We start from the raw sequence: 56,123 nt of genomic DNA, 5'->3' as shown, positions 1-56,123 counted from the left end.
GTTGACCTCGTCCCAGCCATAGCGGCGGCTGGCCGCCTCGCCGGCGGCACCGGCCGCACGGCGGACATCGGCGTCGCGACAGTAGCGGCCAAGCGCCTCGCAGAAGATGTGGATCGCGCCCGGGCGGACGAGGCGGCCGGTGACGCCGTCCTCGACCAGGCTCTCGCTCCCCGTGGCGCGGGCGGCCACCACCGGCAGGCCCGCGGCCATCGCCTCCAGCGTCACGTTGCCGAACGTCTCGGTGACGGACGGATTGAACAGCATGTCCATCGAGGCGACGGCGCGGCCGAGGTCCGGGCCTGATTGGAAGCCGGTGAAGATCGCATCCGGCAGCCTTTGCTCGAACCAGTCGCGCGCCGGCCCTTCGCCGACGATCAGCACCTTGTGGGGAATCTCGCGGCGGCGCAGCCGGTCGATCGTGTCGGAGAAAACGTCGAGGCCTTTCTCCATCACGAGCCGGCCGGTGAAACCGATCACCACATCCTCATCCGCGATGCCCAGGCTCCGGCGCCATTGCAGGTCGCGCCGGCCCGGATTGAAGACCTCCCGGTCGATGCCGCGCGTCCAGATGCCGACGTCATAGTTCATCCGCTGGTCGCGCAGCAGCTGCGCCATCGAATCCGACGGCGCGAAGATCGCGTCGCAGCGCCGGTAGAAGCGCCTGAGGATCGCCAGCACGACCGGCTCCAGGAAGGCGAGGCCGTAATAACGCGGGTAGGTCTCGAAACGGGTGTGGACCGATGCCACGACCGGCAAGTCCCAGTCGCGCGCCAATGTCACCGCGCGATGGCCGGTGAACTCGGGGCTGGCGACATGGAAGATGGTCGGGCGGAAGGCCTTGAGATCGCGCCGGACGCTTGGCGGCAATGCGAGACCGATCCGATATTCCGAACGGCCCGGGATCGGCAGCGCCGGCACGGAGACCAGATCGCCCTTGGGCTCGAAGGCCGGCGTCTTCGTCGTCGGCGAATAAACCCGCACTGCCGCGCCCTGACGCAGCAGATAGTCGGCGAGCCGGTTCAGCGCCTGATTGGCGCCGTCGCGGACATAATTGTAGTTGCCGCTGAAGATGGCGACGCGCAGATCGGTAACGTCCATCGCGTCGTCGATAAGAAATTCGTCGGCCGAACGCAAAAAGCCCGCACTGCCGGTCGAGGCGGCCGCGTGCAGATGCGCGAGACCCTGGCGCGGCGCGTTCACTGGTCGCTCTCCTGCCGCTGCCGCTCGGCCGCCTGCATCCGCAGCACCCGGCGGACACGCCGGATTCCCCACAAGGGCGGGACGATCAGCAGCGCGAGCAGGAAGAGGGTGAAGGCTTCTTTCATGACCGCATTCCGGAAAAGCAAAAAAGCGCCCCGCCGTTCTAGACGATGGGGCGCTTTCGCATGTCTGAACGCCCCGAGGATTACTCCTTGGTGCCCTCCGTCTGGAGAGTGTCTCCGGCATCCTGGAGATACTCGCCGGCGTCCGCATCGGTGCCATGACCGCTCGACGTCACCGCGGCGAGCGGCTCCGAATGGGTCGCGGCCTCAAGGCCCTGGGCGAGCTCCGCCGCATGCTCCTCGGCGGCCGAGGCGGGCGCGATGAGCGAGGCCTGGAGCGACCGCTGCTGGGCGCGCAGCGCCGCATCGCGCGACGAAGCCGCGATCCGCATCCGCTTCATGCCCGCGCCGGTGCCGGCCGGGATGAGCCGGCCGACGATGACGTTCTCCTTGAGGCCCTCCAGGCTGTCGACCTTGCCCTGCACCGAAGCCTCGGTGAGCACGCGGGTCGTCTCCTGGAACGAGGCGGCCGAGATGAAGCTGCGGGTCTGCAGGCTCGCCTTGGTGATGCCGAGCAGCACCGGCTTGCCTTCCGCGGGCTTCTTCTTGCCCGGCTGCTCCTTCAACCTGGCGTTGACCTCGTTCATCTCCTGCCGGTCGACCTGCTCGCCGACCAGGAAGGTTGTGTCGCCGCTCTCGGTGATCTCGACCTTCTGCAGCATCTGGCGGACGATCACCTCGATGTGCTTGTCGTTGATCTTCACGCCCTGCAGGCGATAGACCTCCTGGATCTCCGACACGAGATATTCCGCCAGCGCCTTGACGCCGAGCACCTCGAGGATGTCGTGCGGATCGGGGCTGCCGCCGATCAGATTGTCGCCGCGCTTGACGAAGTCGCCTTCCTGCACGTCGATGACCTTGGACTTCGGCACCAGATACTCGACCGGATCGCCGCCCTCCTCGGGGATGATCGCGATCTTGCGCTTGGCCTTGTAGTCCTTGCCGAACGCGATCCGGCCGGAGACCTTGGCGATGATCGCATTCTCCTTGGGCTTGCGCGCCTCGAACAGCTCGGCGACGCGCGGCAGACCACCGGTGATGTCGCGGGTCTTGGCGGCCTCGCGGGTGACGCGGGCGAGCACCTCGCCGGCTTCCACCACCTGGCCCTCCTCGACCGAGAGCATCGCGCCCGGAGCCAGCATGTAGCGCGCCGCCTCGCCCGATTTCTCGTCCAAGAGGGTGATGCGCGGACGCAGGTCCTCCTTGGAGCGGCCGGTCGCCCGGTACTCGGTGACGACGCGCTGGGCGATGCCGGTCGCCTCGTCGGTCTGCTCGGTGAGCGTCTTGTTGTCGATGAGGTCCTGGAAGGCGACCTTGCCGCCCTTTTCGGTGATCACCGGCATCATGAACGGATCCCATTCGGCAATCCGGTCGCCCTTGGACGCGATGTGGCCGTGATCGACCATCAGGTGCGCGCCGTAGGGGATGCGGTGCGAAGCGCGCTCGCGGCCGTCCATGTCGACGATCGCCAGCTCGCCGTTGCGGGCCATGGCGATGCGCCGGCCGCGGGGATCGACGATCGTCGGCAGGTCCCTGAGCTCGATTGTGCCGTCCACCGACGCTTCCAGGCTCGACGTCTCGTTGAGCTGGGCGGCGCCGCCGATGTGGAAGGTGCGCATGGTAAGCTGGGTGCCCGGCTCGCCGATCGACTGGGCGGCGATCACGCCGACCGCCTCGCCGATATTGACCGGCGTGCCGCGGGCGAGATCGCGCCCGTAGCAGCGGGCGCAGACGCCCATCTCGCTCTCGCAGACCAGGGGCGAGCGGATGTTCACCGACTGGATGCCGAGCTCGTCGATCTTCAGCGCCGCGGCCTCGTCGATCAGCTCGCCTTCCTTGACCAGCGTGTCGCCGGTCTTGGCATCGACGATGTCCTCGGCCGGGGTGCGGCCCAGGATGCGCTCGCCGAGCGAGGCGATGACCGCGCCGCCCTGGACGATCGCGCGCATGTCGAGGCTGTTCTCGGTGCCGCAATCGTCCTCGACGATGACGCAGTCCTGGCTGACATCGACGAGGCGGCGGGTCAGATAACCCGAGTTCGCCGTCTTGAGCGCCGTATCCGCGAGACCCTTGCGGGCGCCGTGGGTCGAATTGAAATATTCGAGGACGGTGAGGCCTTCCTTGAAGTTCGAGATGATCGGCGTCTCGATGATCTCGCCCGACGGCTTGGCCATTAGGCCGCGCATGCCGGCGAGCTGCTTCATCTGGGCCTGCGAACCGCGGGCACCCGAATGCGCCATCATGTAGATCGAGTTGATCGGGGCCATGCGGCCGTCGGCATCCTTGGGCTGCGCCTTGATCTTGTCCATCATGGCGTTTGCGACCTGGTCGCCGCAGCGGCTCCAGGCATCGATCACCTTGTTGTATTTCTCCTGCTGGGTGATCAGGCCGTCCTGATACTGCTGCTCGTAGTCCTTCACGAGCGTCCGGGTCTCGTCGACCAGCTTCTCCTTCTCGATCGGAATGATCATGTCGTCCTTGCCGAACGAGATGCCGGCGCGGAACGCGTGACGGAAGCCCAATGCCATGATCGCGTCGGCGAACAGCACCGTCTCCTTCTGCCCGGTGTGGCGATAGACGATGTCGATGACGTCGCCGATCTCCTTCTTGGTCAGCAGGCGGTTGACCGTCTCGAACGGCACCTTGTGGCTCTTCGGCAGCGTCTCGCCGAGCAGCATGCGGCCCGGCGTCGTCTCGACCCGCTTCATGTAGGTCTTGCCGGCCTCGTCGGTCTGTGGCACGCGGCTGATGATCTTGGTGTGCAGCGTCACCGACTGGGCGTAGAGCGCCTGGTGGACCTCCTCCATGTCGGTCAGGATCGAGCCTTCGCCCGGCTCGCCCTCACGCTCCATCGACAGATAGTAGAGCCCGAGCACCATGTCCTGCGACGGCACGATGATCGGCTTGCCGTTGGCGGGCGACAGGATGTTGTTGGTCGACATCATCAGCACGCGCGCTTCCAGCTGGGCTTCCAGCGAAAGGGGAACGTGGACGGCCATCTGGTCGCCGTCGAAGTCGGCGTTGAACGCCGAGCAGACCAAAGGGTGGAGCTGGATCGCCTTGCCCTCGATCAGCACCGGCTCGAACGCCTGGATGCCGAGGCGGTGGAGCGTCGGCGCGCGGTTCAGCAGCACCGGATGCTCGCGGATCACCTCGTCGAGGATGTCCCAGACTTCCTTGCGCTCCTTCTCGACCCACTTCTTCGCCTGCTTGAGGGTCATCGAGAGGCCCTTGGCGTCGAGACGCGAGTAGATGAACGGCTTGAACAGCTCCAAGGCCATCTTCTTCGGCAGGCCGCACTGGTGCAGCTTGAGCTCCGGACCGGTCACGATGACCGAGCGGCCCGAATAATCGACCCGCTTGCCGAGCAGGTTCTGGCGGAAGCGGCCCTGCTTGCCCTTCAGCATGTCGCTGAGCGACTTGAGCGGGCGCTTGTTGGCACCGGTGATCGTGCGGCCGCGGCGGCCGTTGTCGAACAGCGCGTCGACCGCCTCCTGCAGCATGCGCTTCTCGTTGCGCACGATGATGTCCGGCGCGCGCAGCTCCATCAGGCGCTTGAGGCGGTTGTTGCGGTTGATGACGCGGCGATAGAGATCGTTGAGGTCCGACGTCGCGAAGCGGCCACCGTCCAGCGGCACCAGCGGGCGCAGCTCGGGCGGGATGACCGGGACGACGTCGAGGATCATCCACTCCGGACGGTTGCCGGATTCGAGGAAGCTCTCGACGACCTTCAACCGCTTGATGATCTTCTTGGGCTTCAGCTCGGACTTGGTGGTCTCGAGCTCCTCGAGCAGCGCCTTGCGCTCGCCCTCGAGGTCGAGGTCGATCAGCATCTGCTTGACCGCCTCGGCGCCGATGCCGGCGGTGAAGGCGTCCTCGCCATATTCGTCCTGCGCCTCGAGCAGCTCGTCCTCGGTCAGGAGCTGGTACTTCTCCAGCGGGGTCAGGCCCGGCTCGGTGACGATGTAGGACTCGAAGTAGAGCACCCGCTCGAGCTGCTTCAGCTGCATGTCGAGCAGCAGGCCGATGCGCGAGGGCAGCGACTTCAGGAACCAGATGTGCGCGACCGGCGCGGCGAGCTCGATATGGCCCATGCGCTCGCGGCGGACCTTCGAGACGGTGACCTCGACGCCGCACTTCTCGCAGACGATGCCCTTGTACTTCATGCGCTTGTACTTGCCGCACAGGCACTCATAGTCCTTGATGGGGCCGAAGATGCGCGCGCAGAACAGGCCGTCGCGCTCGGGCTTGAACGTGCGGTAGTTGATCGTCTCGGGCTTCTTGATCTCGCCGAACGACCAGGAACGGATGCGCTCCGGCGAGGCGATGCCGATCTTGATCTGGTCGAACGTCTCCGGCTTGGCCACCGGGTTCGCGAAGTTGGTCAGTTCGTTCATTTTCTATCTCTTCCTTTCGCCCTCTCCCCTTGCGGGAGAGGGAGGGGCCCACCGCGTCAGCGGTGGGAGGGAGAGGGGAGGTGAGCCGCAGCCCCTCTCCCCAACCCCTCTCCCGCAAGGGGAGAGGGGCTAAGGTTCCTATTCCGCCGCCAGCTGGGTCGGCTCTTCGTCCTCGTCGGAGACGATGCTGTCGAGCTCGACATTGAGGCCGAGCGACCGCATTTCCTTGACCAGCACGTTGAAGCTTTCCGGAATGCCGGCCTCGAACGTGTCGTCGCCCTTGACGATCGCCTCGTAGACCTTGGTCCGGCCGATCACGTCGTCCGACTTCACCGTCAGCATCTCCTGCAGCGTGTAGGCGGCGCCGTAGGCCTGGAGCGCCCAGACCTCCATCTCGCCGAAGCGCTGGCCGCCGAACTGCGCCTTGCCGCCCAGCGGCTGCTGGGTGACGAGGCTGTAGGGGCCGATCGAGCGGGCGTGGATCTTGTCGTCAACGAGATGGTGGAGCTTCAGCATGTAGATGTAGCCCACGGTCACCTTGCGGTCGAACTTGTCGCCGGTGCGGCCGTCATAGAGATCGACCTGGCCGGACGCGTCGAGACCCGCCTTCTCCAGCATCGCCGAGACGTCGGACTCCTTGGCGCCGTCGAACACCGGGGTGCCCATCGGAATGCCCGAGGTCAGGTTGGAGGCAAGCTCCAGCACCTGCTCGTCGTCGCGCGCGTCGATCTCCGCCTCGTAGCTCTTGCCGTAGATGTCCTTGAGCTTGGCGCGCAGCGCCTTGCCGTCGGACGTGTCGAGATCCTTGCCCTTGGCATGGATGCCGTCGAGCAGCTCCGCGACCTGCTTGCCGAGGCCGCGCGCGGCCCAGCCCAGATGGGTCTCGAAGATCTGCCCGACGTTCATGCGCGACGGCACGCCGAGCGGGTTCAGCACGATGTCGGCCGGGGTCCCGTCCTCCAGGAACGGCATGTCCTCCTGCGGCAGGATGCGGCTGATGACGCCCTTGTTGCCGTGGCGGCCGGCCATCTTGTCGCCCGGCTGCAGCTTGCGCTTCACCGCGACGAACACCTTGACCATCTTGAGCACGCCGGGCGGCAGCTCGTCGCCGCGCTCCAGCTTCTCGATCCGGTCCTCCAGGCGGCGCTTGATGACGCCTTCGGCCTCGTCATATTGCGCCCGCACGGCCTCGAGGTTCGCCTGGACCTTGTCGTCCTTCACGGCGAACTTCCACCATTCGTGCGGCTCGACGCTGTCGAGCGCCTCGGCGTCGATCCCGGCGCCCTTCTTGACGCCCTTCGGCGCGCCGGTGGCGACCTGGCCGAGCAGCATCTCGCGCAGGCGGGCATAGGTCGAGCGCTTCAGGATGTTGCGCTCGTCCTCGGCGTCCTTGCGGAGGCGGTCCTTCTCCTCCGACTGTATGGCGCGGGTGCGGTCATCGATGTCGATGCCATGCCGGTTGAACACGCGCACCTCGACGATCGTGCCAGACACGCCCGGCGGCAGGCGCAGCGACGTGTCGCGCACGTCCGACGCCTTCTCGCCGAAGATGGCGCGCAGCAGCTTCTCTTCCGGCGTCATCGGGCTCTCGCCCTTCGGCGTGATCTTGCCGACCAGGATATCGCCCGGCTCCACCTCGGCGCCGATATAGACGATGCCGGCCTCGTCGAGGTTGCGGAGCGCCTCCTCGCCGACGTTCGGGATGTCGCGGGTGATGTCCTCGGGTCCGAGCTTGGTGTCGCGGGCCATGACCTCGAACTCCTCGATATGGATCGAGGTGAAGACGTCGTCCTTCACGATCCGTTCGGAGATGAGGATGGAGTCCTCGAAATTGTAGCCGTTCCAGGGCATGAAGGCGACGAGCACGTTGCGGCCCAGCGCCAGCTCGCCGAGATCGGTCGACGGGCCGTCGGCGATCACGTCGCCTTCCTGGACGAAGTCGCCCTTCTTCACGAGCGGACGCTGGTTGATGCAGGTATTCTGGTTCGAGCGCTGGAACTTCATCAGCGTGTAGATGTCGACGCCCGACTTGCCGGCCTCGACGTCGCCGGTCGCCCGGACGACGATGCGCGCCGCATCGACCTGGTCGACGATGCCCGAACGGCGCGCGGCGATGGCGGCGCCCGAATCCCGGGCGACGGTCTCTTCCATGCCGGTGCCGACAAAGGGCGCCTCGGCCTTGACCAGCGGCACCGCCTGGCGCTGCATGTTCGAGCCCATGAGGGCGCGGTTGGCGTCGTCATTCTCCAGGAAGGGAATGAGCGAGGCCGCGACCGACACGAGCTGCTTCGGGCTCACGTCCATCAAGGTGATGATGTCGCGCGGCGCCATCAGGAACTCGCCGGCCTGGCGCGCCGAGATCAGCTCCTCGACGAGGCTGCCATTCTTGTCGAGCTCGGCATTGGCCTGCGCGATCGTATGCTTGGCCTCCTCCATCGCCGAGAGATAGACGACCTCGTCGGTCACTTTGCTGTCGGCGACCTTGCGGTACGGCGTCTCGATGAAGCCGTACTTGTTGACGCGGCTGAACGAGGCGAGGCTGTTGATCAGGCCGATGTTCGGGCCTTCCGGCGTCTCGATCGGGCAGATGCGGCCGTAATGGGTCGGGTGGACGTCGCGGACCTCGAAGCCCGCGCGCTCGCGGGTGAGGCCGCCCGGCCCGAGCGCCGAGACGCGGCGCTTGTGGGTGACTTCGGACAGCGGGTTGGTCTGGTCCATGAACTGCGACAGCTGCGACGAGCCGAAGAACTCGCGCACCGCGGCGACCGCGGGCTTCGCGTTGATCAGGTCGTTCGGCATCACGGTCGACACGTCGACCGAACTCATCCGCTCCTTCACGGCGCGCTCCATGCGGAGCAGGCCGACGCGATACTGGTTCTCGAGCAGCTCGCCGACCGAACGCACGCGGCGGTTGCCGAGATTGTCGATGTCGTCGATCTCGCCCTTGCCGTCCTTGAGGTCGACGAGGGTCTTCACCACCGCGACGATGTCCTCCTTGCGGAGCGTCGTGACCGTGTCCTCGGCGTCGAGGTCGAGGCGCATGTTGAGCTTGACGCGGCCGACCGCGGAGAGGTCGTAGCGCTCCGGATCGAAGAACAGGCCGGCGAACAGCGCCTCGGCGGTCTCGCGGGTCGGCGGCTCGCCCGGGCGCATCACGCGATAGATGTCGGAGAGGGCCTGGTCGCGGTCCTCGGCCTTGTCGGCCTTCAGCGTGTTGCGGATCCAGGCGCCGGTGTTGACATGATCGATGTCGAGCAGTTCGAGCCGGTCGACGCCGGCCTTGTCGAGCTTCTCGAGATTCTCCGGGGTGAGCTCGTCGCCCGCCTCGATGTAGATTTCGCCGGTCTTCTCGTTGATGAGGTCATAGGCGGAATAGCGGCCGAAAATCTCCTCGGTCGGAATCAGGAGCTGCGCGAGCCCGTCCTTCTGCGCCTTGTTGGCAGCACGCGGAGAGATTTTCTGGCCGGCCGGGAAGACGACCTCGCCCGACTTGCCGTCGACGATGTCGAAGGCGGGCTTGTTGCCGCGCCATTGCTCGGCGACGAACGGGACCTGCCAGCCGCCCTTGCCGCGGACCCAGATCACGCGGTTGTAGAAGGTGTTGAGGATCTCCTCGCTCGACATCTCCAGCGCATGGAGCAGCGCGGTGACCGGCAGCTTGCGCTTGCGGTCGATGCGGACGTTGACGATGTCCTTGGCGTCGAACTCGAAGTCGAGCCAGGAGCCGCGATAGGGGATGACGCGCGCGGCGAAGAGGTACTTGCCCGAGGCGTGGGTCTTGCCGCGATCATGGTCGAAGAGCACGCCCGGCGAACGGTGCATCTGGCTGACGATCACGCGCTCGGTGCCGTTGACGATGAACGTGCCATTCTTCGTCATCAGCGGCATGTCGCCCATGTAGACGTCCTGCTCCTTGATATCGAGCACGGAGCGGGTGTCGGTGTCGGTGTCGACCTCGAAGACGATGAGGCGCAGCGTCACGCGCATCGGCGCCGCATAGGTCATGCCCCGCTGGCGGCACTCGTCGGTGTCGTACTTGGGGTCTTCCAGCTCGTAATGGACGAAGTCCAGCTCGGCGGTGCCGGCGAAGTCGCGGATCGGGAACACGCTGCGCAGCGTCTTCTCGAGGCCGGAGACGTAACCGTCCTGCGGACGGGAGCGGAGGAACTGCTCGTAGCTCTCGCGCTGAACCTCGATGAGGTTCGGCATCTCGCTGACTTCGTGGATGTTCCCGAAGATCTTGCGGATGCGCTTGGACGCGGTGGGCCGGGTCTCAGAAGCCGGAGCTGCCTTGGTCGCCATGTGTGTTGTTCGCCTCTTAGCCGTCGTTCCGGCGTCAGGCCGGAATCTCATTTTTCTTCTGTTCCCTGGCCTCAAAGGCCGGGCCCAGCTTCGAATCGCGAAGCGCTCAAACGCAAAAAGCCGCAGGTCTCCTTGATCTGGAAACCGCAGCTTCAGCGTCCTAGAAACCCAATCCGATCAATGCGTTGAATGCGCTGCGCGACGGCGCGTCCTGTTCCGAAGGGATGGGGTGAGGAGCGGATATAGGGACACGGGCACGCACTGTAAAGTGGGCTAGTCGATCGAAAACAGGGTGGGCAGGAGCGCGAAGCCGGTCAGCACCAAGGCGAGCGCCGGCCAGCGCCAGACATTCATGCCCCGCCAGGCGCGGGCGAGAACAGCGCCGCTTTGACCCTTAAGCTGCTTGCTGCGGTTCAGGCGCATCGCATAGAGCGTCGCACCGGAGACCGAGAGGCCGGTCAGGAGCAGGCCGAACAGGAACCAGGGGACCTTGGTCCAGTAGCCGCCGAAGGTGCCGAAATGGAGCGGGTCGGCGGCTTCGGAGATGCGCTGGTGGACCGAAAGGTCGAGCGCGTCGGTCACCAGCAGGGCCTGGCCATCCGCTGCCGAGGTCCAGACGGCATTGGCGCGCGGCCGGACGAGGAGGGCGCTCTTCTGGCCCTCGAAGATGAAGGCGCCGACGCGGTCGGTCGGGAACTGGACCCGCTCGATCGCCAGCGCGGGCTCCGCCGCCTGTGCCGCGGCGAGGCCCGCCGCGACCCGCTCGGCAAGCGATGGCGCCGGCAAGGCGACCATCGGTGCCGTCGCACGGGGCGCCAGCGGCGCCTCGCCGCCCAGGGATTCGACCAGGTACCAGAGGCTCGTCACGATGATCATGGCCAGGAACCACAGGCTCCAGACGCCGGCGAGGCGATGGAAATCGCCCCAGCCGGTGCGAGCGTCGCGGGTGCGGATCGGCCGCTTAAAGCCGCGCCACCATTTCTTGTAGACGATCAGCGAGGTGGCGAAGCTGACGAGCAGCAGCAGCGCCAGCGCGGAGACGATCGGCACGCCGAGCCAGACCGGCATGTTGAGGTGCCGGTGCATGTTGCGCAGCACCCGCTCGGCGCCAACCCAATGGCCCTCGCCCTGGACCACGCCGGTGGTCGGATGCGCGTACAGAAAGAAGAGGCCACCCTCCGGCCGCCGCATCGTCACGCTGGCCGCGAACAGGCCGGCGACCGGCGCGTCGATCGACTGGATCCGGCAGGCGGGGCAGTAGGCCGCGGAGTTGCGGGTGATGGCGGACCAGTTGACCGGCCCCTGGACGCTGCCGGCCTCGACCCGCAGCGCCGGGCGCATCAGCCAGTCCATCTCCGCGCTGAACACGGCGAGCGTACCGGTCAGCAGCACGAAGCTCATTAGGATCGAGAGCTTCAATCCCACCCACTGGTGGATCAGCCACCAGGTGCGCGCCTGCTTGGCCGGCGGCTGCTTCGCCACTCGCGCGCCGCCCGCGGGCGGATCGAGGGCGATCGCCTTCACCAGCGATGGGTCACTTCAAGGAAGACGGTGCGCGGTTCGCCCGGGAAATGGCCGCTGCGGGTGATGAAGCCGGAGGCGGCGTAGGTCTTGTCGAACAGGTTGTCGACGCGCACCAGCGCCCGCCACGGCCCGCGCTCCCAGATCAGCGAGGCGTCGAACACCATGTAGGGCCGGACGCGCTGGCCATCGAGGCTGAGCTGCTCGGACACATGGTCGCCACCGAACGCAATGGCGATGCCGGGCTCGCGGAACTGGTAACGGGTCCAGAAGCCGAGCTTGTGCCGCGGCGCGTTGGCGAAGCGGTCGCCGACGCTGTTGGTCGGCGGTGTCGTGCCCAGCGTCTCGGTGATCCGGGTGTCGTTATAGGCGTAGGCGAGCGTCGTCACCCAATCCGGGGTGATGTCGGCGGCGAGATCGAGCTCGAAACCCTTGCTGGTCACCTCGCCGAACGCGACGAAGTCATTCACCCCGTCGCCGCCGGGGTCGCCGCGCGGATCGGCCTGGAGGATGTTGCGCCGGCGAATCTGGTAGACGGCAAGCGTCGACTGGAGCCGGCCGCCCCACAGGCCGGTGCGCACCCCGCCCTCGAAGATGTCGCCGCTGGTCGGCGCGAACGGGCCGCCGGCGAGCGGGTTCTGCGATGCGATCGCCTGCGGCTCGAAGCTCTGTGCATATTGGCCGAACAGCGAGATTTCCGGCGTCACGCGGTAGACGAGCCCGGCACGAAGGGTCTCGTCGCTCCCCGAAAAGCTGGTCGTGCCGGAGCGATCCCGGAAGCGGTCGTGGCGCATGCCGATGACGCCGATCACCGGCCCGACGGTGATCTCGTCGAGCACGTAGAAGCCTTCGCGCCTTTGTCCGGTCAGCGTCCGCGTCATCGCGGGCAGGTTATAGGTCGCCGGATCGGACTGGCCATATTGCGGATCGAACAGGCTCAACGGGTCGGGCAGGCCGGGCGTCACCCGGTTGCGACCCCTCAGCTGGCGGCTGTCGAACACGAAATCGGCAGTGTAGCGGTCATAGCCGACGAGGACGCGGTTGCGGACATTGGCGCCGAGCTCGGCGGTCCAGACCAGATTGGTGCCGAACGACCAGGTCTCCTGATTGCGCGCCTGGTCGCGGAACTCGCGGATCGTCGCGTCGAGGACGCCGTCGCCGTCGGAATCGAACAGGCCCTGCGGCTCGTGATAATTCTGCGTCTCCAGCGCGTCGTTGTAGCGCAAGGTGGCGTCGAAGGTGACGCCCTGGACCGGCTGGGCCTCGAGCCGCGCCTGCAGCACGTCGGAGCGCAGGTTCAGGAAGTCGCCCGGCTCGTTGTGGTTCCAGCGGATCGTGGTCAGGAAATTGCCGTCATTGTCGGCCGGAATGCCGCGCAGGCGATTGGCGGCGAGGTCCTGATCATAATGGTTCGCCTGCAGCGTCAGCTGGGCCGGCCCGAAATCGTAGCGCAGGCCGCCGTCAGCGATGAAGGTCTGGCTGCCGGCATTGACGCGGAAGCTGTCCTGATCCTCGAAGAAGACGCCGGCGCGGGCGGCGAAGCCGGCGCCCAGCGGGGCATTGATCTCGGCCGATCCCCCGTAGCGGTCGCGGTTGCCGAGCGAACCGGAGACGCGGGCGAAGAAGCGGTCGGTGGGTTTTCGGGTGATGTAGTTGAAGAGGCCGCCGGGGGCGCCGGGCCCGTAGAGCATCCCGGCCGGGCCCTTCAGGAACTCGACCCGCTCGATGTTGAACAGCTGCGGTACCGAGAAGCCGGCATAGGGATCGCCGCGCAGGCCGTCGTAGAAGATCTCTTCCTGCCGGAAGCCCCGCGCGGTGACGCCGGCATAGCTGAAGAAGGAGACGCCGGGGATGTTGCGGTAGAGGTCCTGCGCATCACGTGCGCCCTGGTCGGCGATCAGCTGCTCGGTGATCACGTTGATGACGAGCGGCGAGGCGAGCGGATCGGCCGGCAGCTTGCCGCTCGAAATCTCGTTGGCGCGATAAAGCCGGCTCGCCCGCCCGGTCACGATGATCTCGTCCGCCTCGTCCGGCGCCGGGGTTTCGGCCGGCTGGGCCGCGAGCGGGGCGCCGGAGCACAGGGCGATCAGCGCCGCCTTGCGCGCATTTATGCGAACGATTCTCATTAATCGAGCTAATGCGAGGCGCTCTCAGCCTGTCAAGAGGCGTGTCGATTGCTTTCGTGCTCAGGGCGGCGTCTGTGCCCCTTCGGGGCGGCGGCCGACCACCCGTGCGAACACGTCCGCCATCGGCACGCTCCAGACATTGTACTGGCCGTTGTTCCATTGGTCCGCCGCGGCCATCGCGGTTTCCGCGTCGGCACGGACGCGGGGGAAGGACTGCGCGATCGTGCGTTCGCTCGAGAAATAGAGCGTGGTACCGTCGGCGCTGAGCCGCGGCTCGGCGTCGGACTGGGGGGTGTTGATGCTCTTGCCGAGATGGACCGGCACGCCCCAGCCGTCGCCCTGCCGCTCGACGATGAACAGGTCGATGCCGCGCTGGGCGTAGCGGCCCGATCCGAAGATCAGGAAGCGCTGATCGGGGTCGACCGCCGGATCGACGTCGGTCACTTCGCCGGTGCTGAACGGCAGCGGCTGCGGCGAGTCATAGCCGTCGCCGCGCGCTTCGGCCCGGTACAGGCGGAACCGGCGCGTGTCCGGGTCGGAGCGCATGAAATAGAGGGTGCCATCGCGCGCGAGCGACGGCGCGAAGACCGAGGTGCCGGCATTGATGATGTCGGGCAGGCGGCGCGCCGCGCTCCAGCCGTCACCTTCGCGGTCGACGCGCCAGATGTTGCCGCCCTGGCCGGGCTGGACCTGGTTGTTGAAGAAGCCGTCGATCTGCGGCTGCCCCGGCATGGTCGGCCGGCTGGAGATGAAGAGCAGGTAGGAGCCGTCGGGCGCCATCACCGGCTCGAGGTCGTTCCATTCGCCGGAGAAGGGCGCCACGACCGGGGTCGTCCAGCCGTCCGCGGTCCGGTGCGAGATCATGATCGCCGCGCCGGAGGGATTGCTGCGCGAGAAGAAGACGGTGGCGCCGTCCGGCGTGAAGGTCGGCGCCGCATCGTGCGCACCGCCGGAAATCGTCCCGGGCGCGAAGATCGCGGGCAGGATTCCTTCACCGGCCGCCTGTGCGTCATGGCAGGAGATCCCCGGGGCCGGGGCGGCTTCGACAGTTCCGGTGGCCGCGAGGCCGAGCAGCATCAATTGGGCAGTCACGTTCATATATCGCTCTCCATATGCCCACGCAGCCATCTGCCCGGCTCGCCGGCGCAACGTCAATCTCGTCGCGGCGTCGGGCGATGGTTCGACGACACGATGCGCGTCGAACCGCATCGTCGAGCAGCTCTAGGCAGACGGAGCGGGCTGCGATTCCTCATCGGCATCGCCGGTGCGGGGCAGGACGAGCGCGAAGCTGGCGCCGCCGCCCCTGGCGCGATTGGCCGCGGTCATCCGGCCGCCATGCGCCTCGATGATCGTCCGGCTGACCGACAGCCCGACACCCATCCCCCCGGGCTTCGACGAGACGAAGGGATTGAAGATCGTTGCCAGCAGGTCCGGGGCGATGCCGTGTCCGGTGTCGTCGACGCGGATGTGCACCTCGTCGTCCGCCGCTTCGGTGGTGATGACGATGTCGCGCCGCTCGCACCCCTCCATCGCCTCGATCGCGTTGCGGACGAGATTGACGAAGACTTGCTGGATCTGGACCGGATCGGCCTCGATCGCGAGCCCTTCGACAAGGTCGTAGTGCAGCCGGACCCGGTTGTCCGCGCCGACCATGGCGAGCGCGGCTGCCTCCTGGATCAGGGCGTTCGGATTCACCTGGCGCCGTCCCGACAGGTTCTCGCTCGTCATTTTGCGCAGCGAGCGGATGATGTCGCCCGCGCCGAACGCGCACTTCTCGATCGCGTCGAGACCGCGCTCCAGCAGGGCGCCGTTCCTGACCGGATCGGCGAGGGCGCGCCGCGTGCCGGCAACATAATTGCCGATCGCGGTCAGCGGCTGGTTGAGTTCGTGGGCCAGCGTCGTGGCCATTGCGCTCATCGCGCTGCGCCGCGACAGGTGGATGAGCTCGGCCTGCAGCGCGCGCAGTTGTTCCTGCCCGGCCCTCTCCTGGGTGATGTCCTGCTTGGTGCCGAAGATGCGGACCGATCGACCCTGCGCATCCTGCTCGATGTCGGCCGTCAGGCGCAGCCACCGCATAGTCCCGCGCGCCGTGCGGATCAGGATGTCCAGGGCGAAGCCGGTGCCGTCGCGGATCGCCTCGGCGCGTGCCCGCTCCATCTCCGCGCGCGACGTCTCCTCGTACATCTCGACGATCTTCGCACGCGGAATGGCCGATCCCCGCGGCAGTTCGAACAGATCGTAGACTCCGTCGGTCCAGATCAGCGCTTCGGTCGCAAGGTCGCATTCCCAGACGCCGATCCGTGCCAGCGCCGAGGAGCGGTCGTACATCTTCTTGTAGTGGGCGATCGTCACCGCCTGCTCGCGCGCGAGCAGCGCATAGCGCTCCAGATCCGCCGCTATGTCCGCGCCCACCGGGCCGGGATCCCGCTCGCCGTCCATTCCGTGTCCAATTGCCCCGGCTCTCCATGGCCGAGATCGCGGCTCACCTCAATTGGTGATGACCGCAGGTTGGCGGACGACTTCTACCACCGGGTTTGACAAATCGTTGACGCTCCGAACCGATCCGTCTCGCAGCGGTCAGCCGATGAGCTTCGCGCTCATCTGAATCCGATGACGATCACGACGATGCTGGCGACGAACAGGCCGAGAGCGATCCACAACAGACGCAGCGTGCCGGTGAAGATGCCGATGACGGCGGCGAGCGCCACGAGCAGCAACGAGACGGGCGGCCACAACGCCAGCAGGCGGAACCACAGACCGGAGTCGGTGAAATGGGCGCCGGGGGTATCGAAGGAAAAACCGATGATCAGGATCGCGAAGAAGAAGCCGAAATAGGCAAGCACCACTGCCCCAAGCCCGACCAACGCAAGCGCGATCGCCCGTCCGGCGCCCGGGCCTGGCGGGCCCGATGGAGGTGGCGGTGCCGGACTCTCGGACATGGATCGATCCCGGAAAACGCACTGGATCGGCGGGTTATAGGTCGTGCCGACGGGCCGGGCAAACTGGCCTCAGCCTCCCGGCAGAAAGCTGTCGATCGCCGCGAAGACCTCCAGCCGGCGCGCGTCGGCCTCGCGCAATAACTCGTGGCTGCGGCCCGGGAAGAGGCGAAGCGCGCTCTGCGGAAGCCGTGCGGCGATCCGTTTCAGCGCGGCGACGTCGATCACCGGATCGAGCTCGGAGGCGAGGATCAGTAACGGAACATGGTTCGGCAATTGCGGCAGCACGCGCTGCATCCGCGCGATCGAGTGCGCGGCGGCGCAAAGCCAGCCCCAGCTCGGGGCGCCCGACGCGGTCTCGGGCTGCACCGCCTTCCACCAGAGCTTGTCCTCGAGCCGATCCGGGCAGGATGTCATCCGGCCGCCATAATTGCCGATGTCCTTGCCCCAGATCCGCCGCCGCCCCAATCCCGCGGCCACCGCCGTGCCCGAGAGCGCCCGTACTGCCGCATTGGGCAGTCCCCTCGCGGCGATCGCGACCATCGGCGCCATCAGCGCGGCCGCATCGACCTGCGCGTGCCGCTCGGCGAGCAGGCGGAGCGTCAGGTGTGCGCCCATCGAATGAGCGACGATGACGTGCGGTGCGGGCGTTCGCCCCTTCCAGTCCGCGACGAAGGCGTCGAGATCGTCCAGCGGCGGATCGAAGCTGTCGAGGTGGCAGACCGCACGATCGACGAGCAGCCGTCCCGATCCGCCTTGCCCCCGCCAGTCGAAACCGGCGAGATGCCAGCCGCCTTCATGCCAGTGCCGCAGCGCCTCGAGATATTTCTCGACGAAGTCGCCGCGGCCGGCGAGGAACAGCAGGCTGCCGCGCGTTCGGTCTTGGGCCGGCCATGCGAAGCTGCGCAGCGGCCAGCCGTCCGGCGCGATCCAGGGCGCGAAGGTCATGTCGGTCGGAATCGACCGCCGCGGATGACCCGCGTGCAGCTCCTTCTCCGCAACCGGCTCGCCGATATCGAGCATGCGTCGCACCCTTCGTTGATGCCGGAAATAGGACGGATTCGCGAAGCTTTTCCTACAATTGGCACCGTTTCTGCCGTTTCGGCGCTGAAAGAGCCTTTTGCGCTCCGCCGCCCGATCGGCACGGACGGGCGCAGATCGCGCGGCGAACCGAGCCCGTCCGTCCGCGAAATTCGTTGCCCCCCTGTTATGACACACAATCACACCAAGCTTCGTATCGCCGCCGGCGCGCTGTTCGCGTCGGTCGTGCTTCCTGCAACCCCCGGCCTGGCGCAGGATGCGCCGACGGTGACGCCGCCTCCCGTGGTGACTCCACCGCCGGTCGCGACCATGCAGCCACCTGTCGCGACGACTCCGCCCGCAACCGCCACGCCCCCCGCGCCGCAGCCGCAGCAGCGTGCGCCGGTGCAGCTGGCGCCGCGTCCGCCCGTCGCTGAACAGCCGGCGACCCCGCCACCCGCCGAAGAGGCGCGGCCGGCGCGCCAGCGTACGACCCAGCGCGCCGAACGCCCGGCGCCGCGTCCGCGCGCCGAGGCGCCCGCACCCCGCGCCGCGGCGCCTGCACCCGAGCCGGTGACCGAGCCGGCGCCTGCACCGGCCGTGCCGCCCGAGGCGATCGCCCCGGCCCCGCTCCCGCCGGCCGCGACGCCCGAGCCCGTTTCGGTCGAGCCGGCGACGCCGGCCCAAACCACGGCGACCGCGCCGATCTGGCCGTGGATCGCGGCCGGTGCGGCGCTTATCCTGGCGCTGATCGCCTTCTTCGCCTTCCGCCGCCGGCGCTCGGAGGACGAATATTATGAGGAGACCGTCTACGAGGCGCCGGCCTACGAGACTCCGGCCTATGGGGCGCCGGTGATGGCCGCGCCGGTCGCCGCCGCGGCCCAGCCCGCGCGCATCGAGGAGACCGAAATCATCACGGCGAACGACAGCGATGTCGAGGCGCTCAACGCGAGCCCGGCGCCGGTCGCCGACCGTCCGTGGCTCGAATTCCTGATGCGCCCGGTCCGCGCCGGCACCGACGGCGACGAAGCGCGCGTCGAGTTCGAGCTTACCGTCGGCAATACCGGCTCCGTCCCCGCCCGCGACGTCCGGATCTCGACCTGGATGGTCGCCGCCGATCAGGCGACCGAGATGGAACGGTCGCTGATCGAGCCGCCGGCCGACGCCCAGCGCTCGGAGGTCGACATCCCGGCGGGCGATGGCGCCAAGGTCGAGGCGGCTATCTCGGTGCCGACCGAGGGCCTGCGCGGCAAGGTGCTGCCGGTGGTGGTCGCCGATGCCCGCTACCGCCTGCCGGATGGCAGCGAGGGTCGCACCTCGGCTTCCTTCGCGGTCGGTTTGCCCAATGGCGAGGGGCTGGAGCCGTTCGCGATCGACCTGCCGTCGGGCCTGCACGACGACGTCGAGGCCCGCCTGCACGGCGAGCCGCAGCGCATCTGACGTTCACGATCTGGAGAGGGATGGGGCGGCTTCGGCCGCCCCATTTTCTTCAGGCTGCCCGGTAGCGCGACAGCCAGTGGGCGTAGGGCGCCGGGAGGGTCCAGGCCGGCGCCTCGCGGCCCAGCGCGCGCGCCGCGGCATAGGGCCAGTGCGGGTTCTCGAGCAGGGGCCGGCCGAGCATCACCAGATCGACCTTGTCTTCCGCGACCAGCGCGTTCGCCTCGGCCGGATCGCTGATGTACCAGCTCGTCGAGCCCGGGAGGCCGGTCTCCTTGCGCACCCGCTCGGCGACCGGGGCGAGGAAGTTCGGACCCCAGGGAATGCGCGAGTCCAGCGTCGAGAACCCGACGCTGACGTCGATGAAATCGAGTCCCTCGGCCTTGAGCCGCCGGACGAGATCAATCGACTCCACCAGTGTCTCCTCGTCGCGTCCGTCATATTCGATCACGCCGAAGCGCGCGGCGAGCGGCCGGTCCTCCGGCCACACCTTACGCACCGCAGCCAGCGTCTCGACCAGGAAGCGGCCCCGATTCTCCGCGCTGCCGCCATAGTCGTCCTCGCGCCGGTTCGCATGGACCGAGAAGAAGCTCTGCGCGAGATAGCCATGGGCGAAGTGCAGGGTCAGCCACTCGAGTCCGATATCGCGGGCGCGCTCCGCCGCGGCGACGAAATCCGCTTGGACCCGCGCGATGTCGTCACTGCTCATCGCCCGCGGCACTTTGGGGAGGTGCCTGCCCATCGCCACGGCCGACGGTGCGATCGTCTGCCAGCCGCGCGGATCGTCCTCCGGGATATGGTCGTCGCCTTCCCAGGGCTTGTTGGCGCTCGCCTTGCGCCCGGCATGGGCGAGCTGGATGCCCGCCACCGTGCCTGCGGCCTGCACCTCGGCGACGATCGGCGCCAGCGTTTCGGCCTGCGTGTCGTTCCAGAGGCCGAGATCACCCGGCGTGATCCGGCCTTCGGGCGATACACCGGTTGCTTCGATCACCACCAGCCCCGCGCCGCCGCGCGCCAGCGTCGGCAGATGGGTGCGATGCCAGCCGTTCGCGAGGCCGTCTTGGGCCGAATACTGGCACATCGGCGAGGCGGCGATGCGGTTGCGCAAGGTCGCGCCTTTCAGCGTGAAGGGGTCGAACAGGGAAGCCATGTCAGAGTGTCTCCAGGGAGTGCAGACTGATTCGATAGTTCGAATATACTCGAACAATAGCATTGATTGCAACCCTGTGCTAAGAGGCTGAGCATGCGTGCTTATCCCCATCCGAATATCGACGACGTTGCGGTCGAGCATGTCCTCCATGCGCTCAGCGATCCGATCCGGCTCGACATCGTCCACCATCTCGTCCGCGAGGGCGAGGCAAGCTGCGCCACCCTGGATGGCGGCCGCCCGAAATCGAGCATGTCACATCATTTCCGGGTCCTGCGCAGCTCGGGCTTGGTCCACACCCGCATCGCCGGCGTCCAGCACATGAACACGCTCCGCCGCGAAGAGCTCGACCGCCGCTTCCCCGGCCTGCTCGACGCGGTGCTGAACGCGAAGAGCCAAGGCTGAGACCGTCCGGGCGAGGCACGACGCGGGTGGCATTTTTGTCGCGCAAAACGGCTATCATGTCGAAAGCCGGATGAAGCTCTTCACCGAGGCGCCATGCGTCGCGTGTTCGACGACGGCGCGCGCCGGAGGTCGGGCTCTCTGGAGAAGCATGGAATGGATGGAAGGCTCCATGTCCGCCTGCTCGGCGACCTCGCGCTGCATGACGGCACGCGTGCGATTACGCTTCCGGCATCGCGCAAGACGCGGGCGCTGTTCGTCTATCTGCTGCTGAGCGCGCGTCCGGCCCGCCGAGAGCGCCTGTGCGAGCTGTTCTTTCCGATCCCCGCCGATCCCCGCGGCGCGCTGCGCTGGTCGCTCTCCCGCATTCGCGCGATGCTCGGTCCGTGGGGAGAGGCGCTTGTCGCGGCGCGGGACCGGGTCGAGCTCGACCGGGACCGCTTCCTTCTGGATCTCGACCGGCTGACCACTGTCGATCCGGAGCCGGCCCTCGAACCGCCGCTTGCCGGACTGGACCTGCCCGGCCTCGACGAATGGAATCTCTGGCTGGCGGCCGAGCGCGCGGAGATCGACCGCCTGCGTGCGCCCCATCTCGCGCGCGCGGCCCGCGACCCCGGCCTGACGCAGGAGCGTCGTCGCCTGCTGTTGCACGAAGCTGAAGTGCTCGGCTTTGCCGAGCCCCCTGAGCCGCCCTTGACGCAGGCGCCCGTCGAACAGGCCGTGCGCTACTGCCAGGCGCCCGATGGCGCCGCCATCGCTTATGCCTGCACCGGTGAGGGGCCGCCGCTGGTCAAGGCGGCCAACTGGCTCAACCATCTCGAGCTCGACTGGACCGGTCCGGTCTGGGGCCGTCTGTTCCAGGGGCTTTCGAACACACACAGCCTCGTTCGCTACGACGAGCGCGGCAACGGCCTGTCGGACTGGGACGTGCCCGATCTGGGTTTCGAGGCCTTCGTGCGCGATCTGGAGACGGTGGCCGACACGCTCGGCCTCGAACGCTTCCCGCTGCTCGGCATCAGTCAGGGCTGCGCCGTCTCGATCGAATATGCTGCGCGCCATCCCGAGCGGGTAACGAAGCTCATCCTGCTCGGCGGCTATGCCGCCGGTTGGCGCCATGTCGCACCTCCGGAGGAGGTCGCGCAACGTGAAGCGGTCATCACGTTGGTGCGCACCGGGTGGGGGCAGGACAATCCCGCCTATCGCCAGATTTTCAGCCAGACCTTCATGCCGTCTGCGACGCATGACGAGCTCGACTGGTTCAACGCCTTCCAGCGCCGCACCGCTTCGCCCGGGAACGCGGTGCGCTTCCTCGAGGCCTTCGCGGAGATCGACGTGCGCGATCGTCTGGCCGAAGTTCGCGCCCCAACTCTTGTCCTCCACGCCCGCGACGATCAGCGCGTCCCGCTCCATCAGGGCATCCAGCTCGCTGCGGAAATCCCGGATGCCCGGCTGACCGTGCTGGAAACCGACAGCCACATCCCCCTGAGCCGCGAGCCCGCGACCGACCGGATCATCGCTGCGATCCACGCCTTCCTGGCCGAGGCGGGATAGCTGGCGGCATCATTTTCCACGCGATTCAAACGGACGTTCAAACGCTCCGTCACGCGCTCCCGTCCTAACCGGCAGGTTTGAGGAGCACCCACACATGGACTTGATCGAAGCAGGGCCCGCCGGGCATCGCCCGGTGCGCCAGCGCATCACCCACATCGACTCGCTGCGCGGTCTCGCGCTGATGGGCGTGATCGTCATGAACATCGGCTCGATGGTGATGATGTTCAACGCGCGCCAAGTCTTCGCCGCGGCGGGCGGACTCGACATCGGCATCGCCGCCGCGGATCTGTTGTTCATGCTCGGCAAGGCGCGGTCCTGCTTCGCCTTCCTGTTCGGCGCGGGCTTCGCCATTCTGCTGATGCGGGCCGAGGCGAGAGGCGCGGATTTCCGCAGCTTTTACATGCGGCGCCTTGGCGTGCTGCTCCTCTTCGGCCTGGTCAACCAGATCTTCCTGTTCTGGGGCGACATCCTGGCGACCTATGCTCTGCTCGGCTTCCTGCTGATGCTCTGCGCGCGCTGGAGCGATGCGGCGCTGCTGAAGGTCGGGCTGGTGCTGGCCGTCGCGCCGCCGCTCATCCAGGGCCTGGTCGAGGTGGTGCTCGGCCACCCCATTCCCGACCTGATGGAGCTCACTGCCGCCGACCGTGCAGCGCACGGCCTCGCCGCCTACACGAGTGCGTCCTATCTCGACGCGGTGCGCGAGAACATCTGGCTCGGCGCCACCCGCCGCGCGACCGCCACAGCGCACGCGCTGGTCTACGATCTCAGCATCTTCGGCCTGTTCCTGCTCGGCAGCTGGTCGGTGCGCACCGGGGTGCTGACCGATCCTGCCAGTCACCGGCGCCTGCTCCGCCGCATCGCCTGGTGGTGCGTTCCGCTGGGCCTGACGCTGAGCGTCATACACATGGGGCCGTTCCTCAACATCCGCCCCGAAGGGCTTGGCGGCGCGGCGGTCACCGCCGCCTTTGCCGGGGCGCCGATCCTCGCCTTCGGCTATCTCGCCGCGCTCGCCTTGCTCTTCTCGCACGGCGCGACCTGGCTGCAGGCGATCCTCGCGCCGGCCGGGCGGATGGCGCTCACCAACTATCTGGCTTCGGGCGCGATCGGCGGCTGGGTCTTTTACGGCTACGGCCTCGGCCGGATCGACGATTTCGGCATTGCCGGGCTCACCGGCTTCGGCCTCGGCCTGTTCCTCGCCCTCGCACTGGCGAGCCGCCTCTGGCTGTCGGCTTTCCCCTACGGCCCGGTCGAATGGCTCTGGCGCCGGTTGAGCTATGGCGTGGCGAAGGGGGCGGCACATGCGGTGCCGTCGACGGTGGCCTGAAGATGCGCGTCCAGCCTCTCGCCTTCCTTCAGCCCGGCGCTGCGGGCGAACCCGCCGGCACGCAACCGCGATCGGCGGCGGCCGCTGCGCCGCGCGCTGTCGATCACCGCCTGCGCGCCATCGACATCCTGCGCGGGCTGGTGATCGTCCTGATGGTGCTCGATCATGTGCGCCATTATTTCCACGCCAGCGGCTTCGTCTTCGATCCGCTCGATCCGGCGCGGTCCAATGCGCTGCTCTACGCCACCCGCTGGGTGACGCATTTCTGCGCACCGACCTTCGTCTTCCTGACCGGCGTTTCGGCATGGCTGCAAGGCGCCAACGGCAAGACGACCCCGACGCTCTCCGGATTCCTGCTGAAGCGCGGCCTCTGGCTGGTCGTGCTCGACGTGACCGCGGTGAGCTTCGGCTGGTCGTTCAGCCTGCCCTATTTCCTCTTTCTGCAGGTGATCTGGGCGATCGGCTGGGCGATGGTCGCCATGGCCGCGCTCGTCTGGCTGCCGCGGCCGGTCGTCCTCGCTGTCGGCATCGCCATCGTCGCCGGCCACAATCTGCTCGACCCGCTGACACCGCAGCAATTCGGCTCGCTGGGCTGGCTCTGGATGTTCCTGCACGAAGGCGGCATGTGGTCGGCGGGCGGCGCGCCAGTCGCCTTCGTCGGCTATCCGGTCCTCGCCTGGATCGGCGTGATGGCGATCGGCTACGGCTCAGGCCCGGCATTCCTGTCGGCGAAGCGCGATCGCATCCTGCTCCTGATCGGCGCGGCGATGATCGCCGCCTTCCTGATGCTGCGGGCGTTCAACTTCTATGGCGATCCGCGCCCCTGGGTCGAGGAAGCCTCGTGGACCGCGACGATCATGCGCTTTCTGGACGTGACCAAATATCCGCCCTCGCTGCTCTTCGTCTGCGCCACGCTGGGGCCGATGCTGCTGATCATGCCGCTGCTCGAACGCTGGAGCGGTACTCCGGGGCGGGTGCTGCAAGTTTTCGGCGCCGTGCCGCTGTTCGCCTATCTGCTCCACATCTACCTGATCCACCTGCTGAGCATAGCCGCCCATGCTTTGTCCGGGCGTTCGACGAACGGGCTGTTCGACTTTCTCCGGAAGGCAATCCTCGATCCGGCATCGCTCTCCGCGCTGGATTTACCGATCTCCGCCACCTTCGTGGCCTGGGGCGTCACGCTGGTCCTGCTCTACCCGTGCTGCGTCTGGTGGCGTGCCCTGAAGGCGCGCCGCCGCGATTGGTGGCTGTCCTACCTCTAGGGCGTCAGCCGCCCATCGCCGCGAAGCCGCGTTCGAGGTCGGCGATCAGGTCGTCGGCCTCCTCGATCCCCACCGACAGGCGCAGCAGGTCCGGCGTGATCCCCGCCTCGGCCTGCGCCTCGGGCGGCATGCCGCGATGGGTCATGCTGGCGGGCTTGCAGATCAGCGTCGAATGGCCACCCAAGGAAGAGGCGAGGGTGATCAGCCTGAGGCCCGTCAGGAAGCGCGAGGCCGTCGCGTTGCCGCCCTTCACCCGGAAGCTCGCCATGAAGCCTGGGCCCGCTTGCTGGCGCGCCGCGAGATCGTGATCGGGATGGCCGGCCAGGCCCGGATAGTTGACGACCTCGATCTCCGGCCGCGCCTCCAGCCACCCGGCGATCCGCTGCGCGCTCGCCTCCGCCTGGTTGAGTCGCAATGACAGCGTCCGCGCCCCGCGCAGCGTTTCCCAGGCGTCGCGCGCACCGGCATAGAGACCGGCCGCATTGGCCCACCATTGCAGCTTCTCGACCAGCGCCGGGCTCTTGGCCAGCAGCGCGCCGCCGAACAGGTCGCCATGGCCGTTGATCGCCTTGGTGGTCGAATGGAAGACGAGATCGCAGCCAAGCGCCAGCGGTTGCTGGCGCAGCGGAGTGGGCAGGGTATTGTCGGCGATCGACAGCGCTCCCGCCGCCGTCGCCAGCCCGGCGACCCGCGCGATGTCGGTCACCCGCAGCAGCGGGTTGCTCGGCGTCTCGATCCATACCAAAGCGGTCTCCCGCTCCAGCGCACGGCCAAGAGCGTCAATGTCGGTCATGTCGACGAAGGTGGCGGAGAGCCGCCCTTGCTCCTCCAGCCCGCGGATCAGCCGGTAGGTGCCACCATAGCAATCGTGCGGCGCCACGACATGCGCATCGCCCGGCACGAGCAGCAAGGCGAGCAGCGCCGCCGATTGCCCGCTCCCGGTGATCGCCCCGCCGGCCGCGCCTTCCAGTTCGGCAAGCACATCGGCGAGCATGTCGCGGTTGGGATTGACGGTGCGACCATAGTCGTAGGCCGGCTTCTCCTCCGCCGTCGCCCAGCGGAAGGTGTCCGACGCCCAGAGCGGCGGTGCGACGCCGTGAAGGCCGGGGTCGGCATCGGGCCGGGCGCCGGCGAGGATGGTGGCGGGCTTGCGGGTCGTCATTTGTCCTCCAGAAACGGGCCGACCAGCGCGCCGACCTTCTCCGCGTCCTTGAGGAACATGTCGTGGCCGAACAGGCAATCGAGGATGTGGAGCCGCGCATCGGGCAGCGCCGCGGCGAGCGCCGCGCTCTGCCCGGCCGGCACCAGCCGGTCGGTCGAGGCGGCGAGCACCAGGGTCGGATGCGGGATCGCGGCCGGATCGACCCGGTGCCGGTCGATCGAGGCCGAGAGGCTGAGGAAGCGCTGCGGCGACATGACGTCGCCATAGACGTCGCCGCGCGCCTTCAGATAGGCGCCCGGCGCCGAGATGCCGAGCGGGTCCTCGTCCGGGATGCCGCCGACGAAGCGCTCGGCGAACTCCTCGCTGGTGCGGTAGGTCGTCATGGCGAGGCCACGGGCGATCGACAGCGCGTCGAGTGCGCGCCCGGTTTCGATGCCGAGCCCGACGATGCGGCGCTGCAGCTCGCGGATCGCGGTCGCTGCGGCATGCGGTTCGGCCGGCGCGGAGATGATGACGAGCTTCGCGACCAGCTCCGGCCGTGCCTCGGCCAGCGCCAGCGCCACCATCGCGCCATAGGAGGCGCCGATCACCACCGCCGGCCCGCCGCCCGCCTGTGCGACCGCGGCGGCCAGCACCTCGGCCTGCTCGTGGGTGGTGGGGGCGGTGAGGCCGGTCTCGTCGGCGGCGAAGTCGAGGCCGAGGATGCGGTGGCGCGCCGGATCGACGGCGAGGCCTTCGCCGACCAGACCCGGCCACCAGCCGATCGAGCGATATTCGCCGCTCGCGACGAAACGGTTGGCGGAGATGCCACCGAGCGCGACGATCAACGGCCCGTCCGGGTTGCCGGTCAGCCGCGCCAGCGTCGTTGCGCCGAGATGGCGCAGATGAACAGGGATCGCGACGTCGATATCGGTCGCGATGTCGTGGTCCGCTTCCATCAGCATGCCGCCGCCTCGTGGATCTCGAACAGGTCGGCGACGATCGCCTCGGCGGTCGCCGCCCCGCCGGCGCCGCGCCCGACGCAGTCGAAGGCGAAGCCGTCGGTCAGGGTGATGCGGGCGCCGTTCCATTCGCCGGGCAGGGCGGGGAGATCGGTTTCGCCGGCCGGCCGCAGCGCCACCTCGGCGCCGCTTTGGGTCAGCCGCGCGACCTGGAGCCAGCGCGTCCCCCGGATGCGTTCGGCCGCCGCGCCGTCGAGCGCCTCGGTCGCGACCTCCACCGAAACAGGGTCGACCCCGAACGCCTCGGCCGCGATCAGCCGCAGCTTGGCGGCCGCGTCGGCGCCTTCGAGGTCGCAGCTGCTGTCTTCCTCGGCGAAGCCCGCGGCGCGCGCCTCGTCCAGCGCGGTCTCGAAATCGGTGCCGGCGGCGAGCCGGTCGAGGATGAAGTTGACGGTGCCGTTGAGGATAGCGGTCACCTCGGCGATCTCGCCTGCGCGGCGCGCCTCGGCGACGGTTTCCAGCACCGGCGCGGCGCCGCCGACCGCGGCGGAGTAGCGCAGCGATCCGCCATTGACCTCGGCGAGCGCGGCAAGCGGCCGGCCCGATCGGGCGATGACGCGCTTGCTGGCGCTGACGACATGGGAGCCGCTGCCAAGCAGGACGCGGCTCAGGGCTTCCCCGGTGGCGTCGCAGGAGAGGGCGTCGACGAGGATGTCGGCCCCGATCCGGACGAAGGCGTCGGGCTGGTCGGTGAGGGCGCAGGGGGGCAAAACGGCGCGGGTGCGGCCGAGGTCGCGGACCAGGATCGACACGATCTCGAAGCCGGGCTCGTTCGCGAGCCGGGCGGCGAGCGCCTGGCCGACCACGCCGTAGCCGGCGAGCGCGATGCGCAAGGGGCGGCGGGCCGCGACCGGCACCGCCGCGCCGGTACAGGCGCCGACATGGGTGGGGGAGGCGCCGCCGATCTCGGCGACCTCGATCGGGAGGCCGTGATGGGCGGCATGGTCGATCGCCTGCGGCTGGATCAGCTTGCCGGCGACCTTGGCCGCATCGTGCCAGCTGATCTCGGCGAAGCGTTTGGGGTCTTTCAGCACCGACGGATCGCGGTCGTAGACGCCGTTCACGTCCTTGTAGAGCCGCACGCGGTCCGCGCCGAGCGCGCCGGCGAGGAAGACGGCGGAAAGGTCCGATCCGCCCCGGCCGAGCAGCGCCCGCCGTCCGTCGGCATCGGTGCCGACGAAGCCCGGCGCGATCACCACGCCCGTGGCCGCGAGCTTCGCGCGCAGCACGTCGCCCTCCAGCGCGATCGGATGGGCGCTGAGCTGATCGCCTTCGGTCTTCAACCCCAGTCCCTCGGGCCGGCAGATGTCCGCTGGAAGCCCGATCCGGTCGCAGGCGATGCGCAGCAGGGCGGCGGTCCGCTCCTCGCCCAGCGACACCAGCTCGGCGATCCCGGCGCAGTCGACACCGCCCGCCACCTTGCCGGCCTGCGCGAACAGGGCGTCGGTCTCTCCCGCCAATGCCGAGACGATGACGACGAGCCGGAAGCCCGCGCGCCGCTGCCGGTAGATCTCGCCCGCGACGCGCGGCAGGTCGTCGACCGTCCGCAGCACCGAGCTGCCGAACTTCAGCACCGCGACCGGCGCGAGCGCGGCGCTTGGCGTGGCGACAACCTCTGCTTTGAGGGCGGGTTCGGCCTTGGGGACCACCGACAGCTGCATGACCAATCCTTCTTCACTCTCGAAGGACGACACAGCCGAAAGACCCCGTATACTTGCCGGTCCGGCCGCATCGTCCCGTCTTCGGGACCGCCACCTTGCCCGGGAGGGCAGGTTGGCGTGGGCCAAGGGCCCACTCTTGATGCACGAATTGCTTCGTTCCTCGCGAAATACAGCAATCCGATGACCAGCTCCTTAACGGCGAGAGGCTCCGGCCGTCAAGGTGGGTTCATGACCTGCCACCGCATTGGCGCCGGGACGGTCAGGCTCTAGCGTGATGGCGTAAGGAGACATGCATGTCGCACCCTTTCGATGACTCGATCGCGCTCGAATGGCTCGGCGAAGACCGCTGGCAGGGCGCGACCAGCGAGGCCTACTGGAACATGGTCGGCCCGTTCGGCGGCACCATCGCCGCATTGCTGCTGCGCGCCGCGCTGGATCATCCGGCGCGCGAGGGTCAGCCCGTGGCGCTCACCGTCAACTTCTGCGCCACGCTGGCGAAGGGCGCCTTCACCATCGCCGCCCGTCCGGCGCGGACCAACCGCTCCACCCAGCACTGGACGATGGAGCTTGTCCAGGCCGACGGCACCATCGCCGCCACCGGCACCGCTTTGTTCGGCGCCCGCCCGGAAACCTTCGCCCACCGCCCCGCGACCCCGCCCATCGCGCCGCCGTTCGAGACACTGTCGCGCTTCGCCGGCGGCTTTTCCGGATGGGTCGAGCGCTTCGACATGCGCTTCGCCGAGGGCGGTCCCGAAACGGCCGAGGTGCCCGGTCCGGCCCGCTCGCTGCTCTGGATCGTGAACGATCCGCCTCGCCCACTCGACTTCCCCGGCCTCGCGGCGCTCTGTGACATCTTCTTCGGCCGCATCATCCACGTCCGCCGCCGCATGGTCCCGTTCGGCACGATCACCATGACGGCGTATTTCCATGCGACCGACGACGATCTGGCTGCGGCCGGCGCGGCGCCTGTGCTCGGCCTCGCCGACGCTCGCATCTTCGATCGCGGCTTCCACGACCAGTCCGCCGAACTCTGGACCGCCGACGGCCGCCTCCTCGCGACCAGCCACCAGCTCGTCTACTATCGCGATCCGCAATGAAGCGGCCTTAGACCGTTGCGGACAACCGCCTTCGGCGGCACACTTCGTTGTATGGGCGACGAGAACGAACCAAACCATGCGGATCAATGGCAAGATCGATCGATGGACGCGGTCTACCAATTCGGCCTAGCCCTTAAGGAGTTGCATCAGAGCAACCCTTGGCCAGATCTTCCGCTTTTGCCGAGCGTCATGAAGCATCTGATGACGGAGCTTTGGGATCAAGGCTTCAGCCAAACTGAGATACGACAAGCCTTCGACGACGCGGTCGCTGATTTGCCGCGATACGCAGCGGGCGAGGAGGTTCGATCCTAGTCACCCCCCTCCCGCCGCAGCGGAAACAGCGCCCGGACCCTCGCATCGCGCAGCCACAGGCCGCCCCACATGAAGAGGCCGAGATAGAGGCTGAAGAGGATGTGGCTGAAGAGCGGGCTTTCGGCGCGGATCTGGGTCGCCATCGCGCCGCCGAGCAGGGCCATCATCAGCACCGCGCCGAAGACGGCGGTGCGCGGGATGAGGTAGAGGACGAGGCAGGTGAGCTCGATGATCCCGATCATGAAGGCATAGCCGGCCGGCCAGCCCAGCTCAGCCATCGTCTCCTCCGCGACCGGCAGCCGCAGCAGCTTCGGTGCGATCGAGGCGCCCAGCATGAACAGGGCGAACAGCCCGGTCAGCACCCGGCCGGTCCACAGCATCGAAGGTGTGGTCATCCGCTCCTCCCTTTCGATTCTGCCGACACCCTGCTGGGTTCAGATGTCCATGGCAAGTCGCGCGATGACCTGCCGGCTCTGGATGTAGACGAAGGCGTTGTTGCCCTCGACGTCCCAGCCATAGGTGTTGAACAGGTTGGTCGCCTGCACCCGCAGCACCGCCGGCACCCGCCCGAGCTGGAAACGGTGGCGCAGGCCGAGGTCGACGATGGTCCGCGCCGGCACCCGCACGTCGTTGGCGGCGTCGCCATAGCGCCGGCCCGCATGCTCGACCGCAAGGTCGAACGACAGCGCCGGAAACTCCGGCAGGCGGTAATCGAGATTGGCGATCAGGGTACGGGACGGCGTGCCGATCGGCCGCCGCCCGATCGTGCCGTCGGCGACTTCGTCGCCGCTCAATCGCGCGTCGAGCAGCACGCCGCCGGCAACCACGGTCAGCCCCTCGACCGGCGAACCGCTCAAGGACGCCTCGACGCCACGATGGGTGACGGTGCCGAGCCGCCGGAAGACGTTGCCGCGGTCCAGCCCGTAATAGGGCTTCTCGATGTCGAAGCCGCCCGCAATCAGCGTCATCGGCCCCAGCCGCCAGCGCACGCCCGCATCGATCTGGCGGGTGCGGATCGCCGGCGGCGCCTCGTCGCGGTTGACCGCCGTCTCGGGTGCGACGTCGCTCTCCTCGAGGCCGCGCGTCATGCCGCCGTAGAGGGCGAGGGCAGGGGTGATCTCGACCGCCGCCGCGGCGTTGAACAGCCACGGCCGTGCCCGCGATTCCGGCAGGGCGCCGGTCGGCGTCGTCACGTTCTTGCGATAGTCACTGCGCTGGATGCCGAGGCTCAGCTGGCCGACGCCTTCGATCAGCCCCTGCCAGGCCAGCCCCGCGGTCCATTGCCGCACCCGGTCCTCGGTCCGCGTGGAGAAGGCGAAGGCCGGGCGCGGCACCGCCAGCTCCTCGTCGAACGGCGCCGGGCCGAGATCGGCGCGGTCCGAGCCGCCATAGAAGCGCGTCTGCCGCCGCGCCCGCACGGCGAACAGCAGCTCGTGCCGGCTGCGCCCGATGCCGAACTGGCGCGAGAGATTGACCTCGCCGCTGGTCGAGGCGTTGGAGCGCCGCGGATTGGCAATCACGGTGCGCGCGGCCGGCGTGCCGCGCGGCGCGGCGTCGAGCAGGATCGTATAGCCTTCGGTAGTGATGTTCGCCGATCGGAACGCGCCAGCCCGCAGCGTGAAGCCGCCGACCCGCGTCCGCCCAAGCCCGCCATAGGTCACCCGCTCCACCTCGAAGTCGGCCCAGTCCTGACCGAGGAAACGACGGCGGGTCATCTGGTCCGGCAGGCTCCGCCCGTCGCCGATCACGATCGGATAGGCCTCCTCGTCGTCGACCTGGATCCGGCTCCAGAACGGCTTGACCTCGGTCGCGTCGTTCGGCCGCCACACCAGCGACACTGCGGTCGACAGCACGTCGTTGCTGTTCCGGAACTGGAACTGGTTGCGGTAGAATCCCGCGCCGGCGGCGAGGCCCAGCCGTCGCCCATCGAGCGGCAGCAGGCTGTCCGCCTCGACCTCCCAGCCGCCGAAGCTGGTGACCTTGGCCGCCGTGCTCAGCACCGCTTCGTCCTGCGCTGCGCGCAGACGGTAATCGGCGATGCCGGAAGGGGCAGGGAAGGCATAGCCGAGCGCCGAGGGTCCGATCCGGACCCGGTTGCCCGCCATCAGCCGGCTGGTGAGCTCGGTCTGGCGATCGATGTAGAGCCCCTCGATCCGGACATTGCCGGCATCGGTCGGCGAGAAACCGCGCACGTCCGACGGGCTGTAGATGCCGAGCGTCTCGCCACCGATATTCGATCCGAACGCGTCCTCGGCGTCGGACACGGCATTCTCGTCCACCCGCTGGGCGAGGGCGGGGGTGGCAACGACAGCCAGACACGCAGAGGCCAAGAGGCGGCGACACAGGGCGCGCGTATTGATCATTCCCAGACACATGGCAGCGGCTGGACTCTTGACATAGCGCACCGTTTGAAGGCCTTCAGTGCACTATATGCACAACTTAGATCCGCTCCCGCCGCTCGACGGCCTCAATGCCCTGCTCGCCGCGGCGGAGGCGGGCTCGTTCACCGGCGCCGCCGAAATGCTCGGCATCACCCATGGCTCGGTCAGCCGCCGGATCGCGGTGCTGGAGGCATGGCTCGGCACATCCCTGTTCGACCGTCATGGCCGCGGGGTCCGCCTCACCCCTGCCGGACAGCGCTTCGCGGCCGATGCCCGCCAGGCGCTCGGTACCCTGTCGCGCAGCGCGGACCAGTGGCGCCCGCGCCGCGGCCGGCCGACGGTGCGTCTCGCCGTCGTCCCGTCCTTCGCCCGGCTCTGGCTGCTGCCCCGGCTCGCCCGGCTGGAGCGCGGCGACATCCATGTCGAGGTGCTGATGGACCACCGCCCCACCGATCTCGACGCGCAGGAGGCCGATCTCGCCGTCCGCTACGGCCGCGGCTGGTGGGAGGGTCTCGACGCCCGCTTGCTGTTCGGCGAGACGCTACGGCCGGCCGCCGCTCCGGCCCTGGCGGCCGAACTCGGCAGCGATGCCGCGCCCGAAGCATTGCTCCGCCGGCCGCTCCTGCACGATTCCGACGTCTCCCACTGGCGCGCCTGGCTGACCGGTGCCGGCATCCGCTACCGCCCGCGCTGGCAGGACCGCCGCTTCGAGGACTATGATTCCGTGCTGGTCGCAGCAGAGGCCGGCCTCGGCGTGGCGCTCCTGCGTGCGCCGTTCGCCGAAACTGCGATCGCCGCTGGCCGGCTCGCTTATGTGGCCCCCCGCGCCGAGCCCAATCCCGCCGGCCATTATGCCTGCCTCCGCGCCGGCGAAACCCGCGCCGCCGTGATCGAGCTCGCCGACCGCCTGCTGGCGCTCGCCGTCGACGGCGCCTGAAACGAAAAGGGCGACGCCTTGCGGCGCCGCCCTTGTTCTGGCTCGTCATGCCAGCGAAGGCTGGCATCTCAGGACGGAAAGGCTCGGCCCTTCTCCCCGAGATCCCGGCTTTCGCCGGGATAACTCTACGCAGCCCTCGCGGGCTGCTCGGTTACTTGAGCTCGACGGTGCCGCCGGCTTCCTCGATCTGCTTCTTGATCGCCTCGGCCTCGGTCTTGTTGACGCCTTCCTTGATCGCCTTCGGGGCGCTCTCGACCAGCGCCTTGGCTTCGCCCAGGCCGAGCTGGGTGATCGCGCGGACTTCCTTGATGACGTTGATCTTCTTGCCACCGTCGCCGGTGAGGATCACGTCGAACTCGGTCTGCTCTTCGGCAGCCGGAGCGGCGGCGCCGCCACCGGCCGGGCCGGCAACCGCAACCGCGGCGGCGGCGGAAACGCCCCACTTCTCTTCGAGCGCCTTCGCGAGGTCGGCGGCTTCGAGGACGGTCAGCTCGCTGAGCTTCTCGACGAGGGAATTGATATCAGCCATTTTAAGTCTCCGTTTCGTCTCTTCGTTTTCGTCACCCTGAACTTGTTTCAGGGTCCAGTTCTCCGCCTCCTGGGAAGCTCGTCGCTGGATGCTGAAACAAGTTCAGCATGACGGTGGGTTGGTTGGTCTTCTTACGCGGCGTCCTTGGCGGCATAAGCGCCGAGCACGCGGGCCAGCTTGCTTGCCGGCTCGTTGATGGTCCGCGCGATCTTGGTCGCAGGCGCCTGGATGAGGCCCACGATCTTGGCACGCAGTTCATCGAGCGACGGAAGCTCGGCCAGCGCCTTCACGCCGTTCACGTCGAGGAGCGTCTCGCCCATCGCGCCGCCGACGATCTCGAGCTTGTCGTTCGTCTTGGCGAACTCGACGACGGCCTTGGCCGCAGCAACGGGATCGGTGGAGGTGGCGAGCGCCGTCGGGCCGGTCAGCATGTCGCTGATCGGCGCGTATTGCGTGCCTTCCACGGCGATGAGGGCGAGCGTGTTCTTCGCGACCTTGTAGCTGGCCCCGGTGTCGCGCATCCTGATCCGAAGCTGGGTGGACTGGGCCACCGTCAGCCCGAGGTTACGGGTGATGACCACCACGTTCGCCTCGGAGAACGTCTGCTTGAGCGCCGCGACCGCTTCTTTCTTCTGAGCGCGATCCATAGCTACTTCCTTCACACCCGCCTGCCGGACCATCCGGCAGACGCATTTGCGGCGCGCGGGACATCCCGCGCGTCACGAGTCCGAAGGGGAGGGGTTCGCAGCCGGAGACCGTCCGGCAATCCGCATCGGCAATCGCACGCCGCGGCGGTACAAATCTCTTCCCCGTCTAGGCTGGAGATTAAGAGGGGAAGCCCCTCGCCAGCTGTCTCGGACGGAACGCCGGCACGGCCGAAGCCGCGCCAGGCGAAGACGGCCATCTACAGCCCTGGCCGGAAAAGTCAATGTGGCTGGCGGCCGTCAGAACAGGATGGCGACGATGATGACGAGAAGGATGAGGCCGCCGAGGCTGAAGGTGAAGGTGCGGTTCATGGCGCTTCGCTTTCCGTTTCGGGTCTGTCCTCGCCAACCCGCGAATGCCGCGCCTGTTCCGAAATGAATTTGCCATGGAACCGAAACCGGATGGACGCGTTCTGCCATCGTCCATCTGATCGAAAGATCGAATGGATGTGAACGGTTCAAACCTTCGGGAATGAACCTTCAGGGAGCCCCGCCGGGTCAAACCGGCGGGGCTTACTCTTTGCGGGCGGCAGGGTCATGCCGCCGTTTCCTCCAGCCGCGTCCGGATCGCGACGCCGCCCCTGATCGCCAGCGTCACCGGGGTGCGCTCGGCGATGTCGGCGAGGCGGGCGCGCTGCGCGGCATCGAGCGGCCCGTGCGGGATCAGCACCCGCTCGATATGGTCGCCGTCCTCCGACTTGAGATAACGCAGCCTGACGTCGAGCGAGTCCAGCGGCCAGCTCTTGCGCTCCGCATACATCTTGAGGGTCGCCGACGTGCAGGCGCCGAGCGCCGAGACGAGCAGGCCGAAGGGCGTCGGCCCTGCATCCTTTCCGCCCAGTGACGGATGCTCGTCGGCGACAAGCCGGTGGTGGCCGGTCTGGATCTCGACCACATAGCGCACCGCACCGATATGGGCGTTTGCCCAGGCGATCTGCTGTTCCGTGTCCGCCATGGCGCCGGCCTCCCTCACGACATCGGACTGGGGGGCGCGGCGGGCTCGTCCGGCAGAGGGATGAACTCGTCATGGTCGAGATCGGGCAGCTTCATCCGCCGCGCCTTCCAGTCCGCCTTGGCCTGCTCCAGCCGCGCCTGCGAGGAGGAGACGAAGTTCCAGTAGAGGAAGCGTTCGCCGACCGGTTCCCCGCCGAGCAGCATGACCTGCGCGGGCTCGAGCGCCGTGAAGTCGCCCGCGCCCGACGCCATCACCAGCATCTCGCCGGTCTCGCGGCGCACGCCGTCCATCTCGATCGCGCCGTCCGCGACATAGAGCGCCCGCTCAGCATGTCCTTCGGGCAGCGTGCCGCGCGCGCCCGCGTCCATGTCGAGATGCGCATAGAAGAGCGGGGAGTGGATGTGCACGTTGGCGTGGAGGCCATAGGCGTCGCCGGCGATCAGCCGCCCGCGCACGCCGCCGTCGGTCCAGACCGGCAGGTCGGCGCCGTCATGATGGGCGAAGGCGGGCTCGGCCTCCTCGTCGGCCTCGGGCAGCGCCACCCAGGTCTGGATGCCGTGGAGGTGATCGCCATGGACGCGGGCCTGCTCGAACCGCTCGGAATGGGTGATGCCGCGGCCGGCGACCATCCAGTTGACTTCGCCGGGGCGGATCGCCTGCTCCGAGCCGACGCTGTCGCGGTGCATGATCTCGCCGGAGAAGAGGTAGGTGACGGTCGACAGGCCGATATGCGGGTGAGGACGCACGTCGACGGTGCGTGGCACGCCCGCCGGCATGTCGAGCGGCCCCATATGGTCGAAGAAGACGAAGGGGCCGACCATCCGCCGCCTGGCGAAGGGCAGCACCCGTCCGACCTCGAACCCGCCTAGGCTCCGCCGCCGCTGGGGAATCACCATCTCGATCATCTCGTCGTCTCCATGTCGCCGGGCCGACTCGCCGCCAGCCATTGTCCGTTCGTCGGTTCGCAAAGGAAAGGGCGCCCGGCCGAAACCGGGCGCCCCGAAGTTCAGGCCGCCGCCATCTGGCCGAAGCGGCCGCTGTTGAAGTCATCGATCGCCTGCTCGATCTCGGCGCGGCTGTTCATCACGAACGGGCCGTAGCCGACGATCGGTTCGTCGATCGGCTCGCCGGTCAGGACCAGCATGGTCGCATCGCCGTCCGCATGGACGTCGATGCCCGCGCCGTCGCGGCCGAGCAGCACCATCTCCGCCTCGCCGGCCGGCTGGCTGCCGCCCACCGTGATGTGGCCCGAGAGCACGACCAGCATCGCCGTATGCCCTTCGGGCAGGTCGAGCGTCAGATCGGCGTCGCGATCCAGCCGGACGTCCCAGACGTTGACCGGCGTGAACGTGCGCGCCGGGCCGGTCGCGCCGCCGAAGTCGCCGGCGATGATCCGCGCTTTGCCGGCGCCATCGGGCAGTTCGACGACCGGGATGTCGGCATTGGTGATCGACTGGTAGCCGGGCGCTGTCATCTTGTCCTTCGCCGGCAGGTTCACCCAGAGCTGCACCATCCGAAACGGGCCGCCCGCGGCAGTGAAATGGGGCGAATGGAACTCCTCGTGGAGGATGCCGCCGCCCGCCGTCATCCACTGCACGTCGCCGGGGCCGATGACGCCGCCCTGGCCGGTCGAGTCGCGGTGCGCGACCTCGCCGTCATAGACGATGGTCACCGTCTCGAAGCCGCGATGCGGATGCTGGCCGACGCCGCGCGGGGTCTTGGCGGGATCGAACACCCATGGGCCCGCATAGTCGAGCAGCAGGAACGGGCTCACCTGGCCGCCAAGGCTGTTGTAGGAGAAGAGCGAGCGCACCGGAAAGCCGTCGCCCACCCAGTGGCGATTGGGGTTGCTGTACACGCCGAGGATCGTCTTCATCGTCCGTCTCCATGGCACCCGCCGAAGGGCCGATGCGCTTGATGCTCGTTATAAGTGTGGGACGATACGGCGAGAAGTTTGCCGAAACGGACTTAGCGTCCTACACACAGGACGATGCAGGACCTCAACGACCTTTATTATTTCGTCCAGGTCGTCGATCATCGCGGTTTCGCGCCCGCCGCCCGCGCGCTCGGCCTGCAGAAGTCGAAGCTGAGCCGCCGCATCGCCTTGCTCGAAGACCGACTCAACGTACGTCTGATCCAGCGGTCGAGCCGGCGCTTCTCGGTGACCGAGATCGGTCAGGACTATTACCGCCACTGCGTCGCCATGCTGGTCGAGGCCGAGGCGGCGCAGGCGGCGATCGACCGGGTCCGCGCCGAGCCGCAGGGCGTGATCCGGATGAGCTGTCCGACCGCGTTGCTCGCCTTCCAGTTCGGCGCGCTGCTCGCCCGCTTTCTGGCGCATCATCCCAAGGTCGAGATCGACCTCGAAAGCACCAACCGCCGCGTCGACGTGATCGGCGAGGGTTTCGACCTCGCCGTGCGCGTCCGCCCGCCGCCGCTGGCCGAAAGCGAGCTGGTCATGCGGCGATTCGACGAACGCAGCGTGCGGATCGTCGCCAGTCCGGATTTGTTGCGCAACCGGCCGGTCACTCTGCCGTCGGACCTCGCCGCTTTGCCCAGCCTCGATTTCGGTCCTGCCACGGCCGAGCATCGCTGGCGTCTTACTCATGCCGACGGCACGGTCGCCGAGATCCGCCACGCGCCGCGGCTGGTGACCGACGACATGGCGGTGCTGCGCGAGGCGGCGGTCGCCGGCACGGGCGCGGTGCGGCTGCCGACCATGGCGGTCTGGAAGGATCTTCGCGAAGGCCGCCTCGTCACGGTGCTGCCCGACTGGCGGTTGCCGGGCGAGATCGTCCACGCCGTCTTCCCGTCGCGCCGCGGCCTGCTGCCGTCGGTTCGCGCGCTGCTCGATTTCCTCGCAGACGAATGCGCCGCTCAGCGCCGCGCGATGGCCGAACCCGCCTGAGCCTCAGCGTGCCGCCGGCACCGCCGCGACATTGTCCGGCGCCTGGGCCGGCGCGGGGAGGGCCGGGCGCGCCTCCTGCTTGGGAAGCGCCGCCGGCGGCTCGTCGTCCAGGTCCCGGCTGCCGCGCTGCATGACCCAGCACCGGTTGTCCTGGCAGATGACGATCGACCCGCTGTCGGTGTTGAGCCGGACGATCCGCCCGTCGCTCGTCGTCGTCACCTGGTAATTGGGCGCCTCGTCGTCTTCCCCGGAGAAATAGGCGCCGATCCCGATCAGCCCGCCGGCCAGAACGATCGCCGTCACGATCCGCCGCACCGACATCTCGATCGCATCCGCAAGCGGCGAGTCGCTTCTCCGCTCCTCATCGCGCGCGGACGGGCGGTAGCGCGGATCATCGGTCATGGCAGAGCCCCTCCTGATGCGACCGGGCTATCCAAACAGGACACCGCCCGCAACGCAAAGAAAAAGGGCCGAAGCGTCGCCGCTCCAGCCCTTCCTCGAACTCGGCGGGAACCCGTTCAGGCCGACGCCACCTCGGCGACGTCGAGCTTCAGGCCCGGCCCCATGGTGGAGCTGATCGCGACCTTCTTGACATATTTGCCCTTGGCGCCCGACGGCTTCGCCTTGACGATCGCATCGACGAACGCGTCGAAATTCTTCCTGAGGTCCGCTTCCGTGAAGCTCGCCTTGCCGATGCCGGAGTGGATGATGCCGGCCTTCTCGACGCGGAACTCCACCTGGCCGCCCTTGGCGTCCTGCACGGCCTTGGCGACATCGGGGGTCACGGTGCCGAGCTTCGGGTTCGGCATCAGGCCCTTGGGGCCCAGCACCTTGCCGAGGCGGCCGACGATGCCCATCATGTCGGGCGTCGCGATGACGCGGTCGAAATCGATCTGGCCGCCCTGGATGGTCTCCATCAGGTCCTCGGCCCCCACGACGTCGGCGCCGGCCTTCTTGGCCTCTTCCGCCTTGTCGCCCTTGGCGAACACGGCGACGCGCACGTCCTTGCCGGTGCCGGCGGGCAGCGTCACGACGCCGCGGACCATCTGGTCGGCGTGGCGCGGATCGACGCCGAGGTTGAGCGCGATCTCGATCGTCTCGTCGAACTTGGCCGTGGCATTGGCCTTGGCGAGCTTGATCGCCTCGTCGACGCCGTAGAGCTTCTGCGGATCGAGGTCGGCCAGCGCCTTCTGCTTCTTGGTCTGTGCCATGTCCTTAGCCCTCCACCACGTCGAGGCCCATCGCGCGGGCCGAGCCTTCGATGATGCGGGTGGCCGCTTCGATATCGTTGGCGTTCAGATCCTTCATCTTGGTCTCGGCGATCGCCTGCAGCTGCGAGCGCTTGATCTTGCCGCCCGAGACCTTGCCCGGCTCCTTGGAGCCCGACTTGATGTTCGCCGCCTTCTTGATGAGGAAGCTCGCCGGCGGCGTCTTCGTCTCGAACGAGAAGCTGCGGTCGGCATAGACGGTGATGATCGTCGGGATCGGCATGCTCTTCTCGAGATCGCCGGTCGCCGCGTTGAACGCCTTGCAGAATTCCATGATGTTGACGCCGCGCTGGCCCAGGGCCGGGCCGATCGGCGGCGACGGATTGGCGGCGCCCGCGGGCACCTGGAGCTTGATATAGCCCGTAATTTTCTTCGCCATGTGTCACTCTCTATTGTCGGGCCGGGCCGCCGCAGCGGTCCGTTCCGGTTTCAAGTCGAGCGGTCCAAGCGACGCCTGCGCGTCTCCCGCATATGTTTCCAACGAAGGTCGGAAGGCGGCGCCCTTAGCGCAAGACGCGCGCCGGTGCAAATTCCTTCAGCAGGGTCCGAGCGCGGCTGCGTCTTCGATCCGAACTACTTGACTCGCTCGACCTGCTCGAACTCGAGCTCGACCGGGGTTGCGCGCCCGAAGATCGAGACCGACACCTTGACGCGGCTCTTTTCGAAGTCGAGCTCCTCGACCACGCCGTTGAACGACGCGAACGGCCCGTCCAGCACCTTGATCGCATCGCCGATCTCGTAGTCGACACTGATCCGGGTCTTGGGCTCGGCCTTGGCGGCCTCGTCCTTGGTGTTGAGGATGCGCGCCGCCTCCGCGTCGGAGATCGGCTGCGGCTTGCCGCTCGCGCCGAGGAAGCCGGTCACCTTCGGCGTGTTCTTGACGAGGTGATAGACGTCGTCGCTCATCGAGAGCTTGGCGAGCACATAGCCCGGGAAGAACTTGCGGTCGCTCGTCACCTTCTTGCCGCGACGCACCTCGGTGACCTTCTCGGTCGGCACCTCGACGGACTCGACGAGACGGTCGAGCCCCATGCGGGTCGCCTCGGCCATGATCGAATCGCGAACCTTGTTCTCGAAGCCCGAATAAGCGTGGATGATGTACCAGCGGGACATGTCTGTTCCTGTTTCCTGATGCCCCGTCCGCCTTTTTCACCGTCTCCCCTTGGGGGAGAGGGAAGGGTGAGGGGCATGTTCTACCTTAACCCAAAAGCGCGAGCAGCCGCTGCACGATCGCGCTGAACGCGCTGTCGACCCCGAAGAAGAAGAGCGCGAGCAGGCTGGTCATGATCACGACCATGACGCCGGTCATCAGCGTCTCCTTGCGCGACGGCCAGACGATCTTCGCGCTCTCCGCGCGGACCTGCCGCAGGAATTCGCCGGGATTCACTCGTGCCACGCTCGTCTCGCCTCTCTCAAAATCCGAAAAACCGTGAAGCCGCCTACATAGTCGCTGCCCGGGCGAATGCCAGAGCAGACGGCCGGGCCTCCGGGCAAGGGTCCGCTGCCCCGTCCCGCCCGGGACCGGTGCCGCGTCTAGCCATGCCGGATTGAAACGGGCTTTTAGCGATGCGCGAACCGCGCGGCAAGTGGGGCTGCGAGCTGGTCTTGATACGGTCGGACTGCTCACAGGCGATCCCAAATCTTGCAGATTCGAAAAGGCGCCGGGCGATCGAGAGCGGCAGCTCCTGCCTGATGTAGGTTAGCCTAATTTCGCCAAGAGCTTAACCCTAAGACAAGACTGTCGGATTAGACCGGCCGTCACGTGTAACTTTGTGTGGGATCCGGGTGCCCGTCTTTGCGCGAAGCCTTCAATGGAAGAGCCTCGGCCTCGCTCTGGCGGCGGCGGTGCCCTGGGTCGTGGCGGTCGTGGTGACGGGTTTGTCGTGGCCTGTGGCCGGCTGTGTCCTGGTATCCGCGATAGCGCTCGGTCTTCTTTACAGGACGCTTCGGCCGGTGGCGCAGGCCGCCCACCTCATACGAACCGCCCGTGCGGACCTTTCACCTAACGCCGACTCCGACGGTGCCGCGCTTCTGCTCGGAGTTCGTCGGCTCCTGGGGCAGCTGGACACGCTTGAGCACCGCTGGGTGCGACGCCACGCGATCACCGGCCTTCCGATCCGCGAGAGCCTGGTCGAACGCATCGAGGCGTATCTCGCCGCGCAACCCGGGTCGACCCTGGTCGGCGCCATTCGTTTCAACGACTATAAGCGCCTCGCCGCATTCGACCCCGACGCCGCGGAAACGGCCCTGAAGCGCTTCGCCGAGCGTCTGTCGTGCAGCCTGGGCCGCGGACGGATGCTCGCCCATGTCGATCGGGATTGCTTCGCGATCCTGTTCGAAGCCGTGGAGCCTGCCGCCGCACAGCGAGAGATGACGGCGTTATGCTATGCCCTGGAGATCGAGATTGATGCCGACAGCATCGTCTTCACTCCCGAAGTGGCGGCAGGCGCCGCCGTCTATCCGGAGGATGCGACCAATGCCGCCGCACTGGTCAATCATGCCTTGATCAGCTTGACCAGAATGGGTTCTGCCGCCCGGGACCGCGTTCGGCCGCACAGTTCGGATGATGCCCGGGAACGCTTCACCATCGAGCAGGGGCTGCGCCTCGCGGTCGAGCGGCATGAACTTGAGCTCAACTTCCAGCCTGTGGTGGACATCGCGCGCGGCCTACTTGTCGGTGCCGAAGCGCTCCTGCGCTGGCGTCATCCCGACATCGGGATGATTGAGCCAATCCGGTTCATCCCCATTCTCGAGGACAGCGACCTTACGCGGCAGATCGGCCTCTGGACCTTGAACGAGGCCTGTCATGCCGCCCGAAGCTGGCGCAGGCGCCGCCTTGGCGATCTCAAGGTCGCGGTCAATCTTTCGGCGCGCCAGTTGCGCGACGCCGATCTCGCCAGTGCGATCGAGCGCATTCTGGCGCGTCATGGTCTGCCGCCCGAAGCGCTGGAACTGGAGCTGACCGAAACGGCGGCGGCGGAAGATGCCGGACGGACACGACAGCTGTTCGGCACGCTGCGTACGCTCGGCGTGACGATTGCGATCGACGATTTCGGCAGCGGCTATTCGAGCTTGAGCTATCTGAAGAATCTGCCCTTCGACAAGCTCAAGATCGATCGCGAGTTCGTCCACGACGTCGACCGTCGCCGGGACAGCCAGGCGATCTGCCGCAGCCTGATCGAGCTCAGTCGGGGATTGGGCATCGGGGTCCTGGCCGAAGGCGCGGAAACGCTGGAGGAGGTCGAGACGCTGCAGAAACTTGGCTGCAGCCTTTTCCAGGGCTTCTACTTCTCCAAGCCGCTGAGCGCGGACGATTTCGTGCTGTACGCGCAGCACCCCAATGGACGCGCCCACGGCAATGACGCCCGCGGTCGGCAGCGGCAGCTTCAGCAGAGGGTCGGGACATGACGTCAATGAAACCAAAAACGCGCCTCCGACCGCCATGGAGTGGGATATTGGGCATCGTCGCGGCGAGCGCCGTCCTGACGGCCTGCAGCAGCGCTGCCCCGGCGCCGCGGCCCGGCGCCGTTGCGCAGCCGGAGGAGGGCGGCTGGCGCGGTCGTGAGGGCGTGCAGGAGGCGATCGCGTTGCTGAATCGCGGCGATGTGACGGTCGCGCGTGAACGCCTGATGTCAGTGCTTCGCCGCGACGCCGGGGACGGCATTGCGCGCCAACTCCTCTCGCAGATCGATGGCGATCCGCGGCAGATGCTCGGCGCACAAAGCTACAGCTACACGCTGCGCGACGGGGAGACCTTGTCGACGATCGCCCAGCGCGTGCTCGGCAATCCGATGATGTTCTACATTCTCGCCCGGTACAACGACATCGCGGTGCCGGAATCCGTGCGCCCGGGCCAGGTCATCCGGATACCGGGACGCCGGTCGGCGCCGGCACCGGAGCGGCGCCGACAACGCCCGGCGGCCCCGCCCCGCAGCGAACCGGAGCGGTCGGTGCCGCCGCCGGCCGCAGCAAGCCCACGCCCCTCCGCCAATCCTGCTCTGGCGGCACGGCTTCGTGCCCAGGGTCTCGCCGCCCTCAATGGCGGCGCGGTGGACCGCGCAGTTGCCCTGCTGCGCCGGGCGGCGGCGGCGGATCCCGGAAATGCAGCGATTCGAGGTGACCTGGAACGCGCGTTGCGGGTTCAACGGACCGTCCGGTCAAGGCGCTGATAAAGAGGAAACCTTAACTTCGAATGGGTAAGGGGGCATCGCGGGCAATTTTGTCCCAGCAGAGGAACGTAGTGTGCGGCGTGTCGGGCGATATGAGATCGAGAATCGCATCGGCGAGGGCGCGATGGCCGATGTCTATCGCGCCTATGATCCGGAGATCGGGCGCCGCATCGCGATCAAGGTCCTGAAGCCCGAGTTGCGCGACAATGCCGAGGTCGCGGAACGGTTCCTGCGGGAAGCGCGCGCCGCCGGGGCCTTGGCCCATCCCCATATCGTCACGATCCATGACGTCGGTGAGGCGGATGGCTTCCCCTATATCGCCATGGAGCTGCTCGACGGTCTTCCGCTCGATCAGCACATCCGGCTGCACGGCGCCCTGCCGCTGGAAGCGGTCCTCGCCACCGGCGCGCAACTCGCCCGCGCGCTTCACTACGCGCACGAATCGGGCATCGTGCACCGCGACATCAAGCCCTCCAACATCATCCTGTGCGACGGCGGGCGGACCGCCAAGATCCTGGATTTCGGCATCGCCCGAATCGGCGAGCCGGATCCGCTGCGCGCCGAGCTCAACGCGCTGCGCACCCAGGTCGGCCAAGTCCTCGGGACGCCGCGCTATATGAGCCCGGAGCAGGCGCTCGGCCTCGCCATCGATCACCGTTCGGACCTGTTCTCGCTCGGTGTCGTGCTCTACGAGATGGCGAGCGGCCGCATGGCCTTCGACGGCGCCAGCCTCGCAACGCTCGCTATCCAGATCACCCAACAGCAGCCTCAGCCGCTGGGAACAGTGTTGCCGGGCTGCCCACGCGGGCTGCAATATATCGTCGGCAAGATGCTGGCCAAGTCGGCGGCCAAGCGCTTTTCGTCGGGGGCGGAGGTGGCCGAGGCGCTGGCGCGCGAGCGAGCAGCGATGGATGGCGCGCGGCAGGGCCGCGGGCTGCCGCTGCGTTGGCGGGTCGGGCTCGTGATCGGCGCGACGATGGGCCTGGCCTTGCTGATCAGCATGATCGCGGTGCTCGACCGCCAGTATCGGTCGATGTCCCACATGGCGGTCACCTCCGGCACGACGATCACGACCTTCGTCGCCAACAATGTCGGCCTGCGGGCGGCCGAGAATGCCGGTCTGCCGTCCGGTCAGCAGGATTGGGCGCCGGTGCAGGCATTCGTCGACGTCGCCGCCCGGGACCCGGCCGTGCGGCACATTACCGTGATCGATGCGACGGGCATCGTGCGCGGCTCGAGCAATCCCGCCAAAGTTGGGCGGCGCGACACGCCAACCGATCGCGAGACGCTCGTCTCCGACGGTGCCGACGAGCGCGTGTCGCAAACCGCCGGCAATGATTTCCGTTTCCGCCGGACGATTCGCTATGCAGGGCAGCCCTTCGGCACGGTGGAGCTCGTGATGAGCGGTGCCGAGCTTGCGCAGGCGACTGCCCATGCCACGTGGTTGATGGGCGGGCTCGCGTTGGTGCTGATGCTGGTCGTCGCACTGGTCAGTCACATGGCGGCGGGCGCGATCACACGGCCCTTGCGGCAGCTGCGCTCCGCACTCGAGGCCGCCGCGGAAGGAAACTTCCAGTTCCGGATTTCGCACCGACGGTGCGACGAGTTCGGACGGATGTTCGACGCCTACAATCATTTGGCCGACATTCTCGACGAAGCGCCGTCCGCGCCGCCGCCCGCCGTCGACGCGACCCAGATCGCGCCTGCGCCCTCAGGCAGGTACCGAAGGGTCGCGTAATGTTCCTCCTCAAGCTCTTTCACGAATCCGAAGCGGTGGCTCCGATCGCTGCGCGCCTGGCAGGCGAAGGCCGTGTACGGGTGGGGCGCGATCCGGCCGCGGATTGGGTGGTGCCCGATACTGATCGCGAAGTGTCGCGCACCCATCTCGAGCTGGTGGTGGATAACGGCGCCCTCGTGATGACGCCGCTCGGCGCCAACGGCGTATTCAACGAAATGGGCGAGCAGTTTGCGTCGGGCGAGCCGCACCCGCTCCGTCCCGGCGACGCAGTGTGCTTCGGCAAGTATCGCATGGCGATAGAGGCCGCGCCCGACGCGGAAGGGAGCGCCGCCCTGGATGGTACGATCCTCGCTTCACTTTTCGGCATCAATCTGGATGTGCCGACCGCCTGGCCGGAAGGCGCGTTGAATGGAGGTGATGACGGCGCTGACGCCCTGCTGGTCGCGTTCTGTCGTGGCGCCGATCTCGACGTGTCCGCTTTTTCGGGCGAGGACGCCGGTGCGGTGCTCGAACGTGCGGGGGCGATCTATCGGCAGACCGTGCTCGGCTTGGCGGACCTGATGAGCGCCCGCAGCGCGATCAAGAACGATCATCGGCTGGAGCGCACCACCATTGCAGCCGACGGCAACAACCCATTCAAATGGGCGCCGTCGCGGCGCCTGGCGAGCGATCTGCTGCTCCGGCACGATGTGGGCTTCCTCGCCGGACCGGAAGCGGCGCGCGACTCCTTCCAGGACGTGAAGAAGCACATGCTGGCGACGGTGGCGGGGTTCCGGGCGATGTTGCGGGGGGCGTTCGCCGCGATCCGGCCGGCCGCGGTCGAATCTGCGATGTCGGCACGAAAATCGATGCTGCAAAGCCAGGCCGCTGCCTGCTGGGCCGAATATGCACGCCTCCACGACGCGCTCGTGCAGGACTGCGAGCGTGGAACCGGTGAAGCCGGTGCGGCCTTCTCGGGGGCCTATGCTGCTTGTCTCGAAGAGTTGGATAGGCAAGGACATTCGCGCGCCTAGCGGGAGGTACTTTGCCCAACTTTAGGGCGGCGCGGCAGAAGTGGCAGGAGTGGAGGGACTCGAACCCACGACCCTCGGTTTTGGAGACCGATGCTCTACCAGCTGAGCTACACTCCTAGGCCAGAGGGCGCGCCTTAACGGTCGCGCCGGGCGGGTGCAAGGGCGTAAAGTGCCGGCCGGAGTCAGGCCGCCGCCGCGGCGCCTTGCTCGGCCAGCAGCGCCCGCGCGGCGGCGGCCGAGACGGGTCGGGAAAAGATATAGCCCTGGACGCGGTCGCAGCCGAGCGCGCGGACGAGGGCGAGCTGCTCCTCGTTGGCGACGCCCTCCGCCACCGTCTTCATGCCGAGGCTGCCGGCGAGCGCGACAACGGCGCGGACGATCGCGCTGCTCTCCGGGTCCTCGGCGCTGATCGACTGGACAAAGGAGCGATCGATCTTGAGCGTGTCGAAGTCGGCCTTGCGGAGGTAGCCCAGGGAGGAATAGCCGGTGCCGAAATCGTCCATGGCAAGGCGGACGCCGAGGCTCTGGATCTGCTGGAGAATCTTCTGGGTCGCGGCGGTGAGCTCCAGGAACACCGTCTCCGTCACCTCGAGCTCCAGCCGCCGCGGCTCGAGGCCGGCCTGGGTCAGCGCCGAGATCAGGGTGACGATGAAACCCGGGTCGTGGAGCTGGCGCGGGGAGACGTTGACCGCGACCGCGACGTCGTCCGGCCATTGCGTCGCCTCCCGGCAGGCCATGCGCAGCACCCATTCGCCGATCCGGCCGAGCATGCCGGTCTCCTCGGCGATCGGGATGAACTTGGCCGGCGACACCTGGCCGAGCTCGGGATTGTGCCAGCGCAGCAGCGCCTCGAAGCTGCCGATCCTGAGCATCCCGGCGTCGACCACCGGCTGATATTGCAGGGACAGCTCGCCGGCATCGACGGCGCCGCGCAACGCAATCTCGATCCTTCGCCGTTCTTCCGCCCGCGCCTGCAGCGCCGGCTCGAAGAAGCGGATGTCGTTGCCGTTCCCATCCTTGGCCCGGTAGAGCGCAAGGTCGGCACTGCGGATCAGCTCCTCGACCGTCTCGCCGTCGCGCGGCCCGATCGCGACGCCGATGCTCGCGCCCACGAACAGCCGCTGGTCGCGATAGAGGAACGGGCCCTGTAACGCCCCGACCAAGGCGAGGCAGAGCTGCTCCAGCTCGCCGCGGCTTTCCACCCGGGGCACCACCACCGCGAATTCGTCGCCCCCGAGGCGGCCCGCGGTCATATCGTCGGAGATGACGGTCTCGAAGCAGTGCGCCACCTGCTGCAGGACATGATCGCCCGCAATATGGCCGAGACTGTCGTTGATCGTCTTGAAGCGGTCCAGGTCCACGAGCAGCAGCGCGCAGTCGCTGCCATCCTGCTTCGTGCCTGCGATCGCCGACGCGAGATTCTCGACGAGCAGAAGGCGATTGGGCAGCCCGGTCAGCGCGTCGTGCCGCGCCATATGGGCGATCCGGTCGGCCGCTTGGCGTGCCACCGTCACGTCGGAGCCGACCCCGTGATAGCCGATGAAGCGTCCGCCCTTGCCGATGCTTGGTCGCCCGGACAGCTCGACGCACTTGATGCCGTCGCCGACCGGGACGGGGATGACGAGCTCGGCAATCGCCTCGCGACGCGCCACGCTCGCCTCGGCCTGAGCCAGCGCCCGCCGGGCCGTCTGGTCGAGCCGCGGCACCGTGCGCAGCAGATCGAGAAGCGACATGCCTTCCACCTCCTCGGCGCTGCGGCCGAGCGCGCGGGCGAAGCGGGCCGACACGTTCTTGAGCGCGAGGCTGGAATTGGTCTGCCACAGCCAGTCCGCATCGCTGTTCTCATATTCGCGCAGCAGGAGGCTGACCGTTTCCTCGCGTTCCTCGAGCCTCAGGTCGAGAAACGTGCGCTGCATGAAGGCGCGGCCGTTCAGGAGCACGATGATCAGCATCGTCGTCGTATAGATCGGGCCGATCATCGCGATGACGAGCGAGTCCGTCGTCGCCAGCATATGCGTGACGGCGACGCCCATGATCGCCACATAGGCGAAGGCCGCAGCCGGCACGGGTGAGAAGATGAAGGCGGCGCCGGCCATCATCGTGGCCGTCATCACGCCCAGCGCGAGCTGCTGGCCGTGGTTGGCGTGTTCGAAGAAATATCGCGCCGGCACGCACCACACGAGGCCGAAGAAGATGCTGTGATAGGCGGCCCGGTTCAGCGTTCGCCGCGGCAGGGAATGGAGCTGGCGATGGCCGAGCTTTCGCCTGTGACCGACGATATAGCACATCAGCAGCGCGAGGCTGCCGACCCACAGACCGATTTCGGGAAGCGGCACCTGGCCGAACAGCATGTAGACGATGAGGACCGCGTTGAAGCACTGTCCCCAGCCGCCGACGACCAGCGCCTTGCTCATTTCCTGGAGCTGTGCGGCGCGCACCCGTCCCCAACCCCTGCTTTCAGGAGGGGCGGCGCGGTTCAGGACCACGCGCCAGTCCAGCTCGGGCAGGCTCTTGTCGGTCATGGCGCTCCCTGAAGGAATGCTTAGACGCGAAGCGTTAGTGAAGCGTTATCTCAACTCGTTCAGGAGCCGCAACAAATCAGCCGCTTAGGCCGCGATGTCGTACGTCTGGATCTCACCCGAAAGATAGAGATTGCGAGCCTTGGCCCGCGAGAGCTTGCCCGAGCTGGTCCGGGGGAGCGACCGGGGCGGCACAAGCTCGACGACGCAGTTGATGCCGGTGATCGCCCGAACTCGCTCGCGGATCGCTTCGCGCAGGCGTCCGCGCTCGTCGAGATCCGAGGTGCGGCACTGGACGAGCACCGCCGGCGTCTCCTCGCCACCCGGCGTGGTGATCGAGAAAGCGGCGATGTCGCCGGCCTTGAAACCCGGCAATTGCTCCACCGCCCATTCGATGTCCTGGGGCCAATGGTTCTTGCCATTGATGATGATCATGTCCTTGGCGCGGCCGACGATGTAGAGATAGCCGTTCGAGATGTAGCCCATGTCGCCGGTGTCGAGCCAATTCTCCACATCAAGGCAGGCAGCGGTCGCCTCCTCGTCGCGGAAATAGCCCACCATCACGGACGTGCCGCGGCAGAAGACCCGGCCGATCTCACGCTCGCCGATCGGCGAGCCGTCGTCGCCACGGATAGCCACATCCATGCCGCGCACCGGCTTGCCGCAATTGACCACGGCGCGGTAGCGTTGCGGCCGGTCCCGTTCGCCGGGCGTGCCGCCGGCGAGCAAGGTTTCCTCGACCATCTCGATGACGATCCCCTCGCCCGGCGGCATCACCGTGACCGCGAGGGTCGCCTCGGCCAGGCCATAGCTGGGGACGAAGCTCGACGCCTTGAACCCGGCCTGTGCGAAGGTGTCGACGAACGCCTGCATGACGTCGGGCCGGATCATGTCGGCGCCGTTGCCCGCCACCCGCCAGCGCGACAGGTCGAAACGATTGACGACGTCGGTCTGGCTCGAGACGCGGCGTGCGCAGATGTCGTAGCCGAATGTCGGCGAGTAGCTCATCGAGTTCTGCTGGTTGCGCGTGATGAGATCGAGCCAGGCCAGCGGCCGCCGCGCGAAATCCTCGGTCTTCAGATAATCGACCGACACCTGGTTGGCGACCATCGAGAGCATGCAGCCGACCAGGCCCATGTCGTGGTAGAAGGGGAGCCAGGAAATGCCCCGGTCGCCATCGCCGATGTGCATCGCGTGCGAATGTGCCGCGAGGTTGCTGAGCAGCTGCTGGTGGGTGATGACGACGCCGTGCGGAAAGCGGGTGGAACCGCTCGAATATTGCAGATAGGCGATGTCGTCGGGCCTGGTTTCGGGGAGTTCGACAGCCGGCGCGGTCTCGCCGGCGAAGGTTTCCCAATCCAGGCCTGCGACGCCGCTCGCCTCTGCGGCGGCACCGGCCATGACGAGCTCGGCCGGATAGAGAAGCAAGTCGGGCTCGGCGCTGTTCAGCTGAACCTTGAGCTGCTCGATATAGGCATCGCGTCCGCCGAAAGAGGTCGGCAGCGGCAGCGGGATCGGCCAGGCGCCAGCATACAGCGCGCCGAAGAAGAGTGCGACGAATTCCGGGGCCGTTTCGGCGATCAGCGCAACGCGCGCGCCGGGGCCGAGGCCGCGCGCGAGAAAGCGGTGCGCATGTGAAAGCGCCTCAGCGCGCAGCTCCGCATAGGGATAGACACGCACGAGCGTCGCCCGCGCATCATGGAAATTCATGCCGCGGTGACCGCGCGCGACATAATCGAGCGCCTCGGTCATGGTCGCGAAGTCGGCATAGCGACGCGCAAGGTCGTCGTCGGTGGGGGTCGGCTGGAGCAATGCGGTCATTGGGGCAACGGGTCCCGAAAATACAGTTCAACCGTCGCCCATAGACGACAGAGCGCGTTCATAATCCGGCTCGACTGTGGCACAAACATGGCGTGCAAAGGAACCGCCTTCGCAAGCCACGCCCGCCGCTCGATGCGGAACGGTTGCAAGAAACGGCGCTCGCTTATGTCGGCCGCTATGCGACGACTCGCGTGCGTCTTGGCGCCTATCTGAACCGAAAGCTGCGCGAGAGAGGCTGGACGGGCTCGGAGGAAGCCGACGTAGCAGACCTTGTCGAGCGGATTGTGGCGCTCGGCTATGTCGACGATCGCGCCTTTGCAAAGGCGCGCGCCGCGTCGCTCGGGCGGCGCGGCTACGGCGCGGCACGGGTCGGCGAAGCGTTGCGGGTGGCCGGAATAGCCGAGGATGACGGGCTGGAAGCCAGGGCTGCCGCACGCGAAGGTGCATGGGACGCGGCCCTCCGCTTTGCCGAACGACGCAAGATCGGCCCTTTCGCGCTTGCGGAAGCTGACCGGCCAGCGCGTGAAAAGGCGCTTGCAGCAATGCTTCGGGCAGGTCATCCTCTCGATCTGGCGCGACGCTTGGTGTCGGCCCGGCCGGGCGAGGTCCCGGAACCGGACGCTGTGTAAATGCCGATGGTTCACAAACGGCAAAACCATGGTAGTTCTACGGTAGCAGCCCTATGGGGATTCAGCTGATCATGTCGCGTGAGGAAAGCCTGGCTGGACCTTCCCCCGCGCCCGGCGAGAGCGGGGCGACGGCGGCCAATGACGAGTCCGGCCTGCTGCACGTCACCGGCACGATCAAATGGTTCGACGCGACCCGTGGCTTCGGCTTCCTGGTCAGCGAGGACGTCGGTGGGGACGTGCTGGTTCATTTCAGCGTGCTCAAGGAACATGACCGGCGCAGTCTCCCCGAGGGCGCAATCGTCGAGTGCCTGGTGGTGGAGCAGGAACGCGGCCTTCAGGCGCGCAAGGTGCTCAGCATCGATCTCAGCCAGGCGATCGTCCCGGAAGCGAGCCGTGTGTCGCCCGCGAGCACCGATCGGATCGACCCGTCGGCGCTGCTCGACGATGCCGGTGCGTTCGAGCCGGTTCGGGTCAAATGGTTCAACCGTCTGCGTGGCTACGGCTTCCTGGTCCGCGAAGGCGACGAGGACGAGGACATCTTCGTTCACATGGAAACGGTTCGGCGCGGCGGGCTCAACGACCTGCTGCCCGATCAGGCACTGCGGGCGCGGATCGCGGTCGGGCGCAAGGGGCCGCTCGCCGTGGAGGTCGAGCCGGCCTGACCGGCTCGACGCGCGCGAGGCCTTGCGCGCGGTCGTCTATCGGGGCTAGGCGCTTCGGCCATGGGTTTCTTCAAGAATCTCTTCACCTGGTGGGAGGGCGCGTCGACCGGCACAGCCCTCTACAGCTGGCGCAACGGCAGCAAGGTCGGCACGGACGCGGCCGGCAACGCCTATTTCGAATCGACGAAGGACGATCGCCGCTGGGTGATCTACCAGGGATCGAACGACGTCAGCCGCGTGCCGCCCGAATGGTATGCCTGGCTCACCCGGCAGATCGACGCGGTGCCGGATGAGGCGCTGCCGCCGGCGCCGCCGTTCCTGCGCGCCCCGGCCCCCAACCTGACTGGCACTGCGCTCGCCTACCGCCCGCCCGGCGCACTGGAGCGCGGCGGCCATCGCGCCGCAGCCACGGGCGACTATCAGGCTTGGACGCCCGACTGAGGCATGTCGGCGCGCCGCAAGACCGCCCTTCTCGCCGGCCTGCTCGCCCTCGGGGCCTGCGGAACCGGGGGAGCGCCCCAGCAGAACAATCAGGATACGAACGGCGTCACCGAAACGGTCGACGTGCCGCAAACGGTCGAGCAGCTGCCAGCGGGCACGACACCGATGGCCGAGCGGATCGCAATGGTGCGGCTGCTCAACAAGCGCAACGGACAGATGCGCGAGTTCACCCTGCGCCCCGGCCAGGCGATCCGTGCCGGCGATGTGATCCTGCGCCTGCGCGCCTGCGAGACGACCGCGCCCTGGGAGGTGCAGCAACTGACCGGCGCCTTCGTCCAGCTCGATGTGCGCAATCCGCAGGGACAGTTCCAGCGCGTCTTCTCCGGCTGGCTCTACAAGGAATCGCCGAGCCTCAACGTCGTCGAGCACCCGATCTACGACGTCTGGCCGATGAGCTGCGCGATGACCCATCCGGGCGGCACGCCGGTCGAGGCGGAGCGCGCGACGAGCAACCGGTCCAGCGCCTCGAACTCGGCGGCGCCGGCCGCCGAGCCGACACCGGAAGGAGAACCTCCGCCTCCGCCGCCGGCCAACACAGTGGCGCCTTCGCCCTCACCGAGCGCCGACGACAGCAACTGAAGATAGCGCTCCTGGGTGATCTCCACCGCGCCGAGGCTGCGCAGATGCTCGGTCATGAACTGGCAATCGAGCAGGGTGAAGCCGCCGATCCTGAGCCGCGCCACCAGCCATGCAAGCGCGACCTTTGACGCGTCGGTCCGGCGCGAGAACATGCTCTCGCCGAAGAAGGCGCGGCCGAGCACGACTCCATAGAGCCCGCCGATCAACTCCCTCCCGTCCCAGACCTCGACAGAATGGGCGTGGCCGAGCCGGTGGAGCAGGGCGTAGCTCTCCTCGATCTCGACATTGATCCAAGTGTCCTCGCGATCCGCGCAAGCGGCGACCACTTCGGGGAAGGCGCGGTCGCGGGTAACCTCGAATTGACCCGCGCGCAGTCGTTTGCGCAGCGATTTCGAGGCGTGGAAGCCCTCGAGCGGAAGGATCGCGCGACGGCGCGGCTGGACCCAGAAGACGTCGCCTGCATCACGGCTGTCGGACATGGGAAACGCGCCGATCGAATATGCGCGCAGCAGCAGGTCCGGATCCAGCGCCATGGCATGGAAATCGGACCTGGGGTTGCGGGCGTCAACCGGATTTGGCGCGCTTCGCCAGTCGTTTCTCGATTCCGCTCCACAGGCTGAGCAGCGCGGCGCCCGCCGGGGAACTTGGGGACAGGCCGCCGACATCTTCCGGGGTCGCGCTCATCGCCTCGAACGCGCTCGCCATCGGGATGACCGGCCAGTCGGGCTTTGCTTCCAGAGCGGCGCGATGCAGTGCGCGACGACGATCGACCATGTTGTAGATCGGCAGGATCGGTCCACGACGCAGCGCGTGGCGGTCGAGATAGGCGACGACCTCGTCGAGCGCACGCTGCGACAGCGGCGAGGGGATGACGGGCACGAGGATCAGGTCGGCGGCCCGCAGCACCTGCTCGCTGGTCTCGGTGAGCCCCGGCGGCGCATCGAGGATGACGCGGTCGTAATTCTGACCGACATCCTCGATCAGCTTCAACAGGCGCTTCTTCTTGCCGAGGCCGAACAGGAAATGATCGAGCCCGCGCAGCGACGCATCGGCGGGCAGCAGGTCGAGCCGGGGGACCGGGGTGATCCGGATCAGCTTTGCCGGATCGAGGTCCTTGGCGAACACCGCCTGCGCGTCCTTGCCGCCGTTCACAGCCGCGCCGAGCATGAAGCTGGCTGCCGCCTGCGGATCGAGATCCCAAAGCAGGGTCTTGCGCGACGAGCGAGCCGCTGCCGCCCAGGCGAGATTCACCGCCAGGGTGGTCTTCCCGACGCCGCCTTTCAGGCTATAGACCGCGATCGTCTGCACCGTCCGCCCGTCTCCCTTTCGGCGACGGGTTTATGAGCGATTGATGACAGTCCGGGGACAGTGCCCGTCAGAGGATTTCGCGCACCTTCTCGATCGGACGGCCAAGGCGAACGCCCTTTTCCGTCTCGACCAGCGGCCGCTCGATCAGGATCGGATGGGCGACCATTGCATCGAGAATCGCGTCCTCGCCGGCGTTGGCGAGGCCGAGCTCCCTCGCCAGCGGCTCCTTGGTCCTGAGGCCATCGCGCGCCGTCATTCCGGCGCGCGCATAGAGGCGTTGCAACTCGGCGCGCGCGGGTGGGGTCTTCAGATATTCGATGACCGAGACCTCGACACCAGCCTCCTTCAGGAGGTCCAGCGTCTTGCGCGAGGTCGAGCATTTCGGATTGTGCCAGATCGTGGCTTTCATGCGCTGACTCCTAGATCGCGAAGCTGAACAGCAGACCGACTTCCTGACCGTCCACCGCCGCTGACAGCACCTGATAATTGTACGGGCCGTCCGGGCTTTCGAATCCGATCCACTCGAAGACGCCGGTCACCCTGACCGTGCCCGTCGCGGACGTACATCCTTGGGCGCTGGCGATCGCGTCGAAGCGCGCCCGGCGTTCGCTGTTCGAACCGTCTTCGGGAACGCCCTGGACGACCGCACGGGCGGCCGCCAGGGTCGGGCAGCGCAGATCCAGCTCTTCGTTCAGCTCGATGTCGCCCTCGCTGCCCACCAATTCCAGGAACGAGTCGAGCTCGGACGCCGGCGGCCGGAAGGCCTTGGTGTCGACGATGGCTTGGACCAGCGTGCCCGAGGCGGTGCGGCCTTCGAAGCGGATATGGGTTTCGGGACCTCCACCCAGCGGAAAGGTGCGTGCCTGGTCGATGCGGTCCACCGTCACCGGCCCACCCTCCTGGGTGCAGCCCGTCTCCCGCAGTCCCTCGAAGAACCGCGCGGTGTCGAGGATGTGCGGGCCGGCCTCGTAATAGTCGTCCAGCATCCGCGCGGCGGCCTCGGCACTTGGACAGAAGACGATGCTTTGCGTCTCCGGGATGGTCTGTCCGACGAACGGCTCGGTCTCCGGCGCGGCGGCGGCCTGGGCGAGGGTCAGGGCGACGGCGAAAGCGAACACGGCGGTCTCCGAGATCGAGACGACGCGTCCGCTCCTATTGAAACCCGTCGGACAAGGCCAGCGAGATCAGCGGGCCGTGCGATCAGCGGGCCAGCGCGGAGCTCAGCGCCGCGCCGGCCAGTGCGACGCGCATTCCGGGGATCGCCTGGCATTCCTGATGGGCGAAATGCAATGCTGCCGCACGCGAGACGAAAATGCCTTCGATCAGACCGAGGCTGTGGCGGACCACCCAGTGGCCCTTGCGGTCCTGACCGACGAGCAGGATCGGCTCGCCCGGCGTACCGGGACTTGCCGGGTCGGGCATGGTGGTCAGCTCCGATGGACGAGGGTGCCATACTCGCCGAGCAGCCGCTCGGTTTCCGCGTCGCGGGGGCCGATGACGAGGTCGACCTCGCCGTCATCGA

At 67.7% G+C, this 56,123-nt stretch carries 51 protein-coding genes, 1 tRNA gene, 1 pseudogene and 1 riboswitch (2 of these 54 only partly in view); of the genes and pseudogenes, 17 read left to right on the top strand and 36 right to left on the bottom strand.

Features of this window, described 5'->3' with window-relative positions:
• The 10 genes from RCO27_RS03820 to RCO27_RS03775 all read right to left on the bottom strand — a co-directional run.
• A protein-coding gene (locus RCO27_RS03820) for a glycosyltransferase family 1 protein (protein WP_309001908.1) crosses the window boundary here: on the bottom strand, positions 1-1,098 show its 5' portion. The gene continues 81 nt to the left of window position 1, outside the view; the window shows 1,098 of its 1,179 coding nt (coding positions 1-1,098); its start codon is at positions 1,096-1,098; the stop codon falls past the left edge of the window.
• A gap of 98 nt (positions 1,099-1,196) precedes the next feature.
• A complete protein-coding gene (locus tag RCO27_RS03815; protein ID WP_309001308.1) occupies positions 1,197-1,325 on the bottom strand; it encodes a hypothetical protein in 129 nt (42 codons plus the stop codon).
• Between the two features lie 80 nt (positions 1,326-1,405).
• A complete protein-coding gene (gene rpoC / locus RCO27_RS03810) occupies positions 1,406-5,719 on the bottom strand; it encodes a DNA-directed RNA polymerase subunit beta' (protein WP_309001307.1) in 4,314 nt (1,437 codons plus the stop codon).
• 138 nt (positions 5,720-5,857) lie between these two features.
• The gene (gene rpoB, locus RCO27_RS03805) at positions 5,858-10,021 is read right to left on the bottom strand and encodes a DNA-directed RNA polymerase subunit beta (RefSeq protein WP_309001306.1); all 4,164 of its coding nucleotides are present in this window, start codon (positions 10,019-10,021) and stop codon (positions 5,858-5,860) included.
• Positions 10,022-10,294: 273 nt separating this feature from the next.
• On the bottom strand, positions 10,295-11,545 hold the full coding sequence (locus RCO27_RS03800) for a PepSY-associated TM helix domain-containing protein (RefSeq protein WP_309001305.1): 1,251 nt from the start codon (positions 11,543-11,545) through the stop codon (positions 10,295-10,297).
• Positions 11,542-13,668, bottom strand: a complete 2,127-nt coding sequence (locus RCO27_RS03795) for a TonB-dependent siderophore receptor (protein ID WP_309001304.1) — start codon at positions 13,666-13,668, stop codon at positions 11,542-11,544. The genes RCO27_RS03800 and RCO27_RS03795 overlap by 4 nt, the downstream gene beginning before the upstream one ends.
• Positions 13,669-13,728: 60 nt before the next feature.
• Entirely contained in the window at positions 13,729-14,766 is a 1,038-nt protein-coding gene (locus RCO27_RS03790) for a hypothetical protein (RefSeq protein WP_309001303.1), read from the bottom strand.
• A gap of 123 nt (positions 14,767-14,889) precedes the next feature.
• Positions 14,890-16,107 (bottom strand): ATP-binding protein, encoded by a 1,218-nt coding sequence (locus tag RCO27_RS03785; protein WP_309001302.1) that lies wholly within the window; start codon positions 16,105-16,107, stop codon positions 14,890-14,892.
• Positions 16,108-16,265: 158 nt separating this feature from the next.
• Positions 16,266-16,607 carry a hypothetical protein gene (locus RCO27_RS03780; protein WP_309001301.1) on the bottom strand — a complete coding sequence of 114 codons (342 nt, stop codon included), beginning with the start codon at positions 16,605-16,607 and terminating at the stop codon, positions 16,266-16,268.
• Between the two features lie 69 nt (positions 16,608-16,676).
• Complete coding sequence (locus RCO27_RS03775; RefSeq protein ID WP_309001300.1) at positions 16,677-17,627, bottom strand: alpha/beta hydrolase; 951 nt, start codon at positions 17,625-17,627, stop codon at positions 16,677-16,679.
• Positions 17,628-17,813: 186 nt separating this feature from the next.
• Between RCO27_RS03775 and RCO27_RS03770 the strand changes: the two genes are divergently transcribed.
• Positions 17,814-19,064, top strand: coding sequence for a hypothetical protein (locus RCO27_RS03770; protein WP_309001299.1), 1,251 nt, complete (start codon positions 17,814-17,816; stop codon positions 19,062-19,064).
• Positions 19,065-19,113: 49 nt separating this feature from the next.
• Here RCO27_RS03770 and RCO27_RS03765 read toward each other — a convergent pair whose 3' ends face one another.
• Complete coding sequence (locus tag RCO27_RS03765) at positions 19,114-20,211, bottom strand: NADH:flavin oxidoreductase/NADH oxidase (protein WP_309001298.1); 1,098 nt, start codon at positions 20,209-20,211, stop codon at positions 19,114-19,116.
• A gap of 93 nt (positions 20,212-20,304) precedes the next feature.
• Between RCO27_RS03765 and RCO27_RS03760 the strand changes: the two genes are divergently transcribed.
• The 4 genes from RCO27_RS03760 to RCO27_RS03745 all read left to right on the top strand — a co-directional run bounded on the left by RCO27_RS03760 (position 20,305) and on the right by RCO27_RS03745 (position 24,747).
• Positions 20,305-20,613, top strand: a complete 309-nt coding sequence (locus RCO27_RS03760; RefSeq protein ID WP_309001297.1) for a helix-turn-helix transcriptional regulator — start codon at positions 20,305-20,307, stop codon at positions 20,611-20,613.
• Between the two features lie 153 nt (positions 20,614-20,766).
• Positions 20,767-22,161, top strand: a complete 1,395-nt coding sequence (locus RCO27_RS03755; RefSeq protein ID WP_309001296.1) for an alpha/beta fold hydrolase — start codon at positions 20,767-20,769, stop codon at positions 22,159-22,161.
• A 94-nt stretch (positions 22,162-22,255) separates the two neighbouring features.
• A complete protein-coding gene (locus tag RCO27_RS03750) occupies positions 22,256-23,485 on the top strand; it encodes a DUF418 domain-containing protein (RefSeq protein WP_309001295.1) in 1,230 nt (409 codons plus the stop codon).
• A gap of 2 nt (positions 23,486-23,487) precedes the next feature.
• Positions 23,488-24,747, top strand: a complete 1,260-nt coding sequence (locus RCO27_RS03745; RefSeq protein ID WP_309001294.1) for a heparan-alpha-glucosaminide N-acetyltransferase domain-containing protein — start codon at positions 23,488-23,490, stop codon at positions 24,745-24,747.
• 4 nt (positions 24,748-24,751) lie between these two features.
• On the opposite strand, the gene RCO27_RS03740 is transcribed toward RCO27_RS03745, so the two are convergent.
• The 3 genes from RCO27_RS03740 to RCO27_RS03730 are packed head-to-tail and all read right to left on the bottom strand — an operon-like array spanning position 24,752 to position 28,571.
• Positions 24,752-25,909, bottom strand: coding sequence for a PLP-dependent transferase (locus RCO27_RS03740; protein WP_309001293.1), 1,158 nt, complete (start codon positions 25,907-25,909; stop codon positions 24,752-24,754).
• Entirely contained in the window at positions 25,906-26,853 is a 948-nt protein-coding gene (locus RCO27_RS03735) for an alpha/beta fold hydrolase (protein WP_309001292.1), read from the bottom strand. The genes RCO27_RS03740 and RCO27_RS03735 overlap by 4 nt, the downstream gene beginning before the upstream one ends.
• Positions 26,847-28,571, bottom strand: coding sequence for a hypothetical protein (locus tag RCO27_RS03730; protein ID WP_309001291.1), 1,725 nt, complete (start codon positions 28,569-28,571; stop codon positions 26,847-26,849). Before RCO27_RS03730 ends, RCO27_RS03735 begins: the two co-directional genes overlap by 7 nt.
• A gap of 39 nt (positions 28,572-28,610) precedes the next feature.
• A riboswitch (SAM-I-IV-variant riboswitch) is annotated at positions 28,611-28,719 on the bottom strand.
• 145 nt (positions 28,720-28,864) lie between these two features.
• Here RCO27_RS03730 and RCO27_RS03725 point away from each other — a divergent pair.
• Positions 28,865-29,668, top strand: a complete 804-nt coding sequence (locus RCO27_RS03725) for a thioesterase family protein (protein WP_309001290.1) — start codon at positions 28,865-28,867, stop codon at positions 29,666-29,668.
• 51 nt (positions 29,669-29,719) lie between these two features.
• Positions 29,720-29,980 carry a hypothetical protein gene (locus RCO27_RS03720; RefSeq protein WP_309001289.1) on the top strand — a complete coding sequence of 87 codons (261 nt, stop codon included), beginning with the start codon at positions 29,720-29,722 and terminating at the stop codon, positions 29,978-29,980.
• Here the strand turns inward: RCO27_RS03720 and RCO27_RS03715 are convergent.
• Together RCO27_RS03715 and RCO27_RS03710 are read right to left on the bottom strand one after the other, a co-directional pair.
• Entirely contained in the window at positions 29,977-30,375 is a 399-nt protein-coding gene (locus RCO27_RS03715) for a DoxX family protein (RefSeq protein WP_309001288.1), read from the bottom strand. The genes RCO27_RS03720 and RCO27_RS03715 overlap by 4 nt on opposite strands.
• 39 nt (positions 30,376-30,414) lie before the next feature.
• Complete coding sequence (locus RCO27_RS03710) at positions 30,415-32,259, bottom strand: TonB-dependent receptor domain-containing protein (RefSeq protein WP_309001287.1); 1,845 nt, start codon at positions 32,257-32,259, stop codon at positions 30,415-30,417.
• A 151-nt stretch (positions 32,260-32,410) separates the two neighbouring features.
• Here RCO27_RS03710 and RCO27_RS03705 point away from each other — a divergent pair, with 151 nt between their 5' ends.
• Positions 32,411-33,298: a LysR substrate-binding domain-containing protein gene (locus RCO27_RS03705; protein WP_309001907.1), complete on the top strand. Its 888-nt coding sequence runs from the start codon at positions 32,411-32,413 to the stop codon at positions 33,296-33,298.
• 151 nt (positions 33,299-33,449) lie between these two features.
• Here the strand turns inward: RCO27_RS03705 and rplL are convergent, their stop codons facing one another.
• The 6 genes from rplL to RCO27_RS03675 form a co-directional block, all read right to left on the bottom strand.
• On the bottom strand, positions 33,450-33,827 hold the full coding sequence (gene rplL, locus RCO27_RS03700) for a 50S ribosomal protein L7/L12 (protein ID WP_309001286.1): 378 nt from the start codon (positions 33,825-33,827) through the stop codon (positions 33,450-33,452).
• Between the two features lie 131 nt (positions 33,828-33,958).
• The gene (rplJ, locus tag RCO27_RS03695; protein ID WP_309001906.1) at positions 33,959-34,474 is read right to left on the bottom strand and encodes a 50S ribosomal protein L10; all 516 of its coding nucleotides are present in this window, start codon (positions 34,472-34,474) and stop codon (positions 33,959-33,961) included.
• 297 nt (positions 34,475-34,771) lie between these two features.
• Positions 34,772-34,951, bottom strand: coding sequence for a hypothetical protein (locus RCO27_RS03690; protein ID WP_309001285.1), 180 nt, complete (start codon positions 34,949-34,951; stop codon positions 34,772-34,774).
• 115 nt (positions 34,952-35,066) lie between these two features.
• Entirely contained in the window at positions 35,067-35,486 is a 420-nt protein-coding gene (locus RCO27_RS03685) for an OsmC family protein (RefSeq protein WP_309001284.1), read from the bottom strand.
• A 14-nt stretch (positions 35,487-35,500) separates the two neighbouring features.
• Positions 35,501-36,391: a pirin family protein gene (locus RCO27_RS03680; protein WP_309001283.1), complete on the bottom strand. Its 891-nt coding sequence runs from the start codon at positions 36,389-36,391 to the stop codon at positions 35,501-35,503.
• A gap of 101 nt (positions 36,392-36,492) precedes the next feature.
• Positions 36,493-37,362, bottom strand: a complete 870-nt coding sequence (locus tag RCO27_RS03675; protein WP_309001282.1) for a pirin family protein — start codon at positions 37,360-37,362, stop codon at positions 36,493-36,495.
• A 114-nt stretch (positions 37,363-37,476) separates the two neighbouring features.
• On the opposite strand from RCO27_RS03675, the gene RCO27_RS03670 reads away from it, so the two are divergent.
• On the top strand, positions 37,477-38,394 hold the full coding sequence (locus RCO27_RS03670; protein ID WP_309001281.1) for a LysR substrate-binding domain-containing protein: 918 nt from the start codon (positions 37,477-37,479) through the stop codon (positions 38,392-38,394).
• Between the two features lie 3 nt (positions 38,395-38,397).
• Here the strand turns inward: RCO27_RS03670 and RCO27_RS03665 are convergent, their stop codons facing one another.
• From RCO27_RS03665 to secE, 5 genes are all read right to left on the bottom strand, one after another.
• Complete coding sequence (locus RCO27_RS03665) at positions 38,398-38,796, bottom strand: hypothetical protein (protein ID WP_309001280.1); 399 nt, start codon at positions 38,794-38,796, stop codon at positions 38,398-38,400.
• A gap of 116 nt (positions 38,797-38,912) precedes the next feature.
• Positions 38,913-39,605 (bottom strand): 50S ribosomal protein L1, encoded by a 693-nt coding sequence (rplA, locus tag RCO27_RS03660; protein WP_309001279.1) that lies wholly within the window; start codon positions 39,603-39,605, stop codon positions 38,913-38,915.
• 4 nt (positions 39,606-39,609) lie between these two features.
• On the bottom strand, positions 39,610-40,041 hold the full coding sequence (rplK, locus tag RCO27_RS03655) for a 50S ribosomal protein L11 (RefSeq protein ID WP_309001278.1): 432 nt from the start codon (positions 40,039-40,041) through the stop codon (positions 39,610-39,612).
• 194 nt (positions 40,042-40,235) lie between these two features.
• Positions 40,236-40,775: a transcription termination/antitermination protein NusG gene (gene nusG / locus RCO27_RS03650; RefSeq protein WP_309001277.1), complete on the bottom strand. Its 540-nt coding sequence runs from the start codon at positions 40,773-40,775 to the stop codon at positions 40,236-40,238.
• 85 nt (positions 40,776-40,860) lie between these two features.
• On the bottom strand, positions 40,861-41,058 hold the full coding sequence (secE, locus tag RCO27_RS03645) for a preprotein translocase subunit SecE (protein WP_309001276.1): 198 nt from the start codon (positions 41,056-41,058) through the stop codon (positions 40,861-40,863).
• A gap of 461 nt (positions 41,059-41,519) precedes the next feature.
• On the opposite strand from secE, the gene RCO27_RS03640 reads away from it, so the two are divergent.
• The 4 genes from RCO27_RS03640 to RCO27_RS03625 all read left to right on the top strand — a co-directional run bounded on the left by RCO27_RS03640 (position 41,520) and on the right by RCO27_RS03625 (position 46,582).
• Entirely contained in the window at positions 41,520-43,070 is a 1,551-nt protein-coding gene (locus RCO27_RS03640; protein WP_309001275.1) for a bifunctional diguanylate cyclase/phosphodiesterase, read from the top strand.
• Positions 43,071-43,117: 47 nt separating this feature from the next.
• Positions 43,118-43,831: a LysM domain-containing protein gene (locus RCO27_RS03635; protein WP_309001274.1), complete on the top strand. Its 714-nt coding sequence runs from the start codon at positions 43,118-43,120 to the stop codon at positions 43,829-43,831.
• Between the two features lie 73 nt (positions 43,832-43,904).
• A complete protein-coding gene (locus RCO27_RS03630; RefSeq protein ID WP_309001273.1) occupies positions 43,905-45,569 on the top strand; it encodes a protein kinase in 1,665 nt (554 codons plus the stop codon).
• Positions 45,569-46,582 (top strand): type VI secretion system-associated FHA domain protein, encoded by a 1,014-nt coding sequence (locus RCO27_RS03625; protein ID WP_309001272.1) that lies wholly within the window; start codon positions 45,569-45,571, stop codon positions 46,580-46,582. The genes RCO27_RS03630 and RCO27_RS03625 overlap by 1 nt, the downstream gene beginning before the upstream one ends.
• Before the next feature lie 41 nt (positions 46,583-46,623).
• On the opposite strand, the gene RCO27_RS03620 is transcribed toward RCO27_RS03625, so the two are convergent.
• From RCO27_RS03620 to RCO27_RS03610, 3 genes are all read right to left on the bottom strand, one after another.
• Positions 46,624-46,699, bottom strand: a tRNA-Trp gene (locus RCO27_RS03620).
• 65 nt (positions 46,700-46,764) lie between these two features.
• The gene (locus tag RCO27_RS03615; RefSeq protein ID WP_309001271.1) at positions 46,765-49,104 is read right to left on the bottom strand and encodes an EAL domain-containing protein; all 2,340 of its coding nucleotides are present in this window, start codon (positions 49,102-49,104) and stop codon (positions 46,765-46,767) included.
• A gap of 84 nt (positions 49,105-49,188) precedes the next feature.
• Positions 49,189-50,922, bottom strand: a complete 1,734-nt coding sequence (locus RCO27_RS03610; RefSeq protein WP_309001270.1) for a fatty acyl-AMP ligase — start codon at positions 50,920-50,922, stop codon at positions 49,189-49,191.
• 191 nt (positions 50,923-51,113) lie between these two features.
• On the opposite strand from RCO27_RS03610, the gene RCO27_RS03605 reads away from it, so the two are divergent.
• The 4 genes and pseudogenes from RCO27_RS03605 to RCO27_RS03590 form a co-directional block, all read left to right on the top strand.
• A complete protein-coding gene (locus RCO27_RS03605) occupies positions 51,114-51,551 on the top strand; it encodes a regulatory protein RecX (protein WP_374990350.1) in 438 nt (145 codons plus the stop codon).
• 53 nt (positions 51,552-51,604) lie between these two features.
• Positions 51,605-52,213 carry a cold shock domain-containing protein gene (locus RCO27_RS03600; protein ID WP_309001269.1) on the top strand — a complete coding sequence of 203 codons (609 nt, stop codon included), beginning with the start codon at positions 51,605-51,607 and terminating at the stop codon, positions 52,211-52,213.
• A gap of 60 nt (positions 52,214-52,273) precedes the next feature.
• On the top strand, positions 52,274-52,654 hold the full coding sequence (locus RCO27_RS03595) for an NADH:ubiquinone oxidoreductase subunit NDUFA12 (RefSeq protein ID WP_309001268.1): 381 nt from the start codon (positions 52,274-52,276) through the stop codon (positions 52,652-52,654).
• 3 nt (positions 52,655-52,657) lie between these two features.
• Positions 52,658-53,053, top strand: a pseudogene (locus tag RCO27_RS03590) (DUF2155 domain-containing protein); the annotation flags it as partial.
• 35 nt (positions 53,054-53,088) lie between these two features.
• Here the strand turns inward: RCO27_RS03590 and aat are convergent.
• From aat to RCO27_RS03560, 6 genes are all read right to left on the bottom strand, one after another.
• Positions 53,089-53,826 (bottom strand): leucyl/phenylalanyl-tRNA--protein transferase, encoded by a 738-nt coding sequence (aat, locus tag RCO27_RS03585; RefSeq protein WP_309001267.1) that lies wholly within the window; start codon positions 53,824-53,826, stop codon positions 53,089-53,091.
• A 31-nt stretch (positions 53,827-53,857) separates the two neighbouring features.
• Positions 53,858-54,601, bottom strand: coding sequence for a ParA family protein (locus tag RCO27_RS03580; RefSeq protein WP_309001266.1), 744 nt, complete (start codon positions 54,599-54,601; stop codon positions 53,858-53,860).
• A gap of 67 nt (positions 54,602-54,668) precedes the next feature.
• On the bottom strand, positions 54,669-55,010 hold the full coding sequence (gene arsC, locus RCO27_RS03575) for an arsenate reductase (glutaredoxin) (protein ID WP_309001265.1): 342 nt from the start codon (positions 55,008-55,010) through the stop codon (positions 54,669-54,671).
• A gap of 10 nt (positions 55,011-55,020) precedes the next feature.
• A complete protein-coding gene (locus RCO27_RS03570) occupies positions 55,021-55,719 on the bottom strand; it encodes a hypothetical protein (protein ID WP_309001264.1) in 699 nt (232 codons plus the stop codon).
• Between the two features lie 82 nt (positions 55,720-55,801).
• Entirely contained in the window at positions 55,802-56,023 is a 222-nt protein-coding gene (locus RCO27_RS03565; RefSeq protein ID WP_309001263.1) for a hypothetical protein, read from the bottom strand.
• A gap of 5 nt (positions 56,024-56,028) precedes the next feature.
• A protein-coding gene (locus RCO27_RS03560) for a hypothetical protein (RefSeq protein ID WP_309001262.1) crosses the window boundary here: on the bottom strand, positions 56,029-56,123 show its 3' portion. The gene runs 397 nt beyond the window's last position; the window shows 95 of its 492 coding nt (coding positions 398-492); the start codon falls outside the window, past its right edge; its stop codon occupies positions 56,029-56,031.

Origin of the sequence: Sphingosinicella sp. LHD-64, assembly GCF_031157375.1 — a bacterium.
Taxonomy (GTDB): domain Bacteria; phylum Pseudomonadota; class Alphaproteobacteria; order Sphingomonadales; family Sphingomonadaceae; genus Allosphingosinicella.
This window is presented reverse-complemented; position numbering and strand designations above follow the sequence as displayed.

Bases quoted from the DNA above. Each gene is read 5' to 3' on its own strand.
- RCO27_RS03760 (WP_309001297.1), top strand. From the start codon at position 20,305: ATGCGTGCTTATCCCCATCCGAATATCGACGACGTTGCGGTCGAGCAT.
- RCO27_RS03775 (WP_309001300.1), bottom strand. From the start codon at position 17,627: ATGCTCGATATCGGCGAGCCGGTTGCGGAGAAGGAGCTGCACGCGGGT.
- RCO27_RS03755 (WP_309001296.1), top strand. From the start codon at position 20,767: ATGGATGGAAGGCTCCATGTCCGCCTGCTCGGCGACCTCGCGCTGCAT.
- arsC (WP_309001265.1), bottom strand. From the start codon at position 55,010: ATGAAAGCCACGATCTGGCACAATCCGAAATGCTCGACCTCGCGCAAG.
- aat (WP_309001267.1), bottom strand. From the start codon at position 53,826: ATGGCGCTGGATCCGGACCTGCTGCTGCGCGCATATTCGATCGGCGCG.
- RCO27_RS03720 (WP_309001289.1), top strand. From the start codon at position 29,720: ATGGGCGACGAGAACGAACCAAACCATGCGGATCAATGGCAAGATCGA.
- RCO27_RS03685 (WP_309001284.1), bottom strand. From the start codon at position 35,486: ATGGCGGACACGGAACAGCAGATCGCCTGGGCAAACGCCCATATCGGT.
- RCO27_RS03675 (WP_309001282.1), bottom strand. From the start codon at position 37,362: ATGAAGACGATCCTCGGCGTGTACAGCAACCCCAATCGCCACTGGGTG.
- RCO27_RS03595 (WP_309001268.1), top strand. From the start codon at position 52,274: ATGGGTTTCTTCAAGAATCTCTTCACCTGGTGGGAGGGCGCGTCGACC.
- RCO27_RS03795 (WP_309001304.1), bottom strand. From the start codon at position 13,668: ATGAGAATCGTTCGCATAAATGCGCGCAAGGCGGCGCTGATCGCCCTG.
- RCO27_RS03725 (WP_309001290.1), top strand. From the start codon at position 28,865: ATGTCGCACCCTTTCGATGACTCGATCGCGCTCGAATGGCTCGGCGAA.
- rpoC (WP_309001307.1), bottom strand. From the start codon at position 5,719: ATGAACGAACTGACCAACTTCGCGAACCCGGTGGCCAAGCCGGAGACG.
- RCO27_RS03780 (WP_309001301.1), bottom strand. From the start codon at position 16,607: ATGTCCGAGAGTCCGGCACCGCCACCTCCATCGGGCCCGCCAGGCCCG.
- rpoB (WP_309001306.1), bottom strand. From the start codon at position 10,021: ATGGCGACCAAGGCAGCTCCGGCTTCTGAGACCCGGCCCACCGCGTCC.
- RCO27_RS03610 (WP_309001270.1), bottom strand. From the start codon at position 50,922: ATGACCGCATTGCTCCAGCCGACCCCCACCGACGACGACCTTGCGCGT.
- RCO27_RS03705 (WP_309001907.1), top strand. From the start codon at position 32,411: ATGCACAACTTAGATCCGCTCCCGCCGCTCGACGGCCTCAATGCCCTG.
- RCO27_RS03790 (WP_309001303.1), bottom strand. From the start codon at position 14,766: ATGAACGTGACTGCCCAATTGATGCTGCTCGGCCTCGCGGCCACCGGA.
- nusG (WP_309001277.1), bottom strand. From the start codon at position 40,775: ATGTCCCGCTGGTACATCATCCACGCTTATTCGGGCTTCGAGAACAAG.
- rplL (WP_309001286.1), bottom strand. From the start codon at position 33,827: ATGGCTGATATCAATTCCCTCGTCGAGAAGCTCAGCGAGCTGACCGTC.
- RCO27_RS03735 (WP_309001292.1), bottom strand. From the start codon at position 26,853: ATGCTGATGGAAGCGGACCACGACATCGCGACCGATATCGACGTCGCG.
- RCO27_RS03770 (WP_309001299.1), top strand. From the start codon at position 17,814: ATGACACACAATCACACCAAGCTTCGTATCGCCGCCGGCGCGCTGTTC.
- RCO27_RS03670 (WP_309001281.1), top strand. From the start codon at position 37,477: ATGCAGGACCTCAACGACCTTTATTATTTCGTCCAGGTCGTCGATCAT.
- RCO27_RS03785 (WP_309001302.1), bottom strand. From the start codon at position 16,107: ATGGACGGCGAGCGGGATCCCGGCCCGGTGGGCGCGGACATAGCGGCG.
- RCO27_RS03625 (WP_309001272.1), top strand. From the start codon at position 45,569: ATGTTCCTCCTCAAGCTCTTTCACGAATCCGAAGCGGTGGCTCCGATC.
- rplA (WP_309001279.1), bottom strand. From the start codon at position 39,605: ATGGCACAGACCAAGAAGCAGAAGGCGCTGGCCGACCTCGATCCGCAG.
- RCO27_RS03730 (WP_309001291.1), bottom strand. From the start codon at position 28,571: ATGCAGCTGTCGGTGGTCCCCAAGGCCGAACCCGCCCTCAAAGCAGAG.
- RCO27_RS03765 (WP_309001298.1), bottom strand. From the start codon at position 20,211: ATGGCTTCCCTGTTCGACCCCTTCACGCTGAAAGGCGCGACCTTGCGC.
- RCO27_RS03680 (WP_309001283.1), bottom strand. From the start codon at position 36,391: ATGATCGAGATGGTGATTCCCCAGCGGCGGCGGAGCCTAGGCGGGTTC.
- RCO27_RS03615 (WP_309001271.1), bottom strand. From the start codon at position 49,104: ATGACCGACAAGAGCCTGCCCGAGCTGGACTGGCGCGTGGTCCTGAAC.
- RCO27_RS03740 (WP_309001293.1), bottom strand. From the start codon at position 25,909: ATGACGACCCGCAAGCCCGCCACCATCCTCGCCGGCGCCCGGCCCGAT.
- RCO27_RS03665 (WP_309001280.1), bottom strand. From the start codon at position 38,796: ATGACCGATGATCCGCGCTACCGCCCGTCCGCGCGCGATGAGGAGCGG.
- rplK (WP_309001278.1), bottom strand. From the start codon at position 40,041: ATGGCGAAGAAAATTACGGGCTATATCAAGCTCCAGGTGCCCGCGGGC.
- rplJ (WP_309001906.1), bottom strand. From the start codon at position 34,474: ATGGATCGCGCTCAGAAGAAAGAAGCGGTCGCGGCGCTCAAGCAGACG.
- RCO27_RS03815 (WP_309001308.1), bottom strand. From the start codon at position 1,325: ATGAAAGAAGCCTTCACCCTCTTCCTGCTCGCGCTGCTGATCGTCCCG.
- RCO27_RS03600 (WP_309001269.1), top strand. From the start codon at position 51,605: ATGGGGATTCAGCTGATCATGTCGCGTGAGGAAAGCCTGGCTGGACCT.
- RCO27_RS03745 (WP_309001294.1), top strand. From the start codon at position 23,488: ATGCGCGTCCAGCCTCTCGCCTTCCTTCAGCCCGGCGCTGCGGGCGAA.
- RCO27_RS03565 (WP_309001263.1), bottom strand. From the start codon at position 56,023: ATGCCCGACCCGGCAAGTCCCGGTACGCCGGGCGAGCCGATCCTGCTC.
- RCO27_RS03750 (WP_309001295.1), top strand. From the start codon at position 22,256: ATGGACTTGATCGAAGCAGGGCCCGCCGGGCATCGCCCGGTGCGCCAG.
- RCO27_RS03715 (WP_309001288.1), bottom strand. From the start codon at position 30,375: ATGACCACACCTTCGATGCTGTGGACCGGCCGGGTGCTGACCGGGCTG.
- RCO27_RS03690 (WP_309001285.1), bottom strand. From the start codon at position 34,951: ATGGCAGAACGCGTCCATCCGGTTTCGGTTCCATGGCAAATTCATTTC.